Origin of the sequence: Cryobacterium sp. TMT2-4 (assembly GCF_004402575.1) — a bacterium.
In the GTDB taxonomy this organism is placed as follows: domain Bacteria; phylum Actinomycetota; class Actinomycetes; order Actinomycetales; family Microbacteriaceae; genus Cryobacterium; species Cryobacterium sandaracinum.
In genome coordinates this window covers 57,402-113,498 of sequence record NZ_SOGE01000001.1, presented here as the reverse complement: position 1 = coordinate 113,498, position 56,097 = coordinate 57,402, and the positions used below count along the sequence as shown (strand labels likewise).

Sequence of the window (56,097 nt, the reverse complement as noted above, 5' to 3'; positions counted from 1 at the left end):
ACTCTGAGCCAGGTCGTCGAACCAATTCGACGGAGATTTTGGCGGAAACGCTACTTTCCGGGGCATCCTGGACCGATCTTGGCAAAATCTCCGTCGAATTCGTTCGGGCTGCGGGGCAGAACAAAGCGCGAGGTGCACGCCCGAACCGCACAGGCACTTCGGCGCATCAGGCGGGAGGTGTGGCCACCTCAGGAGATCCGGCCGGGCCGAGCCGGGTATCCGCACCTGTTCCGCACTGGTCCGCGCCGACTGGAGAATTTAGGCGACGGATGTCCTGAGTCAGCCCCACACGCAAGCTCGCCTGAGCCTGAACCTGAACCTGAACCACGGTTGCTCGGGTGAGCCAAAATCTCCGGCGAATTCGTGCGGCGCACGGGGCGCAACCTCACGCGGGCGGGCACACGTTCCCTCCGGGAACAGATACCCCGCATCAGCTGCGGGCCTGCGCCAGGCCGAACGAGCGGGCGCCGCGCCGGCTGGCGACGGTCCAGTACGAGGCCAGAACGCTCACCAGTGCGAAGATCAGCAGGATGGCCGCGGGCCCGCCGGCGCTGCCGCCTCCCCCGGAAACAATGGCCTGCATGCCCCGCACCGCCCAGGTGAGCGGCAGGAACGGGCTGATCATCTGGAACGGCGCCGACACCAGCTCAATCGGGTAGAGCCCACCCACCGCGGTGAGCTGCAGCGCGAGCAGTACCAGGGAGACCACGATTCCGACCCGGCCGAACGCCGCCGTGAGGAAGTGGTGCACCGCCGCGAACACGAAGGCGAGGAACACCGCGAAGGCCAGGGTCGACGGCAGGATCGACCACGAGACGCCGAGCGTGCTGTGCAGCAACAACACCACGACCACGGCCTGCGCTGCGGCGATTCCGAACGCACGGCCGAGGCTGCGGGCCACGAGGTTGCCGGTCGACGCGGTCGACGCGAGCGCGAGCGCGGACAGCGACTTCATCACCAGGAAGATCGCCAGGGCACCGATCCACAGGCCGATCGGCACGAAGACCATGCCGATGACCGGGCCGATCGACGCGAAGGCGTTGTCGCGCTCCGCGGTGATGCCGACCGGTTCGGAGACGACCGCCGCGGTCGTCACCGGGTCGGTGTCGGTGAGAAGGGCCGCGCTGTCCGCGCCGTCCTGCAGCCCGCTGGCGAGTTCGACCGCGCCCGATTCGAGCAGGCGGGCGCCCGCCGCGGCATCCGTTGTTCCGGTGGCCAGCTGCGAGAGGCCGGTGGCGATGCCGGCAACGCCGGTGGCGAGGTCGCTGGCACCGCCGCGGAGGTCGCTGCCGCCGGCGGAGAGCAGGCTCGCACCGTTGGCGCTCTGAGACACCCCATCGAGCACGCCTTCGAGGCCCGGACCGGCCTGGCCGATGCCGGTGCTCTGCGCGGCGAGGGCGTCGAATCCGCCCTGGAGCTGCAGCAGGGCCGGCGCGTAGTCGGCGACCCGCGGGTCGCTCTGCATGGCCGCGTTCAGCTGCCTGAAACCGGCGGCGTTGGACTGCACCCCGGCCGCGTAGGCCGGTAGGCCGGTCGCGAGCGGAGCCAGCCCGGCCGCGCCCGTGCTCAGCCGGGTCAGGCCGTCGCTCAGTCCGGTGACGCCCTGGGTGTACCCGGCCACGCCGGAGGAGAAGCTGGCGGCGCCGGTCGCGGCGGACGAGGCCCCGGATGCCGCGGCGGCCGTGCCGCCGGCCAGCGAATCGAGTCCGGTGGCCACGCCGGTGACCCCGGTCGAAACCTGCGCGGCGCCATCCGCCGCCTGCGTGAGGGACTCGCCCAGCACGGCCAGGCTGGTGTAGAGCCCGTTGAGGTACTGCGAGGTGATCTCGCGGCCGAAGACGCCCGACATGGCGGTGCCCACCGACTGGGCCACCGATCCGGCCAGGAACGAGTGCGCGTCATCCGTGCGGATGCCCAGGTCGGCCTGGGTGGGAGCCGCCCCGCCCAGCGAGGTCACCGACGCCGAGAAGTCCTTCGGGATCGTGAGAACCGCGTAGGCGTCGCCGGAGGCCAGGGCCGCCGCGGCATCCGCGGAGTTGGAGACGGTCCAGTCGAACCCGGTGGCCTCGGACCCGTCATCGGAAGGCTTGGTGAGTTCGGTCACGAGCAGTCGGCCGGCGAGCACCGGCTGCTCGGTGCCGTCGGGCAGGGTGGTGGTGACGATCTCGTCGTTGTTGACGACGATCGCCGGCAGCGTGTCCACGCGCTGATCGGCGGTGGCGAGGGCCCCGGCGAAGAGTCCGGCAACCGCCAGCGGCACCACGATCAGGCCCGCCAGCAGGGCCCCGAGGGCCCCTCGGCGCTGCCCGGGCGTGCGGCTGAACAGTTTCTCAAGCCTGGTGCTCATCGCTGCAGGGCCTTTCGGTCACGGGAATCGAGTTCGAGGGTCTGCAGCGGGCGGGCCCCGCGGTAGACCGCGATCGCCTCGGGGAAGGAGGCGGCACCGACGATGAGGGCGGTCGATGCCGGGGCGAGGATCGCCAGCACCTGCACGAGGTCCCGCCCCGCCGGGTCGACGGGCAGTCCCTCGCCGAGGTCGACGATGACAACTCCCGGGGTCTCGGTGAGCGCCGCCGTCACAAGCACCGCGGCACGGCCCAGGGCGGAGAGGGACGATACCGTCGTGCCGGCCACGATCGGGCCGGCGTCCCGGCCGCTCGACGGGGTGCCGAGCGCACCGTTCAGACGCGCGATCCACCCCGCGAGAAGCGAGCGGCGCGACGCGGCGCGGTACCACGGATGCGCCAGGTCCAGCCGTTCGGCCAGCAACTCCCCCACGGTGAGCCCATTGTCGCGGCTGTCGCCCACGTCGGCGAGGGCCACCGCGCGGAGGGCGCGGCTGCGCTCGGACGGCAGCGGAAAGCCCATGACCTGGAGGCGGCCGAACACCGGGTCGAGCCGGCCGGCCAGGGTGGCGGCGACGACGCGGCGGTGGGTGGCGGAGCCGGTCAGTACCACCACCGCGCCGGCGTCGATGGTGAGGTCCAGCGGCCCGAAGGGGCTCTCCGGCAGCCCGAAGACGGCTTCCTCGGCCGTGATGGCGTGCGGCTGGCACCTGGCCCATTCCTTGTCGGCCAGGTGCCGGCGCAGACCCTCACCCTCGATGTCGACGTTGGGCAGAATGCGGGAGAGCCAGCGTGGCAGCCACCAGGCGGCATCGCCGGCGAGGGCCATCGCGGCCGGGACCAATGTCATCCGCACCAGGAACGCGTCGAGGAAGACTCCGACGGCGAGGGCGAACGCGATGCCCTTGATCGCCCCGGTGCCCTCGGGCACGAAGGCAAAGAAGACGAAGAACATGATCAGGGCGGCGGCCGTGACCACGCGGGCAGCGTGGGAGAACCCGTGCACGATGGATTCGCGGGCCAGGCCGGTCTTCACGAACTCCTCCCGCATGCCGGAGACGAGGAACACCTCGTAGTCCATGGCCAGACCGAAGAGCACGGCCATCAGCAGGATGGGCAGGAAGCTCAGGATCGGCCCGGGGGTTTCCACCCCGAGCAGCTCGGAGAACCAGCCCCACTGGAAGATCGCCACGGTCGCGCCGATCGATGCGGCCACCGAGAGCAGGAACCCGAGGGCCGCTTTGATCGGCACGAAGATCGACCGGAACACCATGGTCAGCAGGATGATCGAGAGCCCCACCACGATCAGGGCGAACGGCACGAGCGCGTTGCTGAGGCGGTTGGAGATGTCGATCGACACGGCGGTCGCGCCGGTCACGGCGATGGGGGTGCGCAAGTCGTCGTCGATCGATGGTGCCAGATCGCGGATGGCCTGCACGAGCGCCTTGGTCTCGGGCGCGTTCGGCGCGCTGTCCGGCATGACCTGGATGATGGCGGTGTCGACGGTCGGGTTCGGAGTGCCCTTGCCGACGAAGGCCACGCCGGGCAGGGTGCGCAGGGCCGCGCCGATGGTGTCGAGGTCACCGAAGATATCCGTCGTCTGGGTGATGTCGACGACGACGATGAGCGGACCGTTGTAGCCCGGACCGAAGCCCTCCTCGAGCATGGTGAACGCCTCTCGCTGCGTCGAACCGGCCGGCTCGGACGCCCCGTCAGGCAGGTTCAGGTCGAGGCTGAGGGCCGGGATCGCCAGCGTGCCGAGCACGCCCACCACGAGGAGCACGGCCACGACCGGCGCCCTGAGCACGAGGTTGACCCAGCGGTGGCCGAGGGTGGGCCGGCCGGTGTCTGGACGGGTGGCCCGGTGGTGCGCGCGGCTGCCTGTCTTGGGAGTGAGGCGCCCCTTGGCGAGGCCGAGAACGGCGGGGAGGAGCGTGACCGCCACGAAGATGGAGACCAGCACGGCCAAGGCGGCGCCCAGCCCCATCACGCTGAGGAAGGGGATGCCGACCACGAGCAGCCCGAGCAGGGCGATGATCACGGTGATCCCGGCGAAGACGACGGCGCTGCCGGCGGTGGCCACGGCCGAGGCGGCCGAATCGTGTGGTTCGACCCCGTTGGCGAGCTGCGTGCGATGCCGCGACAGGATGAAGAGCACGTAGTCGATGCCTACGGCGAGCCCGAGCATCAGGGCGAGCATGGGGGCCGTGCTCGAGACTGGCACGAATGCGGAAATCACGGTGATGCCGCCGATGGCGACGCCGACGCCGATCAGGGCCATCAGCAGCGGCATCCCGGCGGATACGAGCGAACCGAAGGTGATCACCAGCACCACGCCCGCGAAGATCAGGCCGAGAACCTCGGAGATGGTGATGCCGAAGGTGTTGTCCTGGAAAACCTGGCCGCCGAAGGCTACCTCGAGGCCGGCCTGCTCGGCGATATCCCGCGTCGCGGTCACGTCGTCGAGGGTTTCCGCGGTGACGTCGGTTGATAAGCCGGACAACTGAACCTGGCTGAACGCACTCTCCGAGTCGTCGGAGATCGCGCCCGACGCATATTCGTCATAGGGCGTCAGCACCGAGTCGACGCCGGGCACGTCCGCGAGTTCGGCCGCCATGTCGACGATGGCCGTGCGGTAAGGCTCGTCAGTGACGGATGCCCCGTCCGGGGCCGTGTAGACAACCTGTACCGCGGCGCCGGCCGCCTGGGGGAACACCTCGCCGAGCTTGTCGATGGTGTCCTGTGATTCCGTGCCGGGAATCGCGTACGACTCCTGGGTCTGGCCACCGAGGGCCACCCCGGAGCCGAGGATCCCGACCAGCAGGATGGCCCAGATGCCGAGCACCAGGCCCGCACGCTGGTAGGCGAAGTGACCGATTCGATAGAGCAGGGTTGCCATGGGTGCTACTTCCGGGACGGGGCGGTGCGAACGGTGACAGGGGCAAGCAGCTCGGTGATGACGGTCAGGAGAGCCGGTCGGACCTCTTCCACCGGGGTTATCTCCTCCCCGAGGAACGTCATGCCGGCCACCAGGGTGTAGGCGGCGCCGCCGAGGGCGATACCGAAGCGGATGCGGTCCTCCGTACTCGCATCGCCGTGGCACAGCGTGTCGGAGAGGCGCACGATCACCACTCCTGCCCGGTCGATCACGGGGATGCCGCGCAGCGACTGAGACTGGTTGATGAAGGTGTGCAGCTCGAGGCGGAATTCGAGGATGAAGTCGATGAAGTCGTTCACGAACCGGCTCCGGGTCAGGGCGCTCTCCTCGGTGGCGAGGAACCGTTCGAGAATGGCCTCCAGCCGGTTCACCGCCGGGGTGAGCACCTCGTCGAGGAGCGCTTCCTTGGAGGCGAAGTGGTAGAGCACGCTCGATTTGGAGTACCCGGCCGCGTCGGCGATCTGCTGCAGCGAGGTGCCGGCGAACCCGACCGAGGCGAACTGCTCCAGCGCTGTCGCGCGCAGTTCTGCGCTGGTGCTCTGGCGGTTGTGTGGGGGCTGGGGCACAACGGGCTCTGGAGTCACCCGATCACGGTACCTGACCGATCGGTCAGAGCTTGTCCGATCGGTCAGATTGTCGGGAAACGTGCAGCCGGGCAACTTCCGGGTAGCGTTAGACGCGGAGGTCTCCATGCGAAAGTTCATTTTCAGCAGTGCCATCATCGGCGTGCTCGCCGGCGGTTGGAACATTCTGAGCGCCACCCGCACCGGTCCGCGCGACTGGCGCCTGGCGCTGATGTGGGTCGGCTGGCTGCTCAGCGCCGCCGTCGCCATCGGAACCGTCATCCAGGATGCCGACGATCGCCGAATCGAGGACTAAGTCCTCCGCTGTCGGCGTGTCAGCGCGGGCCGTAGCGCGCCGCACGGCAAACTGAAGAGTTCACGGGCACGTTAGCCGAAAGGGGCTCCCGATGTTTGGTCGACGACGTCGCGTCGCACCGGTCGCACCGGTCATCCCCCCGCCCGTTCCCGAGCTCAGCGACGCTCAGGTATTCGAGCTCCTGCACACCCAAATCGCTCGTCTCGTCGGCGCCCAAGGCCAGTGGACTCTAATTCCCCGCAGCAGTGACGACACCGACGTGATCTTCCACGATCTGAAGGCGAACCAGATTGCCTCGTCCCTGGCCTCCGTGCTCCGCACCGAGACCGCCGTTCTGCGCGGCGAGGTCACCGCCGAGCCCACCGCGCTCCCCTTCATTCCCGCCCCGATCTCCGTTTGGGCCGAACCGGAGCGGGCGCCGACGGCCACCCTTCCGCGCTTCTCCGCCGCTGCTTCGACGAACAACGCCCGCCTCGTCGCCTGACCCTCGGCCCCGCTTGTTTGCTCGCTCGGCAACGCGATTATCGTCCACTCCGGGTCAACCTGCATCGGTGACCGCAGTCGGCACTGAGTTCCGGTGCGGATGATCGTCCAGTGCTTGTTGTGCAGGAGCAAAGGGTGAGCATGGCACAGCAGTACTCCGTCGGACGAGCGCATCCGTTTGCAGCTGCGGAAGAAACGCCCCGCGGCACCGGAGACCACCCATCCCAGGCGCTCGAGATCGCGTTGTGCTGCGGCTGGATCGACGGGCAAGTGAACTCTCTCGACGGTTACTTGTCGCAGGCCTTCACTCCCCGCCGAGCCCGCAGCGTGTGGTCACAGCTCAACCGGGACTCAGCCCTCACCCTCATCGCGGAGGGGTGGATGCGTCCCGCCGGGTTCTTCCCGGCGCTCACGTCCCAGAACCGTTTCGCGATCCTGTTCCGCCTCGACGGTACGAAGCAGCCCGAGGCTCGCGCCGCGAAGATTGCGACCTACATCGGCATGCTCGAATGCGGGGAAACGCTCTACCGGCAGAAACCCCGAGACACCCCTGCGTCGGGAGCTTGCCGGACGCGCCCGTATAGAGTTCCGCCGCATTCTTTGTAGGTCTTCTTCAGACTCGCGCTGCCGCGGAATTCTAGATTGAAGATCATGACTTCCAGCCCCCTCATCGCCCGCACCCCGACACCCCGCATCATGAGCGTGCGCGACCTGTCGCAGATCGCCATCTTCGCCGCCCTGATCGCCGCACTCGGACTGCCCGGCGCCCTGAGTATTGGGGCGGTGGCCGTGCCGATCACCTTCCAGACCCTCGGGGTGATGCTGGCCGGGGCGATCCTCGGGGCGCGCAAGGGCTTCTTCGCCGTGCTCCTCCTGCTCGCCCTCGCCGCAGCCGGCCTCCCGCTGCTGTCTGGCGGGCGCGGTGGCATCGTCTGGTTCACCACCTCACCCTCCGCCGGCTACCTCTACGGCTGGCTGCTCGGCGCCCTGGTCATCGGCTACTTGACCGGCCTGCTCCTCCCCCGCTACCGGCTCTGGGCGGCGTTCGGCGCCACCACTCTCGGCGGTATCGTCGTGGTCTACCTGATCGGCGTGCCCGTCACCGCGATCAACCTGGGCCTGCCGCTCTGGGTTGCTCTTGTCGACGCCGCGAAGTTTCTGCCCGGCGACCTGATCAAGGTGGTCGTGACCGTACTGGTGGCCCGCCAGGTTCACAGGGCCTACCCGGGTCTGATCCCGCCGCGCCGCAGCGCCGCTCCCGCGCCCGAGGCCGCCGACGTCACCGCCGGAGCAGTCACGCCCGCATCATGAGCAGGATCGACTTCGACAGCGTCTCGCATGCGTTCGGTGAACGGATGGTGCTGCGGGACATCCGTCTGACCCTCACCGAACAGCGCATCGGCATCGTCGGTGCGAACGGGTCGGGAAAGTCCACCCTCGTGCGCCTGATCAACGGATTGATCAAGCCCGACACCGGAATCGTGAGCGTCAGCGGCCTCGACGTGGCCCGGAACGCCAAGGCGGTGCGCCGGCAGGTCGGCTTCATCTTCACCAACCCGGACAATCAGATCGTGATGCCCACCGTGGCCGAAGACGTCGCCTTCACCCTGCGCCGCCGCGGGCTGACCCCGCTCGAGATCTCGACCCGCACGCGGGCGGCGCTCGAGCGCTTCGGGCTCGACCAGCACGCCGACCATCCGGCGCACCGGCTGTCCGGCGGCCAAAAGCAGTTGCTCGCGCTGGCGGCCGTGCTCGTGGCGGAGCCTGAGATCGTGGTCGCCGACGAGCCGACCACGCTGCTCGACGCACGCAATGCCCGGCGCATCACCGAACTTCTGCTCGGCCTGAGCCAGCAGGTCATCGTGGTTACCCACCAGCTGGACCTGCTCGCCGCCTTCGACCGCGTGATTGTGATCGAGGACGGCCGGGTGGTCGCCGACGGTGCACCGGATGCCGCGCTCGGCGCGTACCGGGAGCTGCTGGCATGATCGGGCCGGCATGATCGGGCTCTATCACCCCGGCCACTCGCTGATCCACCGCGCGCCGATGCTGCTCAAGCTCGTGCTTCTCTCGCTCGCCGTGCTGCTCGTCGGCTCGCTCGGCGAGCTCTGGCAGCTGGGCGCCTGCCTTCTCGGGGTCGCCGCACTGTTCCTGGTGGCGCGGGTGCCGCTGGGCGCGGCGTGGCAGCAGATCGGCCCGATCCTGTGGATTTTGGTGATCGCCGTTCCAGTCCAGGCGCTGTTCGCCGGCTGGACCACGGCCGGCCTGATGGCCGGGCGGCTACTGATCGCCGTGGCGCTGGCGGCGCTGTTCACCGTGACGACCACGGTCACGGCCGTGCTTGAGGGCTTTCAGAAGCTTCTGCGACCGTTCCGTCGCTGGGTCGACGCCGACCGGGTCGGCCTCCTCCTCGCCCTCACCCTGCGGTGCATCCCGCTCGTCACCGAGATCGTGTCCGAGGTGATCGAGGCCCGTCGGGCGCGCGGCACCCAGGGTTCGCTGCTCGCCCTGGCCGTGCCGGTGGTCGTGCGCTCGCTCTATGCCGCGGATGCGATCGGTGAGGCTCTGGCCGCCCGCGGTCTCGACGACTGAGGCCGGAGCGGTTCGGCCCCGGCAGGTCGGTTGCGGCTAGGTTGAGACCACCAGCGGTTTCCGGTCTCACCCCGACCGGACAGGCGAGGAGCGGAGCGCGATGATCCAGCCCGGCTGCATGACCGAGGCACGTCGACGAGGACGGCTGCGGCGCGGCATCCGGGCCGGCAGCTGGTGGACCCTGACCGCGTTCGTACTCGTCGTGATCGTGTTCCTTGCCTGGGTGAACACTGTGCGCGTGGCCGATCGGGCCGCGGCGGACGAGGTCTTCGCCAACCCGAACGTGACCGTCACCGACACCCCCACGTCGGTCGTCCTCGCGCCCGCCGACGACGCCGGCGACATCGGCCTGGTCTTCGTTCCCGGTGCCCGGGTTGACCCCTATGCCTACCTCTACAAGCTGGCGGGCACGGTCGAAGACACCGGGGTGACCGTTGTGATCACCAAGCCGGTGCTCAACCTCGCCATCTTCGACCGCCGGACGTTGTCCACCTTCACCGACGCCGTCCCCGACGTCTCCACCTGGTTCGTGGGCGGCCACTCGATCGGCGGCGTGCGAGCCTGCATGCTGGCGGACGATCCCGCGGTGGCCGGGCTGGTGCTGTTCGGCAGCTACTGCGCGGCCGCGCCGGAGCGCACCGATCTGCGGGCCCTCAGCCTCAGCGGGAGCGCCGACGGCCTCAGCACCCCGGAGAAGATCGCCGACAGCGCAGATCTACTTGTGCCCGACACTCGTTTCGTCGAAATCGAAGGAGCCAACCATGCGCGGTTCGGCGACTACGGCGTCGAGAACGGCGACGGTGTTGCCACCATGTCAACGGATGCCGTTGCCGCCGAAATCACCCGCGAGCTCACTGAGTTCCTGACACAGACAACCCCGTAGTCGGAAACCTTCCCCGGTCCGCGGTTGCGGTGCACTGAAGCGGCCGGCACCTGACGAACCCGATCGTTGGAGCACGGCGTGAGCACCTGGTCATCTTCGATTCGACCTCCAAAACCAGGGCAACCACTGCCAGCGTCGCCCCGGAACCCTGCGGGGCGCGGTCGGCCGCCTGCGACACCCGGGGGCGCACATCCGTGCTACCCCGCTGAGGTGCAAGAAAGGCCCGGGTCTCCTTGACCGGGGCCTCTCCTGCCGCTCTCGTGTTGTGTTCTGTGTTACGTGGTGGTCAGAGAGTCCACGTACTCCTGGTTCTCGGAGATCCACTTCGCCACGATCGGCTCGTAGTCCTTGCCGTCGTAGTCGACGAACATGGCCTTCTCAAGCGAGTACAGCTTGTCGAGGTCCATGTCGAAGCCCTTGATCCACTCGGTGGCCTGCGGAAAGTCCTCGGCGAAGTCGGACTTGGCGTAGCTGTGGAGCGACTCGGTGTTCTTCAGGGTTCCCTTGGGGTCCTCGAGGGTCTTGATCGGCAGTGAACCGTAGGCCCAGTGCGGCTCCCACAGGGTGACGACGATGTTCTCGCCGGCCTTGGTGGCCGCGGTCAGCTCGGTGAGCATGGCTGCGGTCGATGAGGTCAGGTATTCCATGTCGTCGAGGCCGTAGGCCGGGATGACCTTCTCAGTGGTGGCCTTGGTCAGGCCGGCTCCAGGTTCGATTCCGACGATGCGGTTGCCGAACTTGTCGGCGTTCCTGGCCAGCTCGTCGAGGGAATCGATGGGGGCATCCTTGTTGACGGCGATGGTCAGGCGGGATTCCTCGTTCCATGCGCCGAGGTCGACGATGTCATCGCCGTACTCCTTCACGTAGGACGCGTGGGTCTCCGGCATCCAGACATCCATGTTGATGTCATAGTCTCCGGTGGAGAGACCCGAGTAGACGGGGGCAACGTCGGCGTATTCCAACTCCGCGTTGTAGCCCTTCTCGTCGAGGATGGCCTTCCACAGTTCGGAGACCGCGACGCCTTCATCCCAGCCGTTGAACACGGCGATGGTGATGTCTTTCTGGTCCTTGTTCCCGTCGCCGACGACGGCGGCCTCGGCCGAGGCGCAGCCGCTGAGTGCGAGGAGCCCAACGGCTCCGAGGGCGATGAGGGACAGTGATCGGTTTTTCATATTGTTTCCTTTCGTGTCGCCTGGTGGGCGACCGGGGCAGAATCAGAAATCAGGAGGTCGGGTGCGCGGCGCACTGGCTCAGGCGGCCAGGGCTTGCTGGGCGCGGCGCTTGCGGGCCGACATGATTCGACCGAGCGGGGTGTCGCCGGTGCCGAGTGCGGCGGTCAGGCGGTCAAGGAAGATGGCGAGGATCACCACGGCGAGGCCGGCTTCGAAACCGAGTGCGACGTCGATGCGGTTCAGGCTGGCGACGACATCCGCTCCCAGCCCCCCGGCACCGACCATACCGGCGATGACGACCATCGACAGGGAGAGCATGATGACCTGGTTGATACCCGCCATGATCGTCGGCATCGCCAGCGGAAGCTGGATCTGCCGGAGGATGCGCCAGGGCGAGGCGCCGAAGGCCTGCCCGGCCTCAACCACTTCTCGGTCGACTCCGCGGATGCCCAGCTCGGTGAGGCGGACTCCCGGGGCCATCGCGAAGATGATGGTGGCCACGATTCCGGGCACGACGCCCACGCGGAACAGAATCAGCGCGGGAATCAGGTACACGAAGGCCGGCATGGTTTGCATGAAGTCGAGAATCGGCCGGATGATGTTGGACGCCACCGCGGACTTCGCCGCCAGGATGCCGAGCGGCAGGCTGAGGGCGATCGCGAGCACACTGGCGACCAGCACCAGTGCGAGGGTGTCCATGGCGTTCTCCCACTGGTCGACGCCGACGACGACGATCAGACCGAGGACGGTACCGACCATGAATTTCCAACCGCGGGTGGCCAGGGCCAGCCCCGCCGAGAGCACGATGATCACCCAGAAGGGCGGCGCCACCAGGAGGAAGTCGACCAGTTCGTAGGCACCGTCGAAGACGGCCCGGATGAAGTCGAATAAGAACCCGAACGTGTCGGTGATCCAGTCGATGAACCCCTCCACGAGAGTACCCAGAGGAAGTCGGAAGTCGTTCACAGGTCGGCTCCTTCCAGAGCGGTGTCGCGGAGGGTTTCGGTGATCACGCTGATGGAAATCGTGGCTGCGGGCTCGATCACGGGCACGTCCCCCGTATTCGTGCTCACGTTGCCGAGCGCGGCCAGCAGGGTCACCCGCGGGATGACGCCGAGCAGACGGTTCTTCTCATCGACCACGGCGATGGCCAGATCACTGCCGACCGAGGGTTCGACCAGGTCGACCAGCGGGGTGTCCGGGTTGACGGAGATCGCATCCGTGCGCACTATCGCGCGCAGATCGGTCTCGCCGGCCTTGACCTGCCCCAGCACGTCGCGATCGCGCACCACACCGGCGAAGGTGCGGTCGCGGTTGAGCACGAAGGTGGCGGAGGTCTGCAGGTCGCGCATGGTGCGGAGCGCAGCTCGGGGACCGCCGGTGATCGTGACCACGGAGCGCACGGGCTCCATCACGCTGGCCGCGGTCAGCACCCGGGCGCGGTCGACATCCTGCACGAACTGAGCGACGTAGTCGTTCGCCGGGTCGGTCAGGATCTCCTCGGGGGTGCCGATCTGAACGATGCGACCATCGCGCATGACCGCGATGCGGTCGCCGAGGAACATGGCCTCGTTGAGATCGTGGGTGATGAAGATGATGGTTTTGCCGAGCTCGGCCTGCAGCTCGATCAACTGCTCCTGCATTTCGCGGCGGATCAGCGGGTCAAGGGCCGAGAACGCCTCATCCATCAGGAGGACGTCGGTGTCGGCGGCGAGAGCCCGGCCGAGGCCGACTCGCTGCTGCATTCCGCCGGAAAGCTCGGACGGCAGGCTGTCGGCCCAGCCGTCGAGCCCGACGAGGCGGATGATGGTGCGCGCCTTGGCGAGCCGCTCCTCGCGGCCCATGCCCTGCACCTCGAGTCCGTAGGCGACGTTGTCGATCACGGTGCGATGCGGTAGCAGGGCAAAGTGCTGGAACACCATGGAAATATTGGTGCGGCGCACCTCGCGCAGCGCGGCGGCGGAGATGCCGGTGATGGCCTGGCCGGCCACCGTCACGCTGCCAGAGGTGGCGTCCAGTAGCCCGTTGAGCATGCGGATCAGGGTGGATTTGCCCGAACCGGACAACCCCATCACCACGAAGATTTCGCCGCGGTGAACCTCGAATGAGGCGTCGATAACGGCGGCGGTGCCCAGCGAGGACACCTCATCGCGGCTGGCTCCCGCGGTTAGCTTCTTGACGAGCTCGTGCGGACGACGCCCGAACGCTTTGTACAGTCGATCTGCCTTCACGGCAATAGTTTCGGTCACGGATTCTCCCGGTGCACGCCGGGCGGGGCCGAATCACGGCCGACGGAACGGATGCACGCTGTGTCGGACGGGTAGGCCGTGACCGGCCTCGACGCGATGGAAAGCGTGGGCTGGGGCGATCATGGGGATCGCATCCGTCATGGCCTCACCATACGAAGCGCCGTACCGATGGGGCCGTGGCTGTACATTCGCGTCCTGGTGAAGGGTCGTAAGACCAGCAGTAAGCCTAACACGGGGGTATTTGCGTCGCAGAAGCAGCGATTTCGACGGTTTCGGGTAGCGGGGAGAACCGGCCCTACCGCAGGCCGCGAGACAGCCGCCGCGGAGCATCCGTGCCGGGTCGCGTTCGACGACCCGGAACGGACTCAGGCCTTGAGCGCCGCGATCTGCGCGGACTTCTCGGTCGCGGCGGCCGTTTCGGCGGCGCTGGGCGCACCGTGGTGGGCGATCATCGTGGTCTCGTCGAACGGCTCGTGACGGTCGAGCACCCGGTCGACCTGGGCACGATCGATCTCCTTGGTCCAGGATCCGATCAGCACGGTGGCGACGGCGTTGCCGGTAAAGTTCGTGAGCGCGCGGGCCTCGGACATGAAGCGGTCGATGCCCACGATGAAGCCGACTCCTTCAAGCAGCTGCGGGGCGTGGGCCTGCAAGCCGGCGGCCAGGGTCGCGATCCCGGCACCGGACACTCCGGCGGCACCCTTGGAGGCGATGATCATGAAGGCGAGGAGCCCGATCTGCTCGCCCAGGGCGAGCGGCTGACCCATGGCCGTGGCGATGAAGAGCGACGCCATGGTCAGGTAGATCGCAGTGCCGTCGAGGTTGAAGGAGTATCCGGTGGGAACCGTGACGCCCACGACCGGCTTGGAGACGCCGAGGTGCTCCATCTTGGCGATCAGGCGCGGCAGCGCCGCCTCGGAAGAGGAAGTCGAGAAGATCAGCAGGTACTCTCGGCCGAGATAACGCATCAGCTTGAAGATGCTGATGCCGGTGACGATCTTGAGCAACCCGCCGAGGATGACGACGATGAAGAGCACACAGGTCAGGTAGAAGGCGCCCATCAGGGTGAAGAGGCTGATAACGGCCTGGAAGCCGGTGGCACCGACGACGGCGGCGATCGCACCGAAGGCGCCGATCGGCGCGAGCCACATGACCATGATCAGGATGCGAAAGACCAGGGCCTGCACGTGCGCGATGCCCTCGAGGATCGGCTTGCCGGCGGCTCCCATCTTCTGCAGCGCGAAGCCGGCGATGAGGGCCACCAGCAGGGTCTGCAGGATGTTGCCGGCGGTCAGTGCGGAGAACAGTGTGGTCGGGATGATGCCGAGGAAGAAGTCCGATTCGGCGGCTTCCGGCGGCACGAAGGTGGTCGCGGTGAGATCGAGCCCTGAGCCGGGCTTGATCACGTTGCCCACGACGAGGCCGATCGCCAGGGCGAAGGTGGACATGGTCAGGAAGTAGCCGAGGGCCAGTCCGCCGATCTTGCCGACCGTGGCGGCCTTCGCGATGGAACCGATGCCGAGGATGATCGTGCAGAAGATGATCGGCGAGATCATCATCTTGATCAGGGCGATGAAGATGTCCCCGAGCGGTTTGAGCGAGACGGCGAATCCGCCTGTGCCGCCGAAGAGCAGGCCGACGATGACGCCGAGGATCACCGCGACGATGACCGCCATGTACAGGTAGTGGGACTTGTCAAACTTCTTCGCGGGCTGTGCAGCGCGAGCGCGAGGCAGTGATGCCATAAAAGACTCCTTTGTCTAGTAACTAGGCTGGGGTGAAGCGCTGGTGCGCCCGGACCATCCGTGGTGTGTTTCAGACTGGACGACCGAGGCGCCCGCGTCACTGTTGCGGTCATATTGGTCACGGTCGCGCAAATGGAAGAAGGATGCGATGGGGCAAGGCTGGAGCATTGCGCGCCGCCTGTTCCTGGCGAACGCCCTGGTCATCATGGCGATAACCGTGTTCGCGGGCACCGCGGCCTTCGTGGACGCCCGCGACCGTGGTTTCGTCGCCGCCGAGGAACGGATGCTGTCCGTCGCCAGCGCCATCGCCGACAACCCGCTCGTACTGGAGGCCAGCCGCTCAGCCGATCCCAGCGCGGTGCTCCAGCCGTACGCCGAGCGGGTCACCGCCGACGCCACCCTCGACTTCATCACGATCATGGCGCCCGACCGCACCCGCTGGACCCACCCGACCGAGTTGGAGATCGGCCGCCCCTACATCGGTACCGTCACGCCCGCCCTGGCCGGGGAACCGTTCACCGAGGTGACCACGGGCACGCTCGGACCCTCGGTGCGGGCCGTCGTTCCGATCACCGACGAGCAGGGAGCCGTTCAGGGCCTGGTGGCTGCGGGGGTGAAGACGAGCAACCTCTCCATCGCGCTGAGCGCGCGGCTGCCGGCCGTGCTGGGGGTGGCCCTGATGCTGCTAGCCACGGGCACCCTCGCCGCCTGGCTGCTCGGTCGCTATCTAAGCCGGGTCACGCTCGGCTGGGGACCGGAGCAACTCGCCCAGCTCTTCGTCTACTACGACTCGGTGCTGCATTCGGTGCGGGAGGGTCTCGTACTCGTCACTCTCACGGGCGAGGTCGTGCTCTACAACGATCAGGCTGCCCGGCTGCTGGGCCTGCCGCCGCGCTCACCGACTGAGGGCCGAGCATCCTCCGCCGCCACGCAGAGCCTTGACCGTCTCGACCTTCCCCCAGCGCTCGCCGAGCTACTGAAGAGCGGCCGCCCCGCCACCGACGAGATCCACGTCACCGACACGCGCGTGCTGGTCGTCAGCCAGCTGCCGGCACTGAAACCGGGCAGCGGCCGCACCAAACCCGCGCCGATGGGCTGGGTTGCGACCATCCGCGACCACACCGACCTGCAATCGATGGGCAGCGAGCTCCGGTCGATGCGCACCCTCTCGGATGCCCTGCACGCCCAGACCCATGAGCACGCCAACCGGCTTCACACCATCGTGTCCCTGATGGAACTCGGGCGCGGCGCCGAGGCCCTCGATTTCGCCACCAAAGACCTGGAGCTCAGCCAGCAACTCACCGATGACATGCTCGACTCGGTGGACGAACCGGTGCTCAGCGCCCTGCTGATGGGCAAGTTCGCCCAAGCCAGCGAGCTGGGCGTGCTGCTCACGGTTGAGGCGGCCGGAACCCTCGCCGATTCCGGCCTGACGGCGCAGGACCTGGTCACGGTCGTGGGCAACCTGGTCGATAACGCACTCGACGCGGCCGCCGGCGGCGAGGCACCCCGCCGGGTGCACCTCTCGGTCGGCTCCACGCCCTCGTCGGTGGCGATCGAGGTGGCCGACACCGGGCCCGGCGTCGACCCGGACGCCGTGACCGACATCCTCCGCCGCGGTTACAGCACCAAGGAGCCCGGCAGTTTCGGCCGCGGCCTCGGACTGGCGTTGGTGCGGCAGACGGTCAACCGGCTCGGCGGCAGCCTCAGCATCACCCGCCGCGAGGGGGCCGTGTTCACGGTCACCCTCCCCCGGCAGCCGGAGGAGCCCACTGCGGGCATCGAACCCGACCTCGCGGCGACGATGGGCGGATCGCATGACTGACCGGGACATCCGGGTGCTCGTCGTCGAAGACGAAGCCATTGCGGCCGAGGCGCACGCCGCCTACCTCGGGCGTTTGACCGGTTTCGTGCACGCGGGCACCGTCGGCGACGGCCATTCCGCCCTGCGCGCCCTGGCAACGGCCGTCACCGCCGGGCAGCCCATCGATCTGGTGCTGATGGATATGACCCTGCCCGACCTGCACGGCCTCGACGTGAGCCGACGGATGCGCGCGGCCGGCCTGACCACGGACATCATCGCCATCACGGCGGTGCGCGAACTGCACATCGTGCGCGGCGCCGTGGCGGCCGGCATTGTTCAATACCTGATCAAGCCGTTCACCTATTCGACCTTCGCGCAGAAGCTGGTGCAGTATCGGGACTTTCGGCTTCAGCTGGGCGGCCTGTCCGCGATGACCAGCCAGACCGACGTGGACCTGGCGTTCGCGAGCCTGCGCACGCCCACCGAGCTGCCGCGGCCGAAGGGTCTGTCCGAGGGCACCCTGGGCGCGGTGATCGAGTTCCTGAAGCTGCAGACCGTTCCGGTCTCCTCCAGCGAGGTGATGGAGCAGCTCGGCATTTCTCGGGTGACCGCCCGGCGCTACCTTGAGCATCTGGCCGACACCGGCTCACTCGAGCGGTCGCCGCGCTACGGCACGCCGGGGCGGCCAGAGAACGAATACGTCTGGAAGCGGCTGTAGCGCGCACGTGCAGTCACGGCCGCGCGGTGAGCACTCCTGGCGTGGCTCTCTCAGCGGCCGGCGCGCTCCGCCAGGCCGTGCACGCAGGCGGCCTGGCCGGCGTGCTGCAGGTCGTCGGAGAGCACGCTGACCAGGCGCACCGCGAGTGTGACCGGCGGGGTCCAGCGGGTGTCGACGACCCGGGAGAAATCTGCCGTGGTGAGAGTGGGCAGCCAGGCGATGGTGCGGGCGTGCACCGCGTCGAGATAGCCGGCCAGAACGGATGCGCCGGCGCGCACCTGCCCAACCTCCTCGACGGTTTGGCCGTAGCCGGTGGCCGCCCGCGCGAAGGGAAACGCGAACCTGTCGGCCCAGCCGGCGCTGTCCCAGAGCTGGTCCTCGTTCATCAGCTCGGCCAGGTGGTCATCCTGCACCCGGGTCAGGTGCCAGATCAACCACGCGATGCTGTTCGCCTCCGGGTCGGGCCGAAAGGTCAGCAGCTCTTCGTCGGCATCCACGAGCACGACATGCACGATGCTCCGGACACGTGCGTAGGCCTCGGCGATCAGGTAGCTCGACAGCATCGGTTCTCCTTACGCCGAGTGCCTCGTCAGTGCCTCGGTTGGTGGCCCCGATGTGTCCCGCGTCGGAGCCAGAGTAGCCCCGGCTTGCTACCTGGCGGTGGTCGAGCCTGTCGAGGCCCACCGCCCAGCAGCTGGATTACGGTTGCGCCTGTTTGCTCGGGAGTGCGATCAGGGATTGTTCGGGGTCGACTCCGACCGGCGGCCGGAGCCAGTAGTCGTTACCGGTGCGGATGATGCTCCAGTGCTGATTATGCAACAGCAGGTGGTGCGGGTGGCAGAGCAGTACCCCGTCGGCGGGGTCGGTATAGCCGTTGTCTTTCACCCATTCGTTAATGTGGTGGGCCTCGCTCCAGGCTGGTGATTTGTCGCAGTCGACCCAGCGGCATCCGCCGTCGCGGCCGACGTTGATGATGTCGCCGGATTCACTGAACTGGATGCCGCGGGTTCCGGTGTCGCAGAGGAGCCGGTCGATGGTGTCCTGCGAGATCGGGACCGGGTTTCCCTCGATCTGCCCTGCCTGACCCGCCTGACCCGTTTCGAGGGCCGTTCCGGCCACGATCACTCAAACCGACGGGCGGCGGCCACCGAACACCCGCCCCTGGTCGGCCTCACCGGCGATCTTCAGCAGCTGCACGAAGGCATCCGCGGCGATCTGATCCGTGCTGCGCGAGTCATCCTGCAGGCGTTTCGCCCACGCCGCCTTCTCCTTGTCGACGAAACGCACGCCTCCGCGGCGAGGGTCGGTGACCGAATCGAAGACGGAGAGCACGAATTCGCCGTCTTCGGGAGCGAAGAGCCCATTCAGGCGCACCTTGCCGTTTCCCAGCCGGTACACCTTCAGGAACCGGTCGTCGTAGGCCTGCTTCTCCCGAGCGGCAATGCCGGCTTCGTCGAGGCGGTCGCGCATTCGTCTCGCGAGTTTGAAGACGTGGTCCGCGTTCAGAGTTGAGGCCACGGCGAGGAGAGAATCGGGGGCCGCACGAAGCTTCTCGGCGGTGACCGCGTCGTCGATCTGGCCGAGACCGGAACGGATCGACTCGGCCGCATCGACCGAGAGCATTCCCGCGGTGACTGCCCGGGCGATCGGCGCCTGCCACGACACCTTCTCGACGAACGCCGCGACCGCGGCGGCATCCGAATCGCGCGACTTCAGGACGGCTTAGACGAGCTTTTCCGCCGCCGCGGCGTCGGCCATCATCGAGCCGACCGCGACGAGCTTGAACGCGTCGTTCTTCGTCGAGCCGGTCACCTTCTGGATCAACGCCTGAGGCGAGAGGAACCCCTGCTGCGCGGCCAGACCGGAGTGGCCCGGTTCCAGCCGCGAACGCCGGGCGATGGTCGCCGCCATCCGCGCCGAACGGGTGTCGAGGAGGCGGCGAGCGGCCGCGATCGGCCTCTGACCGGCCAGCACCTCAGCATCGGCGAGGGCCTTATTTTCGGCGAAAACGGAACCGAGGAGGGCGACGGCATCCGTTGCCTGCCTGAGGTCATCCGCGGTGGTTGTCATGTTTCGAAACGAGCAAACATGACATACAGAGTTGAGAGTCTGTCACTTATCTATGGAAGTTTCTAGAAGTCATGTTCGAGGCCTGCGCGGCCACTCCACCCTCTTCCGGTCGGCTAGCCCTCCAGCGACCTGATCAGACGAGCCGGCACGCCACCATGGACGGTGTTGGGCTCGACGTCCTTGGTCACTACACTGCCGGCAGCCACGATTGCCCCGTTGCCGATCGTGACACCGGGCAGGATTGTGGCGAAAGCACCGATCCACGCGCCGTCGCCGACATGGATCGGCTTGGTTACCAGTGGGCCGACTCGGAACTCGCTGGGTCCGATCTCATGCGTACTTGTGACGAAGCGGACGCCCTGGGCCACAGCCGCGCGCCCGATGACCACACGCTCATTGCCGTCGAAGTAGCAGCCCTCATTCACGAACGCGCCGGGTTTTAGAACGACCATTCTGGAGCCAAAGGTGACCCCCTTCAGCACTCTGGAACTTCTGACGTTCATTCCGGCGAGGTGGAGCAGCCGAGACCGATGCGCTCCATTGACGATCAGCGGTGTAGCCAGGAGCCAATTAACGATGATGTCGTGCCAAATTCGCACCGCGTGGGGTCTGTCTTTGGTGGCTCGTGCAGCTCTGATTTTTTCCGCCTGACGATGAAGGTGCTGTTGACTGGATATCAGGCTACCGGGTACAGAAAAGGCCAAGCCTCGTTTGGAACGAGCCTGGCCTTTTTCTGATGGTGCACCCCCCCGGACTTGAACCGGGAACCCACTGATTAAGAGTCAGTTGCTCTGCCAATTGAGCTAGAGGTGCGTGTTTCTCTACTCTCCGACCCAGGGTGACCCGAACCGACTCTAGATACTAACAGCACGATTACCTTCGGCGCCAATCGCGGTACAAACCGGAGAGTCGCGCCAAAATTACTAGTCTTGGTCTGTGACCCAGCCCCAGAAGTACTCCCTCGATGACGACCTCCAGCTCGCGACCGAGCTCGCCGATCTGGCCGACGCGATCTCGCGCGACCGGTTCACCGCGATGGACCTCGTCGTGACGACCAAACCCGACCGCACCCCGGTGACGGATGCCGACCAGGCCGTGGAGCGCGCGATCCGGACCGCCCTGGCCGAGCGGCGCCCGGCCGACGGCATCCTCGGTGAGGAATTCGGCACCGAGGGCACCAGCGTGCGGCAATGGATCATCGATCCGATCGACGGCACAGCCGGTTTCCTGCGCGGCATCCCGATCTGGGGCACTCTGATCGCCCTCGCCGTCGATGGCGATCCGGTGGTGGGGATGGCGAGCTCCCCAGCCCTCGGCAAGCGTTGGTGGGCGCGCACCGGCGGCGGCGCCTGGATGACCGACGAGCGCACGCCGGGCGCCGACCCCGTGCGCCTGGCCGTGTCCGGCGTGGCCAAGCTCGCCGACGCCTCGCTCAGCTACAACAGCATCCAGCAGTGGGACCAGACCGGGCACCTCGACGAGCTGATCACACTGTCCCGCCAGGTCTGGCGCACCCGCGCCTACGGCGACATGTGGTCGTACATGCTCCTCGCCGAGGGTCTGCTCGACATCGTCGCGGAATACGACCTGCAGCCCTACGATCTCGCGGCCCTGGCCCCGATCGTGCAGGAGGCCGGTGGCCGGTTCTCCTCCGCCGACGGCCGGCCCGGCCCCTGGCACGGCAGCGCTCTGGCCACCAACAGCCTGCTGCACGAGCCGGCTCTGCGGGCCCTCGGCTCAGCGACCACCACCACGGATGCACCCGCGTCCCCGAGCGCGCCGACCCGCTAACCGATGATCCCGCCGCGCACGCACCCCGGAACCCTGACCCTGCTGATCGCTGCGGCCAGCGTCCTGACCGCCAGCCTCACCGGCTGCAGCGTGATCGGCGACATGCTGCCGACGCCGGTCCGCAACGTGGCTGCCGTGCCGGCATCCGCTCTCGGAGAGGTCACCGCTGTGGCCGACCTTCTCGTCGGAGACTGCCTACGTGAGGTTTCGGAGGGACTGGACGTGAACGCATCGATCGTTCCGCGGGTTTCATGCGACGAGAGCCACGAGTTCGAGGTATTCGCCCGGTTCCCGGTGCCGGGCGACGCCTTCCCCGGCGACAACGCCGTGACCGCAGTGGCGGAAACCGGCTGCGGTTCCCTGTTCGAGGACTTCGTGCTGCTCGAGTACCGGGCATCGAGTCTGGATTTCGCCTACCTCACCCCCACGGCGCAGAGCTGGGCCGACGCCGACGTCCTGGCCAGCCCGAACGGCCCGGGCAGCCGCGACGTCTCGTGCCTGATCACCGACCCGGCCGGCGCCGTGACCGGCACCCTGGCCGGCGCATCGCGCTGACCCGCGGCCATACTGTTGACCCATGAGGATCAATGCCTTCTCGGATGTCTCCCTGCGAGCGCTCATGTTCCTGGCGACGCTCCCCGACGGCGAGCTTCAGACCTCGCGGGTCATCGCCGAGGCGGTGGCCACCCCGTACAGCCATGTCAGCAAGGCCGTCATGCGACTCCGCGAGCTGGGACTCGTGGAGTCACTGCGCGGCCGTACCGGCGGAGTGAGGATCAGCCCGGTCGGGCGAACGGCCACCGTGGGCTGGCTGCTGCGCCAACTCGACACCCGCGACGATGTCGCCGACTGTGAGACGCCCCACGGTGACTGTCCGCTCAGTGGCGGCTGTGGACTCCGCGGGGGGCTCCGACGAGCACGGGAGGCGTTCTACGCCGAACTCGACGACCTTGTGATCGCGGCTCTCCCCCATATCGGCTTCCCCGCTCCCGTTGTCCTCACGCTGGCACCCCCGCCGCCGCGCCGCGCCGATCGGGGGTAATGGGATACAACCCGATATTAAGCATTTGAAATGATACTTTTGGGTACGTCCCTCAATTGCTTGGAGTTTGCATGCTATCCACCCAGTCACTGCCCCTCATCAAAGCGACTCTGCCCCTGGTGGGCGAGCGCATGCCCGAGATCGCGAAGAACTTTTACGGCCGGATGCTGACCGCTCACCCCGACCTCTTCGACGGCCTCTTCAGCCGCTCCAACCAGAAAAACGGCTCGCAGCAGCAGGCCCTGGCCGGAAGTATCGCCGTCTTCGCGACCTACCTGGTGCAGAACCCCGACACCACGCCGGAGGCCATGCTCTCCCGCATCGCCCACAAGCACATCTCCCTCTCCATTGCGCCCGAGCAGTACGACATCGTCTACAAGTACCTCTTCGAGGCCATCGCCGAAGAACTCAGCGACGTCATCACGGCCGAGATCGCCGGCGCCTGGACCGAGGTCTACTGGCTGATGGCCCACGCCCTGATCAAGATGGAGAAGGGCCTTTACGCCGGTCTCGCCAGCGACAAGCCGCTCGCCCCCTGGGTCGTCGTGAAGAAGGAAGCGGCCGGCACCGACGCCGTCACATTCACCCTGGAGCCGGCCGACGACACTCCCGTGACGCCTGCCCTGCCGGGCCAGTACGTCAGCGTCACGGCCACCATGCCCGACGGCATCCGCCAGGTGCGCCAGTACTCGCTGTCGGCCGGCACGGCCACGACCCGCGTCTTCACCACCAAGCTCGACGCAGACGGCGAGGTCTCCCCCGTGCTGCACCGTGATGTGCAGGTCGGCGACACGCTCATCCTCTCCGTGCCGTGCGGCGACATCACCCTAGATCAGGGCACCGGCCCGCTGATCCTGGCCTCGGCCGGAATCGGCTGCACGCCCAGCGCATCGATCCTGCGCTCCCTGGTGGACACCGGCTCGAAGCGCGAGGTGCTCGTGCTGCATGCCGAGAGCAACCTCGAACGCTGGGCGCTGCGCGACCAGATGAGCGAAGACATCGCACTGCTGGAAGCAGCAGAGCTCGAACTCTGGCTGGAGATCCCGAGCGAGGGCCACCACGAGGGCTTCATGTCCCTTGAGAACGTGTCGATCCCGACGGATGCCTCGGTGTACCTGTGCGGTCCGCTCCCGTTCATGCGCAGCCTGCGCTCACAGGCGCTGGAGTCCGGTGTGCCGGCCGACCGCATCCACTACGAGATCTTCGGCCCTGACCTCTGGCTTGCCGGCGTCTGATCCGCGCGGAATTTCAGCGCAGCCTCAGTGCTCGTCGCCCCATTCGGTGCCCTCGAGGTCGCCGCGCAATGTGCCGGTGACCTCGTCGACCGCCTCGCCCACGGTGCCCGCGAACCGCTCCGGTGGGAACCGTCGACTGAGACCGTAGTCGCGCAGGTGGTCCTTCACCGGACCCTTCATCTCGGCGAAGATCAGCGTGATCCCGCGTGAGGCGAGGAAATCGTCGAGTTCCAGAAGTTCTTCCACGGCGGTCGTGTCGATCTCTGTGATCGGCTCGGCCGCCAGGATGACCGTGTGCACGTCACTCCCTGCCTCGGTGACGACGCGACGCACGAAGTCGTCGAAAATGCCGCCGTTGGCGAAGAACAGCGGCGCGTCGAAGCGCACGATGACGATGCCGGGCAACCGCTCGCCCTCCGGATGACGGGACAGGTCGTGGTACCCGCGCAGCCCACGGATGCGCCCGAGCTCAGCCCGGTAGGGTCGCCAGGCGTGGCTCACGAATGCCCCGAGGGACAGCACGATCGCCACGCCGATGCCCTCGATCACGCCCACGACCACGACACCGAGGAACGACGCGATGGACAGCGCGGCATCCACTTTGTTCATCCGCACGAGGGCGAGGAACCCCTTCACGTCGATCAGACCGGCGGCCGCGACGATCACGACGGCAGCGATGGTCGCCGAGGGCAGGTAGCCGGTGAGTCCGGGCGCCAGCAGCATGAACACCACGATGAGTGCGGCGCCGACCACGCCCGTGAGCTGGGTTCGTGCGCCCGCGCTCTCGGCAACGGGGGTGCGCGAGGACGACGCCGAAATGGGGAAGCCGCCGAGCAGACCGCCCGCGATGTTCGAGGCGCCGATCGCCGCCATCTCCTGACTCCCGTCGACACTCTCGCCGCGGCGCGCGGCGAACGTGCGCGACAGCACGGCCGTATCGGCGAAGGCGATCAGGGCGACGCCGAGGGCGGGAAGGGCGAGCGCGGCGACATCCGCCCAGACCAGACCGCCGAGCGCCGGAGCGGGCAATCCCTGCGGCATCGCCCCGACGACGGGTATGGTGCTGTGAAGCCCGAGTACGGCAGTCAGCAGTGTCGCCAGCACGACGGCCACTAGCACGCCGGGGATCCGAGATCTGCCCCAGGACAGACCCACGATGATGAGCAGCGACCCGAGTCCGAAGAGCAACGCGGTGAGGTTGACTTCGCCCCCGGCGATACCGGCCCCGATTGCGATCACGTCGGCAATCGGCGGACCCGAGTCGATCGAAAATCCCAGCAGCGCCGGCAGTTGGGAAATGATCACCAGGAGTCCGAGGGCATTCAGGTAGCCGACCCGGATGGGCTTGGAGAGCAGGTCGGTCACGAATCCGAGGCGGAGCAGTCCGCCCAGCAGGAGGATCAGGCCGACCATGATCGCGAGAAGTCCCGCCAGGGCCACCGCTCGGTCATCGTCGCCGAGGGCAAGCGGCAGGATCACGGCCGCGATGATCGGCGCCAGGGCCGAGTCGGGGCCGAGCACCAGCACGCGAGAGGGGCCGAACAAGGCATATGCCGCCAACGGAATGATCGTGGCGTACAGGCCGGTCTCTGGCGGCAGGCCGGCCACCTCGGCGTAGCCGATGCCCACCGGGATCAGCAAGGCGGTGAGCACAAGCCCCGCTCTCAGGTCAGGGAGCAGCCAGGCGCGCCGGTAGGTGAGCGCGGTATCGACACCCGGCACCCACTTCTTCACCCACGCAGCCGCCATACCGTTCCTCCCGGCCCTATCTTGGTGCATCCGGGCGGTCCGGCCTAGAGGGCCTATAAGTCGGTGTAGCCGAGATCGGGAGCCGGGAGAAAGCGGGCGACGGATGAGGGGGCGCCCGACAGCGCGAGGATCACCAGTTCGTTCTCCCCCGCAGTGAGCACCGGACCGGGCACGTACAGGGTAACCTGCGGCCCGCGATCCCAGAATCGGCCGAGGTTGAACCCGTTCAGCCAGGCCTGGCCCTTGCCCCAGCCGACGACGCTGAGAAAGAGGTCCACCCCGGGCTCGGCGACGAAACGCCCGCGGGCGAAGGCCGGGCCCGCCAGCGACCCACCGGGCATACCCCTCCGGAACAGGGAGGCGCCAAGTCCGGTCACGGCGTCGAGGCGCAGCGGGACCACCTGCCACGCCGGCTCCTCCGTGTCGAGGAGGGCCGGGCCGATCAGACCCTTGGCCTCGCCGATCCGGGGGCCGTAGTTGACCCTGCCCTGATCTTCGACGAGCACGTCGAGTCGCCCGGCAGCGTCACCGTCACCCACGCTCGGCAGGGTGAGCGAGCGGTCGTGGTTGTCGCGCTGGAGCACACCCACCGGCACACCGTCGAGAAACACCTGGGCGCGGTCGCGCACCTCAGCGAACGAGAGCACGCGGGCGGCACCCGGTGCCACCCGCGTGCGGTAGAGGGCGAACCCGGAATACTGGCCCACGGCATCCATGGTCGGCAACCCGGCGCCAGCAGCGGCAGGAACGACAGCCTCGACCCCCGCTGCAGCCTCGTCGGCCGGCACGCCCAGAACTTCGAGGGCATCCCACAGGCTGACCGACTCCCAGAGGGACACCTCGAAGGCCGGGGCCGCCCGCACCCGGTCCGGCAGCTCGTCCGGCACGCTCGTATATCGGGCGAGCACCTCCCGGAAGGCGTGGTACTTCTCGGTGGTCTGGCCGCTCTCCGACAGGGGCGCGTCGTAGTCATAGGACGTGATCGTGGGCTGGAACACGCCCTTGTCATTGGCGCCGTTCGTGAATCCGAAATTGGTGCCGCCGTGGAACATGTACAGATTGACGGATGCCCCAGTAGCCAGCAACTCGTCGAGCTCTCGCGCCGACTCTGCGGCCGAGGTGGTGTGGTGGTGTTCACCCCAGTGGTCGAACCATCCGTTCCAGAACTCCGCGCACATCAGCGGCCCGGTCGGCTGATGCCGCCGGAGGGTGGCCAGGCGTTCGCGGCTGCGTGCGCCGAACGACCCGGTCTTGTGCAGTTCGGGCAGGCTGCCGTCCTGCAGCATCTGGTCCGTCGGCTGGTCGATCGTGGTCAGTGGCACGGTGATGCCGTGGGCCCGGTTGAGCTCGACGAGCGCCGTGAGGTAGTCCTGATCGCGCCCGTAGGCACCGTACTCGTTCTCGATCTGCACCAGGATCACCGCTCCGCGGCGATCGATCTGCCGCTCGGCCACGATCGGCAGCACCTGCTCGAAGTACTCGGCGACGGCCGCCAGATACTGCGGCTCATTCCGGCGCACGCCCACTGTGGCGTTCTGGAACAGCCAGGCCGGCAATCCGCCGTTGTCCCATTCCGCACAGATAAACGGGCCGGGGCGCACGATCGCGTACAAACCCTCCGCAGCGACGAGGTCGAGAAAATGCGCCAGGTCGAGCGGCCCGTCGGTGCGGAACTCCCCGCGCACGGGTGCGTGCGCGTTCCAGGGCACGTAGGTCTCGATCGTGTTCAGGCCCATCAGCCGGGCCTTGTGGATGCGGTCGGCCCAGTGGTCGGGGTGCACCCGGAAGTAGTGGATGGCCCCGGCCAGCACTCGGAACGGCTGCCCATCGAGCAGGAAGTCCCGTTCCCCGATCGCGAAGCGGCCGGTCACGCGGTGCCGGCCGTCGTTGCCGCCACTGCCACTGCCGGCACAGCCTCCCGGGATCGGCGCAGCACGGCCACCCCGAACCGGGGCAGGTCCAGTTCGCCGTCGGTGAGCGTGGCCGGGCCGAGGTCGATGCCGATGAGTCCCGAGCCCGTGACGCCCGCCACCCGCACGACCTCCTCGCTGTGGTTGATGTAGAAGAGGTAGTCGTGGGTGTCGGACTGCCGGGCGGCGAGCTGCACCGATCCGTGCACGGCGGCAGGCAGCGGCGAGACGATCCCGGCCTGTGCGGCGAACCTTCCGACGAGGGTGGCCAGCGCCACGGTGTCGGGCACGGTGGCGACGAAGCAGGCCCGGCCGGCGCCGACAACCCGGCCCGTCACGGCGGGTACCCCGGGGTACGGACCGCCGACGAATCGGGCGAGCACCTCGACATCCGGCTGCACCGTGACGTCATGGGTGATCAGGATGCCTGTGCCTCCGTCGGGAAGGCTGGCGACGCCGGTCGGGCTGGTTCCCTCCAAACCCACGGTCTGGCCGGGAAGCAGCGGGCCGAATTCCTCCGCGCGCACGCCGAGCAGATCGCGGAAGGCGCCCGGGTATCCCCCGGGATAGACGTGGTCGTCGCGGTCGGCCAGGCCGGAGAACGCACCGACGACGAGGTGGCCCCCGGCACGGGCATAGTCACCGAGGGCGGCGGCGAGCGGCTCTGGAACGACGTAGAGCATCGGCGCAATCACGAGGTCGTAGCCGGCCAGGCCGTTCTCGGCCAGGGCGATGGCCGCGGGCACGATGTCGGCCTGCAGCCCGTTGGCCAGTGCTGCGGTGTACCAGTTCATGGCCTCCACCTTGTAGCGCAGCTGGTCGGTGGGGTGCGAGTCGAGCTCGGAGGCCCACCAGGAGTCCCAGTCGAAGAGGATGCCGATGCGAGCCTGCACGGTTGTCGTGCCGGCCACCTCGGCGAGGGCGACGAGCTCGGCGCCGAAGTCCACGACCCGGCGGAACATCGTGCTGTCCTCACCCGCGTGCGGGAGCATCGCCGAGTGGAATTTCTCCGCTCCGGCGAGAGACTGGCGCCACTGGAAGAAGCAGATCGCGTCGGCGCCGTGGGCCAAGTGCGTGAGGCTGTCCCGGCGCAGCTGCCCGGGCGCCTTGGCCAGGTTCACCGGTTGCCAGTTCACGGCGCCGGTGGAGTGCTCCATCAGGAACCAGGGGTCGCGTCTGGCGATCTGCCCGGTGAGGTTGGCCGAGAACGAGAGCTCCTCGAAGGCGAGCGGGTAGGCGCCGAGGAAGTAGTGGTCGTTCGAGACAATGTCCACCTCGGTTGCCCAGTCCGCGTAGTCCATCCCCTTCACTTCGCCCATCACCATGAAGTTCGTGGTGATCGGCACGTCCGGGGTGATGCGGCGCAGGATGTCCCGCTCGGCCACCAGGTAGTCCTTCAGTGCGTCGCTGGAAAACCGGGCGAAATCGAGTTGTTGGGTGGGGTTCGGGTGGGTTCCGGCCAGGCGAGGTGGCAGGATCTGGGTCCAGGCCGAGTAGTTCTGCGACCAGAAAGCCGTGCCCCAGGCCCGGTTGAGATCGGCGAGCGAGCCGTAGCGGGCTTCCAGCCAGACCCGGAAGGCCGCCGCCGCGTCATCCGAAAAGTCGTACACGTTGTGGCAGCCGAGCTCATTGCTCACATGCCACAGGGCGAGGGCCGGGTGGTCGGCGTAGCGCAGGGCCATCTTCTCGACCAGCGCGAGGGCGTAGCGGCGGAAGACCGGTGAGGTGGGGCGCCACTGCTGGCGTGCGCCGGGCCAGATCGTCTCGCCGACCCGGCTCTCGGGCAGCACCTCCGGGTGCAGCTCGGTCAGCCAGGGCGGCGGGCTGGCGGTGGCCGTGGCCAGGTCAACGGCGATGCCGTTGTCGTGCAGCAGATCAAGCACCCGGTCGAGCCAGGCGAAGTCCCACGAGTCGATGGTGGGCTGCAGCAGCGCCCAGGAGAAGATGCCGACGCTGACGATGTTCACGCCGGCCTCCCGCATCAGACGCACGTCGTCGGCCCAAACCGTTTCCGGCCACTGCTCCGGGTTGTAGTCGGCACCGTAGGCCAGCCGTGGTGTTTCAGCGGCCAGGCTCTGGCTGCCGTCGGCGAGAGGGTGGGCGTCGGGCCAGCGGACCCAGCGGGCCGGTGAAGTGTCGTGCGTCATGGTGTTCATCTCATTCGTCGTGCAGGGTGACTGGTGTGCCGGGCGGGCGGGGGCCACCGGATCTGCGGTGGCCCCCGCTCGCCCGTCGAGCGGGGCGGATACGCCCGGTTACTTGCTGTTGACGGTGAAGCCCTGCTCCACTCCGTAGGCTGCGGTCTCGTCCTGCCAGCCCTGGAGGCCGGTGTTCAGGTCGGTCTTGTTCTCGTAGGACTGTCCGACCGTGTCAGCGAAGATGCTGTTCGAGTAGACCTGGAACGGCAGGTAGGACCAGCCGGGTACGACGTCCTTGGCGGCCTTCACGAGCACCTCGTTGATCTTCTGGCCACCGAAATACTCGCTCTCGTAGCCGAGGAACTCCTCCGACTCGAGGTCGGCGACGGTGGAGGGGAAGCTGCCGCCGTCGATCTGCAGCTGCACCCCGGGGCCGGCGTTCAGGTACTCGACGAATCCGGCCGCAACGAGCTTGTTCGTGCTCTGTTCGAGCACGGCCACGCTGGAGCCGCCGTTCTCGGCGCTGGCCGCTTCACCGGCTTCGTAGGTGGGTAACGGGGCAACCCGCCAGTCACCGGCCGATTCGGTGATGCCCGATTCGAAGTTGGCGGGCATCCAGGCGCCGGTCAGCAGGGTCGAGATGGTGCCGTCTCCGAGGGCCTTGTACCACTCGTCGGTCCAGCCGACGATCGGGGAGACGAGGCCGTCCTGAACCATCGGGTTCCACATTTCCGTCCACTCCTTGGCACCGGCATCCTGCAGGTCGATCGTGACGTCGGTGCCGTTTTCGGTCGTGTACGGATGTCCGCCGGCCTGCCAGATCATGCTCGTGGCGAAGCCGGCGTCGCCGGAGTCGCTCGAGATGTAGCGGGACGGGTCGGCGGCGTGGATCGTGGCCGCTGCCGCGGTGTATTCGGCCCAGGTGGTCGGCACGGCGATGCTGTACTCGTCGAACACGGCCTTGTTGTAGAACATGGCCATGGGGCCGGAGTCCTGCGGAAGGGCGTAGAGACCGCCGTCGATGCTCACGTTGCCCCAGGTCGACGCCGTGAACTCGTCCTCGAGTTCGGCGAAGCCGAAGTCGTTGAGGTCGGCGAGGGAATCCGACAGAGCGAACTGCGGCAGGGCGTAATACTCGATCTGAGCCACATCGGGGGCGCCCGATCCGGCCTTGATCGCGTTCTGCAGCTTGGTGTACTCGGCGCTGCCGGTGCCCGCGTTGACCACCTTGACGGTGACGTTGGGGTATTCCTCCTGGAAGGCATCCGCTGCGGCCTGCACCGGGGTGCCCCAGGACCAGACCGTGATGGTGGATTTCTCCTGCAGAGCCGCCGCGATGTCGTCGGCGGTGCCGGTTTCGGCTCCCCCGGCGGAACCCGGCGCACAGGCCGCGAGCGATCCGACCAGGCACAGGCCGGTCACCATGGCCGCTACGGTGCGTCCCACGCGTCGTGCGGTGCGGTGTGTTGATTTCATTGTGAACCCTTCACTTCTTTGAGAATGGAGGCTGCTTGGATGGTTAGGCTTTGACGCTTCCGGCGGCCAGACCCGACTGCCAGTACCGCTGGAGAAATAGGAACGCGACCACGATGGGGATGATCGTGATCAGGGAGCCGGTGATCACGAGGTTGTAGATCACGTCACCGCCCACCGTCTGCGCCTGCTGATTCCACTGGTTCAGGCCCACGGTGAGCGGGTACCAGGTCGGTTCGCTCAGCATGATCAGCGGCAGGAAATAGTTGTTCCAGGTCCCGACGATCGAGAAGAGGAGCACGGTGACGAGCCCGGGGGCCAGTAACCGCAGGGAGATGGTGAAGAAAGTGCGGATCTCTCCCGCGCCGTCCATCCGCGCGGCCTCGAGTACCTCGGTGGGCACGGAGTCGAGAGCGTAGGTCCAGATCAGGTATAGCCCGAACGGGCTGATCAGTGACGGCAGGATCACGGCCCAGGGGGTGTTCGTCAGGCCGAGCTGGCTGAACATGAGGAAGGTGGGAACGGCCAGGGCCGTTCCGGGGATGGCCACGGCGCCGAGCACGACGGCGAAGACGGCCTTCTTGCCGGGAAAGTTGAACTTGGCCAGCCCGTACCCGCCGAGGGCCGCGAGGAACGTGGCCCCGCCCGCTCCGATGACCACGTACAGCAGCGTGTTGCCGAGCCAGCGCACGAAGACACCGCCGTCGTAGGTGAGCGTCTGGGCGATGTTGTCGAACAGGGCGAAGTCGCCGCTGAACCACAGGCCGAAAGAGTTGAGCAGCGAGGCCTGCGTCTTCGTCGAGCCGACGAACAGCCAGAACAGCGGGAGCAGGCTGTAGATCAGGAAGACGACCATGACCACCGTCAGCAGCACCGACTTGCGCTTGTGCTGACTGCCGGCGCTGGGGCGGGCGTAGCGGGATCGGCGCGGGGATATGCTGCGGGTGGCGGCGGTTGTCTCGCGCACTGCGGTCGAGGCCGGGGTCAGGGATTCGGGCGTGGTGAGGGCCATCTCAGACCTCCTTTCGGGTGCCGGTGATCTGCACGATGTAGGCGATGGATGCGGTGAGCAGACCGACGATAATGGCGATGGTCGCCGAGTAGTTGTACTGCTGCCCCGAGAAGGAGAGGTTGTAGGCGTACATGTTCGGGGAGAAGAAGGTGCTGATGGCGTTCGGGGCAAGTGAGCGCAGGATGCTCGGCTCGTTGAAGAGCTGGAAGCTTCCGATGATCGAGAAGATCGCTCCGATCACCATTGCGGGCCGCAAAGCGGGGAACTTGATGCTGCGGATGATCCGGAAGGTTCCCGCACCGTCGAGCTCTGCCGCCTCGTACAGGTCCGCGGGGATGACCCGCAGCGCCGCGTAGAACAAGATCATGTTGTAGCCGACGAATTCCCAGGTGACGATGTTGCCGATCGACGCGAGCACCCAGGTGCCGGATAGTGGCGAGGGGATGGTGATCCCGAAGAAGTCGTTCAGGTTGCCGACGAGGCCGAACTGGGTGCCGTACATGAAGCCCCACATCAGCGTTGCGACCACGGCCGGCACGGCATAGGGCAGGAAGATCGCGATGCGGAACAGCGGGGACAGGTGCAGTCGGGCGCTGTCGATGGCCAGTGCGGCGAAGAGTGCGAGGGCGAGCATGATCGGAACCTGCACGGCGAGGAACAGGGTGACCCGACCCAGGGACTCCCACAGCTTGGGATCCGACAGGGCTTGGGCGTAGTTTGCGAACCCGACGAACGAGTTGCCGCCGACCAACTGGTCCTTGTAGAGGCTCAGGTAGACCGAGTAGATCACGGGAGCGATCAGCACGACGGCGAAGACGACCATGAACGGGCCGACGAATTGCCAGCCCGTCCAGTCTCTTTTCTGCCTGCGCTGCGTGCGGGTCGCCGACCCGGCTGCGGGGTGATGTGACAACGTTGTCATGCTTGCCTTCTCAACTCATCATGGTTGCGGTTTGCCGATCGCGGTCATGTTTACGTAAACATGATGTATCAGGACGGTAGCATGTTTACGTAAACATATGGAAATGGAAAGCATGACCAACCCCCCGCAACGACGCACGGCGACATCCCGACTTCCATCGATGGCCGATGTGGCCGCCCTGGCGAAGGTTTCCTCCCAGACCGTGTCGCGGGTGGTCAACGGTCGCACCAACGTGGACGACGACACCCGGGAACGAGTTCTGGCCGCCATGGGCGAGGCCGGCTACCGGCCCAACAGCGCCGCCCGCTCACTGAAGTCCGGCCAATTCCGTTCCATCGGAGTCGTGCTCTACACCCTCTCGACGTTCGGCAATATGCGCACCCTCGATGCGGTCACCGCATCCTCCACCCTCGCCGGCTACTCGGTCACTCTCCTGCCGGTCGCCCTCGACACTGAGGACGGCGTGGCCAGCGCCGTCACCCGGCTCGCCGAGCAGGCGGTCGACGGCATCGTCATCATCATGGAGGCCCAGGTTCTCGACCGGGCGTCGATCACCCTCCCGACTGGGGTTCCCGTGGTGATCGTCGACTCCGATGCCGGAAGCCAATTCACGGTCGTCGACACCGACCAGGTCGACGGTGCCCGCCAGGCCACGCAGCACCTGCTCGACCTGGGCCACACCACCGTCTGGCATGTGGCCGGGCCCGACGCGGCGTTCTCCGCCCGTCGCCGGGCAGCCTCCTGGCGAGCGACCCTCGAGGAGGCAGGCACGCCGGTGCCGCCGCCCCTGGTGGGCGACTGGAGCGGCAAATCGGGCTACCAGCACGGACTGACATTGGCCGCGCGCAAGGATGTCACGGCGATCTTCGCCGCGAACGACCAGATGGCCCTCGGCATCCTGCGGGCTCTGCACGAGTCCGGGCGCGCCGTGCCGCAGTCGGTCAGCGTGATCGGCTTCGACGACATGCCCGACGCCGATTCCTTCTACCCACCTCTGACCACCGTGCATCAGGACTTCGGCGAGGTCGGCCGCCTTTGCATGGTGAGGCTGCTCGAACTCATCGAGTCAAACCGGCCACACCCCGGCGCCACCCTTGTGCCGGCGCACCTGGTGCTCCGGTCGAGCACGGCCTCTCCCTCGCGCCGGGACTGACCCCGCCCACTCGCGGAGCGAGAAGAGGGCGGCCACGAAACTGACGACGGGTGACGAAAGGCCCGCAATCACGTGGATTGCGGGCCTTTCGGCTCGACAACGTGTGACAGCAACCGGTGGTGGAGATGGGGGGAATTGAACCCCCGTCCACTGCTGTGGTCATATGCCTTCTACGGGTGTATCCAGTGAAATCGTTCTACTCGGCTCCGGAATTTGCCGCTGGCATCTAATCCGACGAGCCCAGCCCTCGTTTAAGTCCCCCTACACCCCGCGGCTCAGAGTAGGAGCAATCTCTCTAAATGACGTCAGGGTCCGGGTAGAGAGCATTCCCGGCCTGGCGGACTTCTTAGTGCGCTCGCTTAGGCAGCGAGGGCGAAGTCAGTGCGGTTTGATTTGGCACTTATTGTTTTGCAGAGATCGTTTACGAGATAACCCTGCATCCTCGACCCGCTTCTCATAATTGCGCAGGCAATGTCGAAACCGATCATCCCCATGTGCACTCACTGCCACCATGGCGGCATTCAAGTGGGTCACTGTCACACGCTGTTGAGTTTTCAATCTGCTGAGTGTCAATCCTCACGGCCCGAATGGATCGTGTAGCCCATTAGCTTACAATACGACGAGGTGGAAGGCTAGTCGCCGAGGTTTTTTCGGGCGGAGATGGCCCGGTCGGACTCGCGCTTGTCCTGGCGCTCGCGCAGTGTCTGGCGCTTGTCGTACTCTTTCTTGCCCTTGGCGACCGCGATCTCCACCTTGGCCTTGCCGTTCTTGAAGTAGAGCCGCAGCGGGACGAGCGTGTAGCCGCCCTCTTTGGTTTTGTGGCTGATTTTGATGATCTCCTGCTTGTGCATCAGGAGTTTGCGCTTGCGCCGCGGCGGGTGGTTGGTCCACGTGCCGGCGACGTACTCCTGGATGTGCACGGCGTCCAGCCAGATCTCGCCGTTCTCGATGAAAGCGTAGCCGTCGACGAGCGAAGCCCGACCGGCCCTGAGAGACTTGACCTCGGTGCCGCTGAGTACCATTCCGGCCTCGTAGGTCTCCTCAATGAGGTAATCGTGGCGTGCCTTGCGATTGGTCGAGACGACCTTCTCGCCTATTTCCCTGGGCACGGCATACTCCTCGACTCGGTGGATGTGTTCGGACGCGATGCCGACCAGCCCACCAGTCTAGCGCTCTGGGGGCGGGCCGAGCGGAGTAGGTCAGACCTTCAGATAGCGCGTGATGGCGAATTGAGCGGAGAAGGCCGCCAGCACCGCGCCGACCACCAACAGGATCGGAACCACCACGAGGGCGTCTTGCATGCCGACGAGGGAGAAGTTGGTCAGACGTTCGCCCAGATAGCCCTGCACGAACCAGTACACGAGACCGAGAACGGCGCCTCCCGCCAGCAGCGATCCCAGCAGAGCCGCGAAAACACCCTCCAGGATGAAGGGCGTTTGAATGAACCGATTGGATGCCCCGACCAGCCTCATGATGCCCAGCTCGCGCCGCCTGGAGAACGCGGAGAGACGGATGGTGGTGGCGATCAGCAGGGCCGCCGCCACAAGCATCAGCGCGGCGATGCCGATCGCGGTGTAACTGGCAACGTTCAGCACGGAGAAGATCTGGTCCAGGTACTTTCGTTGGTCCGCGACGTTCTCCACCCCGGCGACGCCGGACAGAGCCTCTACGAGCACATCCGATTGCGAGGGATCGCCGAGGTTGACCCAGAAGGTTTCGTTCAACTGGTCAGCGGTGACGTAGTCGACCACCGGGTTGTCGGCGAACTGCTTCTTGAAGTTCTCGAAGGCCTGGTCGTGAGTCTCGAAGTAGTACTTGTCGATGAACGGTGACAGGGTAGGGGTCTCGAGCTGCGCCTTGACCGTGTCAATCTGTTCGGGCGTGGCCTCCCCGGCCGTGCACGTCTCACCCGACGAAATGGCGGTGCACATGTAGATGCCCACCTGGGCGCGGTCGTACCAGAAGTTCTTCATCTGCCCGATCTGCATCTGCATCAGGATCGCGGCGCCGACGAAGGTTAGCGAGATGAAGGTCACGAGCACCACGGAAACGACCATGGAAGCGTTGCGGCGCAGGCCGTTGGCTGCTTCGGAGAGCACGAGTCCGAGTCTCATCGGGTGGGCCCTACATTCTGTTCGCCGGTCTGGTCCGGTTTTTCGCCCGGCGCGCGCAGCCCGAGCTTCTCGGCCAGGGTCAACTGCTCCGGTACGTCGTGCTGAGTGATCGGAAGAACCGGCCGGGTCATGGCCCGGCTCAGGTCGGTCATCGAAGCATCGGCGGCGGAATCCGCTTCTGCTTCTGCGTCCGTTTCTGCTTCTGCTTCTGCTTCTGCTTCTGCTTCCACTTCCACTTCCACTTCTGCGTCCTCGGACGATCCGTCGTCGAGGGGCGCCGGATCGGCCGGACCCTTCGCGGCTGAGAACGGGGCCGCGGCAGGCTCGGCGACCGGCGCCGGCACGGGAACCGGTGGAAAGGTGAGGGGAGGGTGCGACGCAGGCAGAACCTCGTCAGTGGGGACGGCGGGAGGGGCGGCGGCGGCCGGCGCGAAAATGGATGACGGTGCCGCAGCCGCAGGTGCCACACCCGACGAGCCACTGGGAACCTCTCGGGCGGAACGGCGCCCGGTGCCGGCGGTGGTGGTGGGGATGGCCGCGGTGGCGTAGCCACCCTGGCGCTCGTCGCGCACGATGCGTCCGCCGACGAGTTCGATCACGCGGCGCTGCATCTGGTCGACGATTCCGGCCTCGTGGGTGGCCATAATCACGGTCGTGCCGGCGGCGTTGATACGTTCGAGCAGGGCCATGATGCCGGCGCTGGTGGTGGGGTCGAGGTTTCCGGTGGGCTCGTCGGCCAGCAGGATCTGCGGCTTGTTCACGATGGCGCGGGCGATGGCAACACGCTGCTGCTCACCACCGGAGAGTTCGTGGGGCAGGCGCAGCGCCTTTTCGGCCAGTCCGACCATCTCGAGGGTGTCGGGTACGGCTTCCTGGATGAACCCGCGCGACTTGCCGATCACCTGCAGACTGAAGGCCACGTTGTCGAAAACGCTCTTATTCGGCAGCAGGCGGAAGTCTTGGAAGACGACGCCCATGTTGCGGCGGAAATAGGGCACCTTGCGGTTGGAGATCGACCGCAAGTCCTGTCCGAGCACGTGAATGCTGCCGCTGGTGGGTCGGTCTTCCTTCAGCACAAGGCGGAGGCAAGTCGATTTCCCCGAGCCGGAAGCACCGACGAGAAAGACGAACTCTCCGCGCAGCACCTCGACGCTGATGGCGTCCAGTGCCGGTCGGTTCGTTCCCGGATACTTCTTGGTGATGGTGTCAAAACGAATCATGGCCCCTTGAGCCTAGGCAGGCATCTTGATAATTCCTACTCCGACATACCTAACCGGTGACAGACCCGCAGATCAAGGCTCTAACCCTGCGGCGCCTGCTTGCGCCAACGGATGCCGGCGGCGATGAAACCGTCAAGGTCGCCGTCGAACACCTGGCCGGGATTGTTGACCTCGTAGTTGGTGCGCAGGTCCTTGACCATTTGGTACGGCGCGAGCACGTAGCTGCGCATCTGGTCGCCCCAGCTGGCCGTGATCACCCCGGCCAGCTCCTTCTTGGTGGCGGCTTCCTGCTCGCGCTGCAGCAACAGCAGCCGGGACTGCAGCACGCGCATGGCGGCGGCCCGGTTCTGGATCTGGCTCTTCTCGTTCTGGCAGCTCACCACCGTGCCCGTGGGCAGGTGGGTGATGCGCACGGCGGAGTCGGTCGTGTTCACGGACTGGCCGCCGGGTCCGCTGGAGCGGAAGACGTCGACCCGGATGTCGTTCTCGGGCACCTCGATCGACTCGGTCTGCTCGATCAGCGGAACCACCTCCACAGCGGCGAAGGAGGTCTGGCGTTTACCGGCGGAGTTGAAAGGGCTCATCCGCACGAGGCGGTGCGTGCCGGCCTCGACGCTCAGCGTGCCGAAGGCGTAGGGCGCATCCACCTGGATGGTCGCGCTCTTGATGCCGGCCTCTTCGGCGTAGCCCACGTCGAGCACCTGCACGGGGTAGTTGTGCTGCTCGGCCCAGCGCAGGTACATGCGCAGCAGCATCTCGGCGAAGTCGGCCGCGTCGACGCCGCCGGCGCCGGAACGGATGGTGATGACCGCCGGACGCACGTCGAATTCGCCGTTGAGCAGCGTGTGCACCTCGAGGTCGCCGAGCACCTTCGTGATGCTCGCGAGTTCCGCGGTGGCCTCGTCAGCCGATTCCTGGTCACCCTCGGCGTTGGCGAGTTCCACCAGCACCTCAAGGTCGTCGAGGCGGGACTCGATGCTCACGATGCGGGCCAGCTCCGACTGGCGATGGCTCAGCTGGCTGGTCACCTTCTGCGCGTGGTCGGAGTCGTCCCACAGATCGGGCGCACCGGCCTGTTCATTCAGGTCGGCGATATCGGTGCGGAGTCGATCGATATCGATCACCGACCGGATGTCGTCGAACGTGGCCCGCAGTGCGGCGATCTGCTCCGAGAATTCCAGCTCAATCATGTCGAACCCCAGCCTACCGGGCCACCCGGTCACGGCTTCCGCTCGTGGAGTCCGCTTTCAGCGCCGGATGCGGCTGGTCCGGACCCTGCAAAGGTCCATGCTGACCATTCCGTGTGGCCGCGGTTCGTGCACGGCGGAATGCCCTGCCCGGCGTCAACCAATTCGACGGAGATTCTCGTGTGAAAGCGCTCTTTCGGCCTGCTCAGGGCTGATTCAGGCAGAATCTCCGTCGAATTCGTTCGGGTCGAAGCTGCCGTAAGGGTGCGGACTCGAAACACCAACACCCGCCCGGGGATAACATCGAAAAGCCATGAGTAACGCCGACCGCCCCTTCCAGATGCGTTCCGTCGCACTTGCCGCGTTCCTACCGACCCTCCTGTTCTCGATCGGCGAGGGCGCGATCATCCCGCTGATCCCGATCGTGGCCAACGACCTGGGTGCCACACTCGCGATCGCAGGGTTCATCGCCGCCATGATCATGGTGGGTGAACTGGCCGGGGACATCCCCAGCGGCTGGGTGGTCTCCCTCATCGGGGAGCGCAACGCCATGATCTGGGCATCCTTGCTCACGATCATCGCCGTCCTGATCTGCATCGTCGCTCCCAATCCGCTCGTGCTGGGCATCGGCATCTTCCTGATCGGCCTGGCCACCGCCGTGTTCGCCCTGGCCCGCCACGCGTTCATGACCAGCTACGTGCCTCTGGCCTACCGGGCCCGGGCGCTGTCGACCCTCGGCGGCATCTTCCGCGCCGGCTGGTTCATCGGCCCGTTCATCGCCGCCGCCCTGCTCAGCCTCACCGACAGCACCGAGTCGGTGTTCTGGGTGTTCGTGGTCTGTTGCCTCGGCGCGGCCGCGATGCTGCTCCTGCTGCCCGATCCCGAGAGCACTTTCGGTGGCCCGCAACTGGTGAAGGCGCCCGACGGATCTGTCGTGCCGGCCGGGCGGGAGCTCGCGGCCGAGGAATCCCAGGGGCTGTTCCGCACCATCTGGGGCCACCGAGCGGTGCTCCTGCGCCTTGGCACGGGCGCGGGCCTGATCGGGGCGATGCGCGCCTCCCGCACGGTGCTGCTCCCGCTCTGGGCGGTCAGCATCGGCATCAGCGTCCCCGACATCGCCCTCATCATCGGCATCGCCGGCGCGGTCGACTTCGCCCTCTTCTACGTCAGTGGCCAGATCATGGACCGTTTCGGCCGCCTGTGGACCGCCATCCCGTCGATGATCGGCCTAGGTGCCGGGCACCTCATTCTCGCGTTCACACACGACTTGCCCGGCAACGTGGAGTGGTTCGTCGCCGTGGCCATGATCCTGTCGCTCGCCAACGGCATCGGCAGTGGCCTCCTGATGACGCTCGGCGCCGACCTGGCCCCGAAGAACACCAGCCCGGCACCGTTCCTGGGCGCATGGCGCTTCACCGCCGACCTGGGCGGGGCCGTCGCCCCCCTGGCCGTGGCCGGCCTGACCGCGGTCGCCACCATCTCGATCGCCAGCGTCGTGATGGGAGTGTTCGGACTGTTCGGCGCCGTGATTCTGGGCCGCTACATCCCCCGCTACGCGCCTCGCCGGCCGCGCATGCGTCCCTGACGCTGCCTCGGCCCCGACGCGCTGAACCCGGGGGAATGGGAGTCCGACCGAGGGCGTTTAATGGTCGTATGCCCCTCATCGGAGAATACGAGCCCGGCACCCAGCAGTGGGTGCGCGACCAGGTCGACCTGTACGAAAGCTCCGGAGGCACGGAAGGCACCACCCTGCGCGGGATGCCCGTCATCGTGCTCACCACCCTCGGGGCCAAGTCGGGCAAGCTGCGCAAGACCCCGCTGATGCGCGTGGAGCACGAGGGTGCCTACGCCGCCATCGCCTCCCTCGGCGGCAGCCCGAAGAACCCCGTCTGGTACGGCAATGTGGTGGCCCACCCTCTCATCGAGCTGCAGGATGGCCCCAGCCGTCAGGACATGCTGGCCCGCGAGGTCACCGGCACCGAACGCGCTGCGTGGTGGGAGCGGGCCGTGGCCGCGTTCCCCGACTACGCCGACTACGAAAAAAAGACCGACCGGGTCATCCCGGTGTTCGTGCTGGAAGCGGTTCCCCCCGCCGCTCCCGCTGCCGGCGCTCCCGCCACTACGACTGCCGCCGCGGCTGCTCCCGTCTCCTGACGGTGGCACGCGCGAATACCCGCGGTCCCCGAATCGACCGAATCGTGTTGGCCGGCCTGACCGACTCCGACGGCAGCGACCTCCGCGCCGGTGACAGCCGGGAGGCCGAGCGCTTCAGCGCATGCGACCTGTCCGGCCGGGACCTGACCGGCATCGGCTTCCAGGAGTGCGAGCTGCGCGGAGTCTCCCTCAGCGACACGCAGTTGCGCGGGGCATCCGTCGCCGACTGCGTGGCCGGCGAGCTGCACGCGGCCGTCTTCTGCGCGCCCCGCTCGAGCTGGCGGGACGTCAGGGTGGAGCACTCCCGGCTCGGGTCGCTCGAGCTCTACGAGGCCACCCTGCGCTCGGTGCACATCGACGAGTCCAAGCTCGACTTCGTGAACCTGCGCGGGGCGACGCTGACCAATGTGCTGCTCTCCAAGTGCATCATCGAGGAGCTCGACCTCGGAAGCGCCACCGTGCAGCGCTTCGAGATGCGCGACTGCCGCGTCGGCACCCTCGATGTGACCCGTGCCACCCTCAAGGACGCCGACCTACGCTCGAGCGATTTCAGTGCCATCCACGGGCTTGAGGGGCTGCGCGGCGCCACCATCGATGACGCCCAGCTCAGCCTGCTTGCGCCCGTTTTCGCCGCACACCTCGGCATCATCGTCACCGAGCCGAGTCAGTCCCCGAGCCGCGGGCGCTGAGCAGATAGCCCGCCCCTAACGAATTCGACGGAGATTTTGCCGAAATCAGCCCCAGACCCGCTGAAAACAGGCCTTTGAGACAATATCTCCGTCGAATTGGTTCAACGCCGGGCAGCCGGCGACGGATGCCCGCACGCGCCCGATCGGAGAATCGCGCCCGGCCGGGGAATCGCGCCCGATCAGGGAATCGCGCCCGCGATGATCTCGAGTTCGGATTTCGACGTTTCGCGCTGGCTGGCGATGGCCGCGCCGGCCGCCACGCACACCACAAGGATGGCGATCTGCTGCTGCACCAGGAAGGTCTCCCCCAGTACCAGCGCGCCGAACAGCGCCGCGATCACGGGGCCGAAGCTGGTGATGATCGCGTAGAGGCGCGGGGTGATGCGGCGCAAGATGAAGGTGTCCAGCGTGTACGGGAACGCCGACGAGAGCACGCCGATGGCGAGCAGCAGCCCGATCACGCCCCAATTGAGGCTCGGCCAGTCGACCGTGAGCAGCGCGAACGGCACCAGCAAAGTCAGGCTGACGACGCTGGCCACGGAAATGCCCTCAAGCCCGGGGAAGGTCACGGCCACCTTGCGGGTCAGCAGAATGTAGGCCGCCCATGACGCCGCCGCGGTCAGGGCGAAGAGGATGCCGAGCAGATTGAGTGCCCCGTCAGACCAGGTGAGCAGGAACACCCCACCGGCCGCCGCGGTGGCGTAGACGAAGTCGAGCAGGCGGCGCGACGAGGCCAGCGCCAGAGCAAACGGACCGAGGAACTCGATCGTGGCCGCGATGCCGAGCCCGAGCAGGTCGACAGCCTCGTAGAAGGTGAGGTTCATCACCGCGAGCACGACACCGAGCGCCAGCGCCGGCCACAGCCGACGCCAGCTGAGGCCGGCCAGTTTTGGCCGGTAAAAGGGCAGCACCGTGGCGGCCATCACCAGCTGCCGCACTGCGACGACGACGGGCGAGCCGACGAGCGGAATGGCCAGACCGGCGAGGGACGACCCGAAGTTGATGCTCACCTCGGTCACGACCTGGGCGCCGGCACCGGTCAGGCGGTCGCGCTCGGCCGTCACGGTTCTCCTCCCCTGCGCCGGGTCAGGCGCGTTTCGCTAACGCTAGCGGAACACCGAGCGCGCCACCGCCGTGACCTCCAGCGGCACCCCGGCCGGCAGCAGCACGGCCAGCACCGGCGGACGCCAATAGGCACTCAGTGAAACCGTGGCGCTTTGCCCGTCGACGGATGCCGCACCGCTCACCCTCAGTCCCTCCATCCGGCCATCCGGGGTGGCTGCGAGAAACTCTTCCACGGCCGTCCGCACTCCAGCAGACGACAGGGAGGGTCGCAACTCCGCGCCCGAGCCGTCGACCGTGACGGCCATCGCGCCCAGGTCGAACGCCTCGGCCCCGGCGAGCGCAGCGCCGTCCGCGAGGGTCAGCAGGCGTTTGCGCTCCAGGTACAGAGAGGTCGCGGCCACGACGACGAGGATCAGCAGCAGGGCGAGGAAGCCGTAGAAGATCGTGAGGATGAGCGTCGATCCCTTCTCGCCTCCGGGCCGGATCGGCAGCCGGCGCCGCCACCGCGCCGCCCGCGATCCCGATGGCGTGCCCGCGAGCGCTGCCGCGCAGGCGACCGCCGAGCCTCCGCCGCCGCCGCTCATCCGGCCCGCCAGAAGCGGGACACCGTCTGCGTGGCCTGGGCCTCCAGGGGAACACTGGCCGAGTCGCGCAGTGAGAGGAGGTCCGGCAGCAGCGGCAAGGCCACCCGGATGCGCACGGTGACCGTGACTGTACTCTGCCGGGTCAGGCATCCGTTCACACCGGCCTCGCAGGCCACGTTTACCTCGGCACCCGCAGGGTCGATGCCGTAGTCCGTGAGCCCGAACTGCACGGCCCGCTCGGCGCGGGCGTTCGCCGCGGCCTCATCGGGCGCCTGGACGTAGACGCGTGCGGCCTGGCGGGCTGCTCCCTCCACGGCGAGGGCGCCGCCCTGCAGCGCCGCCATCGCCAACACCAGGTAGACGAGCGGCGCCAGCAGGATCAGGCCGGCCGTGATGAACTCCAGCGAGGCCGAACCCTGCTCTCCGTTCGCCGACCACACACGCCAACGGCTGACTCGGCCCCCACTACCGCAGGGTCTCGACCGCCGCATGTCCGACCACCTCCAGCCCGCGATCGACGCCGAACAGGGCCAGCAGCGGCAGCGGCGCCACGACGCGCACCTGCACGCTCGGGAACCCGCCATAGTCCCCATAGCTGGCCTCCACATCGGTTGCATACGCGGGCCCGATCGACGTCGTGATCAGCTCGCGGGTGCGTGCCGCACCCTCACCCAGCCCGCTGTCAGCGAGCGCGGCGTACCGGGCTCCCTCGGCGGCGGCGTCAAGCACGGTGTTGCGCACGAGCAGGGTCAGCCCCAGCTGCATGACGCCGAGCGTCAGCGCGGTCAGCAGTGCGCCGACCATCACGAATTCGGCGGCCGCCGACCCCTCCTCACCACCGAGCGATCGGGTTCGGTTCCCCCGCGTGCGCGTCACGGCCGGTCACATTCCGCTGACCCGGTCGATCGCCTGTTGGAACACGCCGCTCAACGCCGGACCGGCCAGACCCCAGATGATCATGACCAGCCCGGCCGTCATCAGGGTGATGAGCACCCATCCCGGAACGTCGCCTCGTTCATCGCCCCCGGCATCGCTCCACCGGTCGCGCACACGTCGCTGCAGTGTCTTCATGATTGACTCACTTTCTCTCGTGGGGACAGTGGTTCTCTCGTGCGGCAGTGGTTCAGTGGTTCAGTGGTTCAGTGGTTCAGTGGTTCAGTGGTTCAGTGGTTCAGTGGTTCAGTGGTTCTGTGGTTCAGAATCCGCTCTGCAGGATGAACAGGCCGGGGAAGATCGCGAACAGGATCGTCATGGGCAGAATCAGGAAAACGAGCGGCACGAGCATGGCCACCTCTTTCTTGCCGGCCACCTCGATCAGTTCGCGTTTGGCCTCGTCGCGGGCATCCTGCGCCTGGGCGCGCAGCACCTCCGCGAGCGGGGTTCCCCGGTCGAGCGCACCCGTGACCTGATCGACCAGCCGGGTCACCGCAGGCAGCGCGATCCGACGTGACAACGCGTGCAGGGCGGTGGCGAGCGGCACCCCGGTGCGCACATCCGCCACCACCCCCGCCAGCTCCCGCGACAATTCGCCCGTGCTCGTGCGCGAGACCCGGGCGAGCGCATCCAGGATGCCCTCCCCCGCCGACAGAGACAGCGTCATGAACTCGAGGACGGTCGGAACCTCGCTCTGCATGCGCGCGAGGCGGGCGGTGGCGGTGCGGCCGAGCATCCAATCGCGGACCAGCGCGCCGCCCGCCGCGGCGACCACCGGCAGAACGACCTGCACCAGCACCGGCATCGACCGAAACGCCGGCAGGGCAACCACCGCACCTGCCCCGACGAAGAGTCCAGCGAGCGCCCACACCACCTGCTCCGATCGATACTCGTCGGTGCCGCGGACCGACCCCGACTGCCGGAGCCGTCGGGCGATCGTCTCCGTGCCGCCGAGAACGGCGCCGAACGCTCGTTTGAGGGCGCCGAACACGGGCGCGAACAGGGTGCCGAGCACCGGCAACGGATGCACCGTCGTGCGCCCCACGAATAGCCGCGCCTCCGCCGACACGTCGAGGATGTACGGCGCCAGCCTCTGCGCGAGGCGCGGCCGACTCAGCCGAGGCACCAAGCTGGCGAGCGACCAGAGCCCCACGCCCAACGCGGTGCCGCAGAACAGCGCCCAGGCCTGCGCGGCGCTCATTTGAACCACCGGCGTTCCTCTGGCAGCCGTCCCAGCGCCACCATCAGGCGGTAGGCAACCACGGAGACGCCGAGGCCGCCGACGATCACGACGACACCGGCGGAGGTGTTGTAGGCAACCGCCGCCTCCGGCCGGGAGGCCAGGAGCAGCAGCACGATCCAGGGCGCGGCCACGCCCAGCCGCGCCGCGTTGACGATCCAGGACTGGCGCGCCTCGACCTCCGAGCGGATGGCGGCATCCTGCCGGAGCCAGGCCGCGAGGCTGCGCAGCACGACCGTGAGGTCGCTGCCGCCTACCTCCCGGGCCATGCGCAGCGTCTCCAGGATGCGGTCGGCCACCGGGTCACCCAGGGAGACCTTGAGCCCGTCGACGGCGGAACCGAAGTTGCCGGTCGCTTGATATTCCCGGGCGAACTCGGCGAAGGCGGGCCGCGTCGACAGCGGGCCAGCCCCTGCCAGGCTGCCGACGCTGTCCGGCAGTGCCAGGCCCGACCGCACCGCTGACACCAGGTGGTCAACGACGTCGGGCCAGACGGCGCGGTTCGCCCGCCGCCGGGCGCGCACCCGCCAGACGACCATCAGCGTCGGCAGCGACAGCCCGGCGAGCGCGGTGACGATCGACAGGGCAGCGATGCCCAGGAGGGCCTGGCTCAGCGCCGACACCGCCAGCCCCAGCACCACCGAGAGGGCGACGAAGGCCGGCAGCGGCAGGCTGCCGAGTCCGGCCTGGGCGAGGTTCGCCCGCAGCCGTCCCGGCGTGCGGGACCGGGCCTTGCCCCTGGTGCGCGGCCAGAGGAACGGCGCGGCGACCAGGAGCAGCCCGGTGCCGAGCAGAGCCCCGAGTGCGAGCGTCATACGGCCCCGGCCCGCAGCACGATGGCCGGGTCGAGTCCGGCCGCGTGGAACTTGGCCAGCTTCGTCGGATACCCCCCGGTCGGCTCAAGGGCGCCCCGCTGGGCCAGGAAGATCGGGCTGGCCTCGATCATCGCCCCTGACAGTTGGCCGCTCGGCGCAAGGATCTCCGTCACCCGGCGCCGTCCGTTCCGGTCGATCTCGCAGTGCACGACGATGTCGATGCAGCCGGCCACGGTCGGCAGCACGAACGAGGAGTCGATGTTGCGGCCCGCCAGAAGCGGCAGCGTGGACAATTTGCCGAGCGCATCCCGGGCACTGTTGGCATGGATCGAACACATGCCCGGCAGCCCTAGATATGCGTAAGACATTCTAGTCAATCACGGTTGCTAACGAGTGCAGCGTCTCGGCCAGCCAGCCACGCTGTTCTGGATAGGCTGACGCATAGCGACCTGTGCACATCGATTTTCGCTGTGGGCATTCCAGAAGGCGACGCCCGTGAGCGCCTGGGACAGCTGGAAACTCTGAGAGGTGCCCTGTGAACGTTGTAAATACCTACTGGCGGGGCGTAATGCAACGGCTCCAAGCCGAGGTTGAACAGATGAATCAGCTTGTTGTTCATCAAGGGGTTAAGGGAACCGAAAACGAGAGTTCACTAGCGCGAATCGTGCAGAACCTCGTCCCAACGCGATACGGGGTTGGATCTGGCTTGTTGATCGATGCAGAGGGCAACTTCTCCAAGCAGATGGACCTGGTGATCTATGAGCAGGGTGACGAACCCGCGTTGCTTGCGCAGACTAACCAGGTGCTGTTCCCCGTCGAGAATGTCCGGTTATGTATCGAAGTGAAGACAGGATTGGGGAAACGCCAGATCGAAGACGCTCGCGAGAAGAAAGCCAGCATTGACGCGCTCAAGTCCTTCAGCGGAAAACTTCCCCCACTGGCGTTGTTCGCTTTTCGTGGGGACATTGAAGCCGACACCATTGCCGACCACTTGAACGAGGCCATGACAGCGCAGGGACCCCGTCCCGACCTGACTGCGGTTATCAGTCTGGCCCTCCTTGTCGGGGACTTGAAACGCACAGGTGGAGCCGAAGATTGGGTTAGGGGCGTTGCGGGCCTTCAGGACCTTGACGCTAACGGAAACCCGACCATCGGCACTATCCAGCTTCCAGGCAACACCGAAGGGGACAAATCCGCCATCAGAAGCGACATCCTCTATCCCGTGGTGAGGGTGAACAAGGTCTGGGCAATCGCCGAACCCTCTAGAGCGATGCTGCTCTTTTCAGAGTGGCTCGTTGCGACTCTGCTCAAGACCACGTCACGGCCGGTAGTCATGTCTGCCTACATAACGGCCGAAGGGCGAGACCTCACAGCGGTCTAGAACTCCAGAAGACTCAGGAGTTCCGCGCATTTGGCGGGACCCTCCATTGCCCAGCCAGCCTCATCGCACAGCTGTTCCATCGTTGGAACGAGCGGATTAGTGCCGCTGTCCGTGGAGAGAATGCAGAAGGGAACCTTTCGGTCCTGCAGTTCAAAAGCGAGGCGACCAACATGGATTATCGCCGGGTCCTTGTTGTCGAGGGCTTCAAACCCTTCAGAGAACCCAAGACACGCGACCAGGGCCATCAGTGGCCGGAGGTAAGCAATATCCGCGGTGTAGGCATCCCGGGTCGCCCCCAACCCTGTTCCCCAGCCAGAAATGAAATCGTTTCTCGCAATGATGTGCAGCTCTTCAATTACCTCCTGGGGGAAACGAAGGCGGCCGCTTTCGAAGCACCTGGTCACGTTATCGAACAGTGGCTTCTGATCAGATTTAGGAACTAAGTCGAGAAGTCCAATGAGTCCCTGCGCGTCGGCGATTACCACGAACATCACCTGGCCTCTGGCCCAGAGAGAGCGAGTTGACGAGCCAGCGTCCACTCCTTCTCAGAAAGCCGCAACAGGTTTGCTGCCTGCAGGGATTTCAGAATCCCTGCAGAGACGCCCGATTCAACAGTACGAATGAAGCTGGTCCCGAATTCGTCAACTCGAATGACCGGTTTGACGCGCTCGTTTCCGGGGATGAATTGCCCCCCACGCTTCTTCACCTCGGCCCTTCGGTTCACCAAGTCGTAGAGACCGATGGAGGCCAGACCCAGCGTCTCCGCTCGAATCGCTGCCGCCCGAAGGCTAACTCTGAAGCGAGTCCTAACGAGCGCCACATCCTCAAGCGAGGAGACTTTGCGGCCGCCGAGCTTACTTCGAACGTGATCGCCGAACTCGATCCTCGGCATCAGGATTGCGGCGGCTACTCGATTGCAGAAGGTCTCAGTGTTGTCAGAGACATCATGCACGTCGCATACAGCCGTGGAGCCACTGGCGAGGTGCACTAGTTCGTGTGCGTAGGAGAACAACCTTGCTCGGTAGGGGTCCCGCGTATTGATCGCAATAAGCGGGGCAGTACCGCTAGCCAAGCTGAAACCCCGTGTGACGCCCTCGTCGAGCGATTGATGCATGACGAGGACACCGTTGGATTCGAGTTGAACTCGAAACTGCTTGGTCACTGAACTATCAGACTGGTCAGCTGAGAGCTGCCAAGCAGTGGACCAGTTAAGCCATCTCCGCAGCCGCTCGGCGACTTCCTCAACGTTTTCCGATTTCTTCGCAATCGGGATCGCAATGGGCGTTTCTTTAGTCTGGTCCCGCACCCATGCGGTGGTTTTCTGTATCCGACCGGCAAGCCGCATGGCCTCGAGAGTTTCTGGGCCTGGCACCACGTCAGTCCCAGCAAACTTCCGAAACTCCGCGACCACGGAGGTAACGGTTGGAGGATTCGGCAGGAAGAAAAAGGACGGCGGTCGGTTCAGCGCCTTGGCAAGCTTCCGCAGTTGACCCTGATTGGGCTTAGCGCCGTTTATCCAAGACAGTGTGGACCCAGGAGCGAACTGGAGGTCGTAGTCAAGTTGGAGATGGGAGTATTTGGCTGTTGCCAGCGCCCATTCAAGGACTGCCCCTGTAATTGGCTGCTCGATGGCCATTGATTCTCCCCCCTGATCAGATATTTCGAACTTATCCCATCACTCAGGCATCAGCGTTCACGGCTGTAGCGTTTTGAAATTCTTGTTAAGCCCGGCGACTCCGTCATGAGCCGAATTTGGAGGAAATCTGGTTGGTTGTTGTGTGGATGTCGCAGCCATTGTCGACGTATATCTCGTGAAGATCGAATCGCAACCCGCGAGCGTGCAGGCCGGCTTCCTCATCGAGGGCTGCCACGGGATCGAAGCCCCTGTAGAGGATCCAGGCTGATGTGAGGGAGCCGCTCATGCGCACAGCTGCAGATTCGAATTCTTCGATCAGGCGGTGCTCGAGTACCGGGAACCGCGAGAGGTCCGTCGGTACCCAGTCGTCGACCCCAAGGGTGAGTGGGTTCAGACTACGCACATGCCATGGCTTCGCGTCGTTCACTCGTGCGGCAAGGAACAAGGCAAGGACAGTGAAGACGAGGGCTCGCGCACTCTTTGGACATAGCGGCTCAGGTTCGGGGGTTAGCCCCATGACGCCTTCAATCCGCTTCACGAGTTCAAGCGGGTCGGACAGGGCCATAGCTTCCAGCCATGACAACGCGCTGAATTCACCTGCGGTGATGGTCTGCACGCCGTTACTCATACTCAGAACAATCTTCAGACGCTTGCGAGCCCGCCTATCCAAGTCCGGATGATCTGTAACGTCCAACACCAATGATTCACCGTCAATCAAGTCCACCTGCTGCGTCAAGCGAATTTCTGGATTGCGAGAGACGAGCTGAGACGCCACCCACCAGGCCTGTGCCTGCGCGTGACGGTGCGAGGGCTTCTGAGCGGGCTGGACCTTCACAGGACTTCCCCGAGCCCAACCTGACCGTTCAGAGCGTGGGAGACACGCGAACTGCTCAGGTATCGATAAACGGTCGCCGTTCCAACGCCCAGCATGGTGGCAATCTCCGCCACCGTGTGGTTTCCAGAATCGTAAAGCGTTCGTGCGGTCGCCTGCTTCTTCTGGTCCATCACACGAGGCCTGCCGCCAACCCTGCCCTGTGCGCGAGCTGCTGCCAGTCCCGCCTTGGTGCGTTCGACGATCACGTCGCGCTCCAACTGGTTGAAGGCCGCGAGGACAGTCAACATTGCTTCGCCCATTGGCCCAGTCGTGTCCAGGCCCTCTGTAAGGGACCTGAAGCCAATGTCACGGCTTTTCAGCCCGTCTAGGACCTCCAGGACATTCTTGGTACTCCTGCCGAGCCTGTCGAGTTTCCACACGACCAGCACATCGCCCTCTCGAACGTAGGCAAGCGCCTCGTCCAGCGCTGGCCGGCTGGCGAGAGTTCCACTGACACCCTGATCACTGAAGACTTTCTTGATTCCTGCGTCCTGCATTGCCTTGATCTGCAGCGCGGTGCTCTGGTCCGCGGTGCTCACCCTTACGTAGCCGACATCTGCCATCAGGCTCCCCCTTGAATTATCAATACTCGTCTATCATTACACGTTTTGTGAAACGAATAAAGAGATGAGTTTTGATAGTGCAAACAGGCGGGTTGGAGTGCTTCCTGTCAGGTGGACTCGCGTCGCACTAAAACCACCGTTTCGGAGAGACGTACCCGAGGCGTGCTTCTTGAGAGTCGTCGTTTCAGCAAAGCGCCAGCAGAGCTGTAACTTCGCCTCCGCGTTCAACATTGGTTGCTTCAGCAGTTTGCCGGACGAGCAAGCTGGCCCGCCGGCGATTAGGCGTACGTACGTACGAGCCAGCCGACAATCGCGCTGACCGCATAGATGCGGTGGTGCGCATCCTCTTCGTCGCTGAGTCCGGGGTGTGAACCTCCAAGGTGGCTCAGCTTCCAGAGCCCGCGGACGTACTCGTTCGGCCCGAAGGGCAGATCACCGTTCGCTTCCAGAGCATCGATAGCTCGACCGCCGCCGGGTGCATCAGTCCCGGTGCGACGGGTTGCCAGTTCGAGCAGCACGGACTCAAAGGTGGTACGTAGCTGGCTGTTGGATGCTGCCCAGTCTCTCGTGTGGAAGGCGTTGAGCGCCTGGTTGTAATGGCCGGCCGCAGTCGCGAAGGCTTTGGTGCTGAGCTGGTCGGCTAGATCCGAACCGAGCGACGCGACGGGGAGCCCGGTGTAGCCCAGTGGTGTGATCGCCCATCGAATCTCCGGCGTTGAGCTGGTCGACCAGGTTGACGTAGACGCCACGACGGTTCTAGTGGCGGTGCACGCGAACCCATCGGCACGGAGCGATGCCAGCAACTCGCGCGCCCACTCGGGTGCGCGGGTGTCGTCTTCCTGGCCACGCAGAGCCGAATTGGCAAGATCGACCAGATCGTCTTCCTTGCCGCTCTTCAGTGCCGCACTGAGAGCTCTATCCGCTCGCTTGGCCTTGCTCATTGTCGAGAATGGGCGATCGTCCGGGCCAGGGTCAGCATCACCCAGGTTGTGCCGCTTCAACTCGCCGCCCAGCGTCGCCTGTGAAGTATTTGCGGCGAGGTAGTCGATGAGCAGACCGACCGTCTTCTGTGAGATGTGCATGTAGGTCAAGTTACTCAGCGGTGCGTGCACGCCCACACCCCGTAAGCGATAGTTACCGGGCAGCATTCAAAGCGGCTCAAATGGCCTGCTCAGTTCGACGACAGACACGCTGCTGGATTAAGCTCCTGCCGTCGCTAATCTTCCATACTCCGGCCTATACATCTGTCGCGTCAGCCCAGTCGAGTTTGAGCGATCCGTGCACTCCGACGATCCAACGCTTGCTGTTCGAAGCTATGCGGTCATTCATGGGAACCCCGTCCGGCAAGTCTCGGCCGATTACGAGCAGTCGGGTGGGGGACAGGGGGAACGTGACTGTGCAGATTTCGGCGTCCTTTGACGATGATCCCCACAGGAGTACCGCACCGTCTCCGGTGACAAGACCCTCGACGGGCCACACCTTCCACTCCCACTGATCGAGCCCGAGCGTCGGCAGCCTCAGTACTTCGGGGAGTGATTGGGAGAGCAGCAGCACATCGCCAAGGCCCAACTCGGCCTCTTCAATCTCGCCCCCGGTTTTCAGCACCAGGGCCGGCGCGCGGAGCTTTGTCTGGTCGGCGTACCGACCGCGATCCAGATGCATGTCGAGAAAGGCAATCATTGCGTCGCGCTCTTCATCTGTGAGCGATTGCCCTCCCTTGCGCAGCTTGACGATTACGGGGGTGCCAACGTCCTCGATCTTCGAGTAGGCCTTTTCAAGGTCGAGGGCTAGCACCTTGGGGTCATAGACGTAGCTCACCACCGTGGCGTTGCGGATGGATGATGGAAAGCCGCGCCGATCCTGAATGTCGATCACATCGACGACGTTTTGGCTGACGGCCCAAGCTTCGATGTAACCCTTTGACACCATGTGCCCGCGCTTGACTCCCATAGCCATACCTCCTCGGCTCAACCGTAGCTGCCTCTGGCAGGCCGGAAACGACCGTTTGTGATTCCGAGTACGGCTCCGGGCTCCGGGCTCCGGGCTCCGGGCTCCGGGCTCCGACACTAATCCTTTCCCAATTCGGTCGAAAGTGATCAGACCCAGTCATCTGGCCAACCAGCGCGAACCTGGGGGAATGTTGCCGGAGGGATATTGAACACCCCAGTCGCCCTGGGACGGAATGACGCTCCCAGGATGAGCATCTTCAAATAGTTCAGATCGGTGCCCACTCTGGTCCAACGCTGGCCAGCCTTGTCAGTGCAAAGCAACGCAGCGTAGTCCTGGTCCTTCAGTCCAATCTTCACGGCGTGCGCCGCGGGAATCGTGGCGTATTCACGCGGGGTCAAGGTCGAGGTGTAGTTGCTCATGAGGGTTCTCCTGGATTCAAGCGTCGGATGCTGCATCTACACCGTTGTACGAGGGTGAACCGGGTTTGAACACTCCACCGCTCCCCTGTAATCCTTCTGGAGAACCCGTTGTGAGCGGAGGGTGGCTACAGGGACCTTCTGTGATCCACCGCTCGCAGCCACCAGGTTGGCGGCCGAACGGACCATCGATAGAACCGCGCATGACGTTACTTGGTTTCGTTGGTCAGGGTTGTCCGCTGGTCAAAGGACGGAACCCGCCGTGACGGGTAGCCATCCGGCCATGAGGCAGGATTCAGACATGGACAATTCTGAATGCCCGATTCCTGCCAGCATGAGGCGGCTGCTCGAGGTGCACCGCTTCTGGCACCGGGCGATGGACGGCTACGGCGATCCTGACGAGTATCTTTCGGACTTGAATGCGGCAATTCAGGCGGCCCGAAACACCACCTTTATCCTCCAATCCGAGAAAGCCCGCATTCCAGGCTTCGAGCCTTGGTATGCGCCATGGCAGGAGGCAATGCGTGCTGATCCGATTCTGAAGTGGTTGAACGAGGCGCGAGTGAGGATCGTTCATTCTGGCGACCTGGAGGCCACATCCAAGACAACGATTCGGCTCGAATTTGACTACAACGATGCTGCACGCGAGGTTGCGGAGGACCTGGAAGGCAACCTCACACTCAGCCGGACCGGAGTCCCTGTACCTCCGCTCGCCCGTGTACAGGATTTTTCGAGCTATCTTCGTGATTCCGGTGTTCCTGAATCCTTGGTGAGGGAGGCAACCGTCTCATTTGAGCGGCGGTGGGAGGATGCACAGCTTCCCGGTCGCGAACTCAACGCAGCCTTGGCCCACGTTTACGCGGTCCTCGCTAGTGTTTTGATCAGTGCGCACCAACAAGCGGGCGCGACCTGCAGTCACGGCTACGGGTGCGGAGGTCCTACTCCGGACGGTGCATTGACAACCACAGTGAGGCCTCCTGGCTGTATGGCGACCACCCGCCATCTCCGGACACGGATTGTGGGGGCCGATTCTGGGACCGAGTCTGAAGCTGGCCTGATTTCAGAAGTCGAATTTGACCCGAATCTACGGTCGCAGGGTGCCCTTCGGTACCTTGACGAGACTGGTAGACCCACTGTCGCGTTGGATCAGAGCAATGCTCGCAACATCATCGACCTCCTTCCCGTGCAAATTGAACGCGCAAAGGCAATCCTTCGTTCCGGGGAAGACCATGGTTGGTTTGTAATCTTCTTTCGGGGGCCCAAATACTTGGCGAACCGCCTCCTGGTCGCTGAGAACGCGCAGCAGAAGCGGGAGTTGGCGAAAATGGTCGCGCAACTTGCGCTGGAAGTCGATGCGACGGGCGTTCTCGTGGTGGCGGAAGCGTGGACCAGCCCTTCGCCCTTCGTCGATGGGGAGTTCACTCGTCCGGCCGAGCATCCGGATAAAACGGAAGTACTAGCACTTACAGCGGCAACCATCGGTGGAGTCGAAGTTCAGGCTTTGATCCCGTTCTCTCGCCCTAATGGTCTGGGGGGGGCCGGTGATCTTCGAGGAAACTCAGATCACTCACAACGGGGTTGACAATTTTCTCGCACCATTGCGAGCGGCTTGGGCTTGGAAGAGGCGGACCTACCCCTCGAAGCCTGGCGCTTCTTTCGTCAGGCCGGGGCTGCAGCGAAGCACCCACAATCGTTGAAGGATCAGTCTTCGGGTCTTCGGGTCTTCGGGTCTTCGGGGATCGCTGGTGCGGCGCTCGGTCGCGAATTTCAATACAGAGTCATCTCCCTGGAGTCGAGTTCAGCCGGCGTGCTGCGACTCCCTTTTGACAGCCGCGGCCAGAACGACCGAGACAGATCAAGGGATTGTTGATGGCTACTTGATGGTTGTCGTCACCCGCGGTGAAGTTCGAAAAATGGCCCGCCGCATTTCCGATGCCTGGAGCAAAACCGTCCGCTCAGCTGAAGCCACCGAAGGAGGCTAGAGTCCTGGCCCGTGCCATCTCAGCCTGTCCGGGCGATCCAGGCTGCGGCCGCCTTGCCGACCGAAAGTAGTACTCGTGACGTGTCGTGGGAGCGACGACATCTCGCTCTCCAGCCACCGCGTTCGACGGCCGCCTAGCCCCTTGCGACGGCGCGAGCGGGATGGAGCGATGTGTTCCGCCGGTATCGCTGCCCCAGCTCCTCGATTAGAGCGCAACTGTCTGGCATCGACGTTCTCCCCTGAGGGGATTCAACAGAGCGCGAGGCCTGCGTCAATGACGGGTGAGATGTCGACCTTGAGTCCGTCCACGTCGGGGTTCGCTGACCATATGGGGAAGATGTCCGGCAGGTCGGAGTGGTCGCGGGCAGTGCCGTTCACGGCGTAGGCGGTTCCGTCCGGCGTGTCCAGCATGACAAGTTGCAGAGTCCGTCCGTCAGCGATCTTCTCCTCGCAACGGACGACGACGTAGGGCACGGTGAGTGGCCAATCCACGCCAAAATCGGTGCTGACAAGAAGGCCGGGATTATTCTTCACATCAGCTGGCACGTCGATCGCCTTGCCAGGTTCTTCCTCGGCAGGTGCGTAGTCGGCGCATGTTCCCTCCTGCGGCTCGCCGAGGGTATCACTGGGGAAGGTGACGATGACGTAGCCGGCTACGCCACCTGCCTCGGTTTCTCCTGGACCCCCGCCTGGCCCCCAGTTCCGGTCTACGCAAACTGCTGCCTCATCCAGAACGACTCCAGCGAAAGTCATACCCTCCCAGATCGGCGCGTCGGGTAGCTCGTCCTTAACGAGCTGCTGTGCTCGCTCGACCCGTTCCATGTCGCTGAGCGAAGAGTCCGCAACGGTAGGTGTCGGTGACGCGCTTGGCGGAGCGGGCTCCGGGGCACTGGAACACCCCGAGAGCAGGACAGCGAGAGCAAATGTCCAGATCAGCGCTGCGGAGGTGTTGGCTACGTGCATGCTCAGACTCTATCGACCCGTCCATGGCT

56 protein-coding genes, 1 tRNA gene, 1 other RNA gene and 1 pseudogene are annotated in these 56,097 nt (G+C 66.0%); 19 read left to right on the top strand and 40 right to left on the bottom strand.

The window, feature by feature from the left end:
* Positions 1-430: 430 nt before the first annotated feature.
* Genes E3O54_RS00565 through E3O54_RS00555 form a run of 3 tightly spaced genes read right to left on the bottom strand, consistent with a single transcriptional unit; the run spans position 431 to position 5,867 of the window.
* Complete coding sequence (locus tag E3O54_RS00565) at positions 431-2,347, bottom strand: YhgE/Pip family protein (RefSeq protein ID WP_134400716.1); 1,917 nt, start codon at positions 2,345-2,347, stop codon at positions 431-433.
* Positions 2,344-5,244 (bottom strand): MMPL family transporter, encoded by a 2,901-nt coding sequence (locus E3O54_RS00560; RefSeq protein WP_134400715.1) that lies wholly within the window; start codon positions 5,242-5,244, stop codon positions 2,344-2,346. Before E3O54_RS00560 ends, E3O54_RS00565 begins: the two co-directional genes overlap by 4 nt.
* Positions 5,245-5,249: 5 nt before the next feature.
* Positions 5,250-5,867, bottom strand: a complete 618-nt coding sequence (locus tag E3O54_RS00555) for a TetR/AcrR family transcriptional regulator (protein WP_233199368.1) — start codon at positions 5,865-5,867, stop codon at positions 5,250-5,252.
* A gap of 106 nt (positions 5,868-5,973) precedes the next feature.
* Between E3O54_RS00555 and E3O54_RS00550 the strand changes: the two genes are divergently transcribed.
* From E3O54_RS00550 to E3O54_RS00520, 7 genes are all read left to right on the top strand, one after another.
* On the top strand, positions 5,974-6,162 hold the full coding sequence (locus E3O54_RS00550) for a hypothetical protein (protein ID WP_104195104.1): 189 nt from the start codon (positions 5,974-5,976) through the stop codon (positions 6,160-6,162).
* A gap of 91 nt (positions 6,163-6,253) precedes the next feature.
* Complete coding sequence (locus tag E3O54_RS00545) at positions 6,254-6,646, top strand: hypothetical protein (protein ID WP_134400714.1); 393 nt, start codon at positions 6,254-6,256, stop codon at positions 6,644-6,646.
* A 140-nt stretch (positions 6,647-6,786) separates the two neighbouring features.
* Positions 6,787-7,251, top strand: a complete 465-nt coding sequence (locus tag E3O54_RS00540; protein ID WP_241976703.1) for a YdeI family protein — start codon at positions 6,787-6,789, stop codon at positions 7,249-7,251.
* A 45-nt stretch (positions 7,252-7,296) separates the two neighbouring features.
* Positions 7,297-7,956, top strand: coding sequence for a biotin transporter BioY (locus E3O54_RS00535; RefSeq protein WP_134400712.1), 660 nt, complete (start codon positions 7,297-7,299; stop codon positions 7,954-7,956).
* Positions 7,953-8,633, top strand: a complete 681-nt coding sequence (locus tag E3O54_RS00530) for an energy-coupling factor ABC transporter ATP-binding protein (protein ID WP_134400711.1) — start codon at positions 7,953-7,955, stop codon at positions 8,631-8,633. Before E3O54_RS00535 ends, E3O54_RS00530 begins: the two co-directional genes overlap by 4 nt.
* 10 nt (positions 8,634-8,643) lie before the next feature.
* Positions 8,644-9,237, top strand: coding sequence for an energy-coupling factor transporter transmembrane protein EcfT (locus E3O54_RS00525; RefSeq protein ID WP_104102832.1), 594 nt, complete (start codon positions 8,644-8,646; stop codon positions 9,235-9,237).
* A 118-nt stretch (positions 9,238-9,355) separates the two neighbouring features.
* Positions 9,356-10,120, top strand: coding sequence for an alpha/beta hydrolase (locus E3O54_RS00520; RefSeq protein ID WP_134400710.1), 765 nt, complete (start codon positions 9,356-9,358; stop codon positions 10,118-10,120).
* Positions 10,121-10,395: 275 nt separating this feature from the next.
* Here E3O54_RS00520 and E3O54_RS00515 read toward each other — a convergent pair whose 3' ends face one another.
* The 4 genes from E3O54_RS00515 to E3O54_RS00500 form a co-directional block, all read right to left on the bottom strand.
* Complete coding sequence (locus tag E3O54_RS00515) at positions 10,396-11,292, bottom strand: glycine betaine ABC transporter substrate-binding protein (RefSeq protein WP_104102829.1); 897 nt, start codon at positions 11,290-11,292, stop codon at positions 10,396-10,398.
* A gap of 78 nt (positions 11,293-11,370) precedes the next feature.
* Positions 11,371-12,258, bottom strand: coding sequence for a proline/glycine betaine ABC transporter permease (locus E3O54_RS00510; RefSeq protein WP_104102826.1), 888 nt, complete (start codon positions 12,256-12,258; stop codon positions 11,371-11,373).
* Positions 12,255-13,541, bottom strand: a complete 1,287-nt coding sequence (locus E3O54_RS00505; RefSeq protein ID WP_104102823.1) for a glycine betaine/L-proline ABC transporter ATP-binding protein — start codon at positions 13,539-13,541, stop codon at positions 12,255-12,257. The genes E3O54_RS00510 and E3O54_RS00505 overlap by 4 nt, the downstream gene beginning before the upstream one ends.
* 365 nt (positions 13,542-13,906) lie before the next feature.
* Complete coding sequence (locus tag E3O54_RS00500; protein WP_104102820.1) at positions 13,907-15,286, bottom strand: cation:dicarboxylate symporter family transporter; 1,380 nt, start codon at positions 15,284-15,286, stop codon at positions 13,907-13,909.
* A gap of 148 nt (positions 15,287-15,434) precedes the next feature.
* Between E3O54_RS00500 and E3O54_RS00495 the strand changes: the two genes are divergently transcribed.
* Positions 15,435-17,111, top strand: a complete 1,677-nt coding sequence (locus E3O54_RS00495) for a sensor histidine kinase (protein ID WP_134400709.1) — start codon at positions 15,435-15,437, stop codon at positions 17,109-17,111.
* The gene (locus E3O54_RS00490) at positions 17,104-17,808 is read left to right on the top strand and encodes a response regulator (RefSeq protein WP_134341815.1); all 705 of its coding nucleotides are present in this window, start codon (positions 17,104-17,106) and stop codon (positions 17,806-17,808) included. Before E3O54_RS00495 ends, E3O54_RS00490 begins: the two co-directional genes overlap by 8 nt.
* A 50-nt stretch (positions 17,809-17,858) precedes the next feature.
* Here the strand turns inward: E3O54_RS00490 and E3O54_RS00485 are convergent, their stop codons facing one another.
* From E3O54_RS00485 to E3O54_RS00460, 6 genes and pseudogenes are all read right to left on the bottom strand, one after another.
* Positions 17,859-18,371, bottom strand: a complete 513-nt coding sequence (locus E3O54_RS00485) for a DinB family protein (protein WP_134400708.1) — start codon at positions 18,369-18,371, stop codon at positions 17,859-17,861.
* Positions 18,372-18,507: 136 nt separating this feature from the next.
* On the bottom strand, positions 18,508-18,927 hold the full coding sequence (locus E3O54_RS00480; protein ID WP_134400707.1) for a hypothetical protein: 420 nt from the start codon (positions 18,925-18,927) through the stop codon (positions 18,508-18,510).
* Between the two features lie 6 nt (positions 18,928-18,933).
* Positions 18,934-19,473 (bottom strand): DUF222 domain-containing protein, encoded by a 540-nt coding sequence (locus tag E3O54_RS00475; RefSeq protein ID WP_134400706.1) that lies wholly within the window; start codon positions 19,471-19,473, stop codon positions 18,934-18,936.
* A 57-nt stretch (positions 19,474-19,530) separates the two neighbouring features.
* Entirely contained in the window at positions 19,531-19,878 is a 348-nt protein-coding gene (locus E3O54_RS00470) for a hypothetical protein (RefSeq protein WP_134400705.1), read from the bottom strand.
* A 128-nt stretch (positions 19,879-20,006) separates the two neighbouring features.
* Positions 20,007-20,156 (bottom strand): annotated as a pseudogene (locus E3O54_RS17235) (DapH/DapD/GlmU-related protein); the annotation flags it as partial.
* Between the two features lie 459 nt (positions 20,157-20,615).
* Positions 20,616-20,691: transfer RNA gene (locus E3O54_RS00460), tRNA-Lys, on the bottom strand.
* Between the two features lie 123 nt (positions 20,692-20,814).
* On the opposite strand from E3O54_RS00460, the gene E3O54_RS00455 reads away from it, so the two are divergent.
* From E3O54_RS00455 to E3O54_RS00440, 4 genes are all read left to right on the top strand, one after another.
* A complete protein-coding gene (locus E3O54_RS00455; RefSeq protein ID WP_134400704.1) occupies positions 20,815-21,669 on the top strand; it encodes an inositol monophosphatase family protein in 855 nt (284 codons plus the stop codon).
* A gap of 3 nt (positions 21,670-21,672) precedes the next feature.
* Positions 21,673-22,224, top strand: coding sequence for a septum formation family protein (locus E3O54_RS00450; RefSeq protein ID WP_104102793.1), 552 nt, complete (start codon positions 21,673-21,675; stop codon positions 22,222-22,224).
* Between the two features lie 22 nt (positions 22,225-22,246).
* On the top strand, positions 22,247-22,711 hold the full coding sequence (locus E3O54_RS00445; RefSeq protein ID WP_104171597.1) for an Rrf2 family transcriptional regulator: 465 nt from the start codon (positions 22,247-22,249) through the stop codon (positions 22,709-22,711).
* Positions 22,712-22,782: 71 nt separating this feature from the next.
* Positions 22,783-23,946, top strand: a complete 1,164-nt coding sequence (locus tag E3O54_RS00440) for a globin domain-containing protein (protein WP_104102787.1) — start codon at positions 22,783-22,785, stop codon at positions 23,944-23,946.
* 24 nt (positions 23,947-23,970) lie between these two features.
* Here the strand turns inward: E3O54_RS00440 and E3O54_RS00435 are convergent, their stop codons facing one another.
* The 6 genes from E3O54_RS00435 to E3O54_RS00410 all read right to left on the bottom strand — a co-directional run bounded on the left by E3O54_RS00435 (position 23,971) and on the right by E3O54_RS00410 (position 33,150).
* Complete coding sequence (locus tag E3O54_RS00435) at positions 23,971-25,695, bottom strand: SulP family inorganic anion transporter (protein WP_104102784.1); 1,725 nt, start codon at positions 25,693-25,695, stop codon at positions 23,971-23,973.
* A 53-nt stretch (positions 25,696-25,748) separates the two neighbouring features.
* Positions 25,749-27,566: a glycoside hydrolase family 35 protein gene (locus E3O54_RS00430; RefSeq protein WP_174720164.1), complete on the bottom strand. Its 1,818-nt coding sequence runs from the start codon at positions 27,564-27,566 to the stop codon at positions 25,749-25,751.
* A complete protein-coding gene (locus E3O54_RS00425) occupies positions 27,563-29,752 on the bottom strand; it encodes a beta-galactosidase (RefSeq protein ID WP_104102781.1) in 2,190 nt (729 codons plus the stop codon). Before E3O54_RS00425 ends, E3O54_RS00430 begins: the two co-directional genes overlap by 4 nt.
* 108 nt (positions 29,753-29,860) lie before the next feature.
* Positions 29,861-31,219 (bottom strand): sugar ABC transporter substrate-binding protein, encoded by a 1,359-nt coding sequence (locus tag E3O54_RS00420; RefSeq protein ID WP_134341822.1) that lies wholly within the window; start codon positions 31,217-31,219, stop codon positions 29,861-29,863.
* Between the two features lie 43 nt (positions 31,220-31,262).
* Complete coding sequence (locus tag E3O54_RS00415) at positions 31,263-32,228, bottom strand: carbohydrate ABC transporter permease (protein ID WP_134341823.1); 966 nt, start codon at positions 32,226-32,228, stop codon at positions 31,263-31,265.
* A gap of 1 nt (position 32,229) precedes the next feature.
* Positions 32,230-33,150, bottom strand: a complete 921-nt coding sequence (locus E3O54_RS00410; protein WP_134341824.1) for a carbohydrate ABC transporter permease — start codon at positions 33,148-33,150, stop codon at positions 32,230-32,232.
* A 112-nt stretch (positions 33,151-33,262) separates the two neighbouring features.
* Between E3O54_RS00410 and E3O54_RS00405 the strand changes: the two genes are divergently transcribed.
* Complete coding sequence (locus E3O54_RS00405) at positions 33,263-34,303, top strand: LacI family DNA-binding transcriptional regulator (RefSeq protein WP_241976697.1); 1,041 nt, start codon at positions 33,263-33,265, stop codon at positions 34,301-34,303.
* 117 nt (positions 34,304-34,420) lie between these two features.
* On the opposite strand, the gene ssrA is transcribed toward E3O54_RS00405, so the two are convergent.
* From ssrA to prfB, 5 genes are all read right to left on the bottom strand, one after another.
* Positions 34,421-34,795: a transfer-messenger RNA gene (gene ssrA / locus E3O54_RS00400) on the bottom strand.
* 140 nt (positions 34,796-34,935) lie between these two features.
* The gene (smpB, locus tag E3O54_RS00395) at positions 34,936-35,412 is read right to left on the bottom strand and encodes an SsrA-binding protein SmpB (protein ID WP_104193627.1); all 477 of its coding nucleotides are present in this window, start codon (positions 35,410-35,412) and stop codon (positions 34,936-34,938) included.
* Positions 35,413-35,502: 90 nt separating this feature from the next.
* Positions 35,503-36,417, bottom strand: coding sequence for a permease-like cell division protein FtsX (ftsX, locus tag E3O54_RS00390; RefSeq protein WP_134341825.1), 915 nt, complete (start codon positions 36,415-36,417; stop codon positions 35,503-35,505).
* Complete coding sequence (gene ftsE / locus E3O54_RS00385; RefSeq protein ID WP_134400703.1) at positions 36,414-37,637, bottom strand: cell division ATP-binding protein FtsE; 1,224 nt, start codon at positions 37,635-37,637, stop codon at positions 36,414-36,416. Before ftsE ends, ftsX begins: the two co-directional genes overlap by 4 nt.
* 80 nt (positions 37,638-37,717) lie before the next feature.
* The gene (gene prfB / locus E3O54_RS00380) at positions 37,718-38,827 is read right to left on the bottom strand and encodes a peptide chain release factor 2 (RefSeq protein ID WP_104102756.1); all 1,110 of its coding nucleotides are present in this window, start codon (positions 38,825-38,827) and stop codon (positions 37,718-37,720) included.
* A gap of 310 nt (positions 38,828-39,137) precedes the next feature.
* Here prfB and E3O54_RS00375 point away from each other — a divergent pair, with 310 nt between their 5' ends.
* The 3 genes from E3O54_RS00375 (at position 39,138) to E3O54_RS00365 (ending at position 41,667) form a co-directional block, all read left to right on the top strand.
* Positions 39,138-40,409, top strand: coding sequence for an MFS transporter (locus E3O54_RS00375; protein WP_134371725.1), 1,272 nt, complete (start codon positions 39,138-39,140; stop codon positions 40,407-40,409).
* Positions 40,410-40,477: 68 nt separating this feature from the next.
* A complete protein-coding gene (locus tag E3O54_RS00370; protein WP_134342960.1) occupies positions 40,478-40,978 on the top strand; it encodes a nitroreductase family deazaflavin-dependent oxidoreductase in 501 nt (166 codons plus the stop codon).
* Between the two features lie 2 nt (positions 40,979-40,980).
* Complete coding sequence (locus E3O54_RS00365) at positions 40,981-41,667, top strand: pentapeptide repeat-containing protein (RefSeq protein WP_241976696.1); 687 nt, start codon at positions 40,981-40,983, stop codon at positions 41,665-41,667.
* A 179-nt stretch (positions 41,668-41,846) separates the two neighbouring features.
* Here E3O54_RS00365 and E3O54_RS00360 read toward each other — a convergent pair whose 3' ends face one another.
* From E3O54_RS00360 to E3O54_RS00325, 8 genes are all read right to left on the bottom strand, one after another.
* Complete coding sequence (locus E3O54_RS00360; RefSeq protein WP_104100204.1) at positions 41,847-42,731, bottom strand: DMT family transporter; 885 nt, start codon at positions 42,729-42,731, stop codon at positions 41,847-41,849.
* 42 nt (positions 42,732-42,773) lie between these two features.
* Entirely contained in the window at positions 42,774-43,316 is a 543-nt protein-coding gene (locus E3O54_RS00355) for a pilus assembly protein TadG-related protein (protein WP_134342959.1), read from the bottom strand.
* On the bottom strand, positions 43,313-43,756 hold the full coding sequence (locus tag E3O54_RS00350; protein WP_104171587.1) for a hypothetical protein: 444 nt from the start codon (positions 43,754-43,756) through the stop codon (positions 43,313-43,315). The genes E3O54_RS00355 and E3O54_RS00350 overlap by 4 nt, the downstream gene beginning before the upstream one ends.
* A 25-nt stretch (positions 43,757-43,781) precedes the next feature.
* On the bottom strand, positions 43,782-44,192 hold the full coding sequence (locus tag E3O54_RS00345) for a TadE family protein (protein ID WP_233191293.1): 411 nt from the start codon (positions 44,190-44,192) through the stop codon (positions 43,782-43,784).
* 6 nt (positions 44,193-44,198) lie between these two features.
* Positions 44,199-44,387, bottom strand: coding sequence for a hypothetical protein (locus E3O54_RS00340; protein ID WP_104100207.1), 189 nt, complete (start codon positions 44,385-44,387; stop codon positions 44,199-44,201).
* Positions 44,388-44,511: 124 nt separating this feature from the next.
* Positions 44,512-45,450, bottom strand: coding sequence for a type II secretion system F family protein (locus tag E3O54_RS00335; protein ID WP_134342965.1), 939 nt, complete (start codon positions 45,448-45,450; stop codon positions 44,512-44,514).
* Entirely contained in the window at positions 45,447-46,304 is an 858-nt protein-coding gene (locus E3O54_RS00330) for a type II secretion system F family protein (RefSeq protein WP_104100209.1), read from the bottom strand. Before E3O54_RS00330 ends, E3O54_RS00335 begins: the two co-directional genes overlap by 4 nt.
* Positions 46,301-46,672, bottom strand: coding sequence for a hypothetical protein (locus tag E3O54_RS00325; RefSeq protein ID WP_166805177.1), 372 nt, complete (start codon positions 46,670-46,672; stop codon positions 46,301-46,303). The genes E3O54_RS00330 and E3O54_RS00325 overlap by 4 nt, the downstream gene beginning before the upstream one ends.
* 230 nt (positions 46,673-46,902) lie before the next feature.
* On the opposite strand from E3O54_RS00325, the gene E3O54_RS00320 reads away from it, so the two are divergent.
* Positions 46,903-47,685 carry a DUF6602 domain-containing protein gene (locus E3O54_RS00320; RefSeq protein ID WP_134400701.1) on the top strand — a complete coding sequence of 261 codons (783 nt, stop codon included), beginning with the start codon at positions 46,903-46,905 and terminating at the stop codon, positions 47,683-47,685.
* On the opposite strand, the gene E3O54_RS00315 is transcribed toward E3O54_RS00320, so the two are convergent.
* The 7 genes from E3O54_RS00315 to E3O54_RS00285 form a co-directional block, all read right to left on the bottom strand.
* Positions 47,682-48,170 carry a hypothetical protein gene (locus tag E3O54_RS00315; RefSeq protein ID WP_134400700.1) on the bottom strand — a complete coding sequence of 163 codons (489 nt, stop codon included), beginning with the start codon at positions 48,168-48,170 and terminating at the stop codon, positions 47,682-47,684. The genes E3O54_RS00320 and E3O54_RS00315 overlap by 4 nt on opposite strands.
* 5 nt (positions 48,171-48,175) lie before the next feature.
* Positions 48,176-49,321 (bottom strand): ImmA/IrrE family metallo-endopeptidase, encoded by a 1,146-nt coding sequence (locus tag E3O54_RS00310; RefSeq protein WP_134400699.1) that lies wholly within the window; start codon positions 49,319-49,321, stop codon positions 48,176-48,178.
* Positions 49,322-49,424: 103 nt separating this feature from the next.
* Positions 49,425-50,156, bottom strand: coding sequence for a hypothetical protein (locus tag E3O54_RS00305; protein ID WP_166805176.1), 732 nt, complete (start codon positions 50,154-50,156; stop codon positions 49,425-49,427).
* Positions 50,153-50,758: a recombinase family protein gene (locus tag E3O54_RS00300; RefSeq protein ID WP_134400697.1), complete on the bottom strand. Its 606-nt coding sequence runs from the start codon at positions 50,756-50,758 to the stop codon at positions 50,153-50,155. The genes E3O54_RS00305 and E3O54_RS00300 overlap by 4 nt, the downstream gene beginning before the upstream one ends.
* Positions 50,759-51,036: 278 nt before the next feature.
* The gene (locus E3O54_RS00295; protein WP_166805175.1) at positions 51,037-51,870 is read right to left on the bottom strand and encodes a hypothetical protein; all 834 of its coding nucleotides are present in this window, start codon (positions 51,868-51,870) and stop codon (positions 51,037-51,039) included.
* A gap of 124 nt (positions 51,871-51,994) precedes the next feature.
* Positions 51,995-52,708 (bottom strand): DUF4238 domain-containing protein, encoded by a 714-nt coding sequence (locus tag E3O54_RS00290; protein WP_166805174.1) that lies wholly within the window; start codon positions 52,706-52,708, stop codon positions 51,995-51,997.
* A 146-nt stretch (positions 52,709-52,854) separates the two neighbouring features.
* Positions 52,855-53,127 (bottom strand): hypothetical protein, encoded by a 273-nt coding sequence (locus E3O54_RS00285; RefSeq protein ID WP_134400694.1) that lies wholly within the window; start codon positions 53,125-53,127, stop codon positions 52,855-52,857.
* A 298-nt stretch (positions 53,128-53,425) separates the two neighbouring features.
* On the opposite strand from E3O54_RS00285, the gene E3O54_RS00280 reads away from it, so the two are divergent.
* The gene (locus E3O54_RS00280; RefSeq protein WP_134400693.1) at positions 53,426-54,706 is read left to right on the top strand and encodes a hypothetical protein; all 1,281 of its coding nucleotides are present in this window, start codon (positions 53,426-53,428) and stop codon (positions 54,704-54,706) included.
* 648 nt (positions 54,707-55,354) lie between these two features.
* Here E3O54_RS00280 and E3O54_RS00275 read toward each other — a convergent pair.
* Positions 55,355-55,927, bottom strand: coding sequence for a DUF2511 domain-containing protein (locus tag E3O54_RS00275; protein WP_241976695.1), 573 nt, complete (start codon positions 55,925-55,927; stop codon positions 55,355-55,357).
* Between the last annotated feature and the right edge of the window lie 170 nt (positions 55,928-56,097).

Bases quoted from the DNA above. Each gene is read 5' to 3' on its own strand.
- E3O54_RS00565 (WP_134400716.1), bottom strand. From the start codon at position 2,347: ATGAGCACCAGGCTTGAGAAACTGTTCAGCCGCACGCCCGGGCAGCGC.
- E3O54_RS00560 (WP_134400715.1), bottom strand. From the start codon at position 5,244: ATGGCAACCCTGCTCTATCGAATCGGTCACTTCGCCTACCAGCGTGCG.
- E3O54_RS00550 (WP_104195104.1), top strand. From the start codon at position 5,974: ATGCGAAAGTTCATTTTCAGCAGTGCCATCATCGGCGTGCTCGCCGGC.
- E3O54_RS00545 (WP_134400714.1), top strand. From the start codon at position 6,254: ATGTTTGGTCGACGACGTCGCGTCGCACCGGTCGCACCGGTCATCCCC.
- E3O54_RS00540 (WP_241976703.1), top strand. From the start codon at position 6,787: ATGGCACAGCAGTACTCCGTCGGACGAGCGCATCCGTTTGCAGCTGCG.
- E3O54_RS00535 (WP_134400712.1), top strand. From the start codon at position 7,297: ATGACTTCCAGCCCCCTCATCGCCCGCACCCCGACACCCCGCATCATG.
- E3O54_RS00530 (WP_134400711.1), top strand. From the start codon at position 7,953: ATGAGCAGGATCGACTTCGACAGCGTCTCGCATGCGTTCGGTGAACGG.
- E3O54_RS00525 (WP_104102832.1), top strand. From the start codon at position 8,644: ATGATCGGGCTCTATCACCCCGGCCACTCGCTGATCCACCGCGCGCCG.
- E3O54_RS00520 (WP_134400710.1), top strand. From the start codon at position 9,356: ATGACCGAGGCACGTCGACGAGGACGGCTGCGGCGCGGCATCCGGGCC.
- E3O54_RS00515 (WP_104102829.1), bottom strand. From the start codon at position 11,292: ATGAAAAACCGATCACTGTCCCTCATCGCCCTCGGAGCCGTTGGGCTC.
- E3O54_RS00500 (WP_104102820.1), bottom strand. From the start codon at position 15,286: ATGGCATCACTGCCTCGCGCTCGCGCTGCACAGCCCGCGAAGAAGTTT.
- E3O54_RS00495 (WP_134400709.1), top strand. From the start codon at position 15,435: ATGGGGCAAGGCTGGAGCATTGCGCGCCGCCTGTTCCTGGCGAACGCC.
- E3O54_RS00490 (WP_134341815.1), top strand. From the start codon at position 17,104: ATGACTGACCGGGACATCCGGGTGCTCGTCGTCGAAGACGAAGCCATT.
- E3O54_RS00485 (WP_134400708.1), bottom strand. From the start codon at position 18,371: ATGCTGTCGAGCTACCTGATCGCCGAGGCCTACGCACGTGTCCGGAGC.
- E3O54_RS00470 (WP_134400705.1), bottom strand. From the start codon at position 19,878: ATGACAACCACCGCGGATGACCTCAGGCAGGCAACGGATGCCGTCGCC.
- E3O54_RS00450 (WP_104102793.1), top strand. From the start codon at position 21,673: ATGATCCCGCCGCGCACGCACCCCGGAACCCTGACCCTGCTGATCGCT.
- E3O54_RS00445 (WP_104171597.1), top strand. From the start codon at position 22,247: ATGAGGATCAATGCCTTCTCGGATGTCTCCCTGCGAGCGCTCATGTTC.
- E3O54_RS00440 (WP_104102787.1), top strand. From the start codon at position 22,783: ATGCTATCCACCCAGTCACTGCCCCTCATCAAAGCGACTCTGCCCCTG.
- E3O54_RS00435 (WP_104102784.1), bottom strand. From the start codon at position 25,695: ATGGCGGCTGCGTGGGTGAAGAAGTGGGTGCCGGGTGTCGATACCGCG.
- E3O54_RS00425 (WP_104102781.1), bottom strand. From the start codon at position 29,752: ATGACGCACGACACTTCACCGGCCCGCTGGGTCCGCTGGCCCGACGCC.
- E3O54_RS00420 (WP_134341822.1), bottom strand. From the start codon at position 31,219: ATGAAATCAACACACCGCACCGCACGACGCGTGGGACGCACCGTAGCG.
- E3O54_RS00415 (WP_134341823.1), bottom strand. From the start codon at position 32,228: ATGGCCCTCACCACGCCCGAATCCCTGACCCCGGCCTCGACCGCAGTG.
- E3O54_RS00410 (WP_134341824.1), bottom strand. From the start codon at position 33,150: ATGACAACGTTGTCACATCACCCCGCAGCCGGGTCGGCGACCCGCACG.
- E3O54_RS00405 (WP_241976697.1), top strand. From the start codon at position 33,263: ATGACCAACCCCCCGCAACGACGCACGGCGACATCCCGACTTCCATCG.
- ftsX (WP_134341825.1), bottom strand. From the start codon at position 36,417: ATGAGACTCGGACTCGTGCTCTCCGAAGCAGCCAACGGCCTGCGCCGC.
- ftsE (WP_134400703.1), bottom strand. From the start codon at position 37,637: ATGATTCGTTTTGACACCATCACCAAGAAGTATCCGGGAACGAACCGA.
- prfB (WP_104102756.1), bottom strand. From the start codon at position 38,827: ATGATTGAGCTGGAATTCTCGGAGCAGATCGCCGCACTGCGGGCCACG.
- E3O54_RS00375 (WP_134371725.1), top strand. From the start codon at position 39,138: ATGAGTAACGCCGACCGCCCCTTCCAGATGCGTTCCGTCGCACTTGCC.
- E3O54_RS00370 (WP_134342960.1), top strand. From the start codon at position 40,478: ATGCCCCTCATCGGAGAATACGAGCCCGGCACCCAGCAGTGGGTGCGC.
- E3O54_RS00355 (WP_134342959.1), bottom strand. From the start codon at position 43,316: ATGAGCGGCGGCGGCGGAGGCTCGGCGGTCGCCTGCGCGGCAGCGCTC.
- E3O54_RS00340 (WP_104100207.1), bottom strand. From the start codon at position 44,387: ATGAAGACACTGCAGCGACGTGTGCGCGACCGGTGGAGCGATGCCGGG.
- E3O54_RS00335 (WP_134342965.1), bottom strand. From the start codon at position 45,450: ATGAGCGCCGCGCAGGCCTGGGCGCTGTTCTGCGGCACCGCGTTGGGC.
- E3O54_RS00330 (WP_104100209.1), bottom strand. From the start codon at position 46,304: ATGACGCTCGCACTCGGGGCTCTGCTCGGCACCGGGCTGCTCCTGGTC.
- E3O54_RS00325 (WP_166805177.1), bottom strand. From the start codon at position 46,672: ATGTCTTACGCATATCTAGGGCTGCCGGGCATGTGTTCGATCCATGCC.
- E3O54_RS00320 (WP_134400701.1), top strand. From the start codon at position 46,903: ATGAATCAGCTTGTTGTTCATCAAGGGGTTAAGGGAACCGAAAACGAG.
- E3O54_RS00310 (WP_134400699.1), bottom strand. From the start codon at position 49,321: ATGGCCATCGAGCAGCCAATTACAGGGGCAGTCCTTGAATGGGCGCTG.
- E3O54_RS00300 (WP_134400697.1), bottom strand. From the start codon at position 50,758: ATGGCAGATGTCGGCTACGTAAGGGTGAGCACCGCGGACCAGAGCACC.
- E3O54_RS00290 (WP_166805174.1), bottom strand. From the start codon at position 52,708: ATGGGAGTCAAGCGCGGGCACATGGTGTCAAAGGGTTACATCGAAGCT.
- E3O54_RS00285 (WP_134400694.1), bottom strand. From the start codon at position 53,127: ATGAGCAACTACACCTCGACCTTGACCCCGCGTGAATACGCCACGATT.
- E3O54_RS00280 (WP_134400693.1), top strand. From the start codon at position 53,426: ATGGACAATTCTGAATGCCCGATTCCTGCCAGCATGAGGCGGCTGCTC.
- E3O54_RS00275 (WP_241976695.1), bottom strand. From the start codon at position 55,927: ATGGAACGGGTCGAGCGAGCACAGCAGCTCGTTAAGGACGAGCTACCC.